The sequence below is a fragment of the Nodosilinea sp. FACHB-131 genome, assembly GCF_014695395.1.
Taxonomy (GTDB): domain Bacteria; phylum Cyanobacteriota; class Cyanobacteriia; order Phormidesmidales; family Phormidesmidaceae; genus Nodosilinea.
Genome location: NZ_JACJOF010000038.1, coordinates 228,814 through 286,124, shown reverse-complemented (window position 1 = coordinate 286,124; position 57,311 = coordinate 228,814). Strand labels below are relative to the sequence as shown.

General features: G+C 57.4%; 53 protein-coding genes (2 of these 53 only partly in view). 32 read left to right on the top strand and 21 right to left on the bottom strand.

The window, feature by feature from the left end:
- The 3 genes in view from prmA to H6F75_RS25725 are tightly spaced (at most 8 nt apart) and all read left to right on the top strand, a layout consistent with a single transcriptional unit that may run on beyond the window.
- Positions 1–772, top strand: partial view of a 50S ribosomal protein L11 methyltransferase gene (prmA, locus tag H6F75_RS25735; protein WP_190755967.1) — the 3' portion only. 125 nt of this gene lie to the left of the window's left edge; only the last 772 of its 897 coding nucleotides appear in the window; its start codon lies off the left edge, out of view; its stop codon occupies positions 770–772.
- Positions 773–776: 4 nt separating this feature from the next.
- Positions 777–983, top strand: coding sequence for a hypothetical protein (locus H6F75_RS25730; RefSeq protein WP_190755870.1), 207 nt, complete (start codon positions 777–779; stop codon positions 981–983).
- An 8-nt stretch (positions 984–991) separates the two neighbouring features.
- Positions 992–2,173, top strand: a complete 1,182-nt coding sequence (locus H6F75_RS25725) for a homocysteine biosynthesis protein (protein ID WP_190755868.1) — start codon at positions 992–994, stop codon at positions 2,171–2,173.
- Between the two features lie 6 nt (positions 2,174–2,179).
- Here the strand turns inward: H6F75_RS25725 and H6F75_RS25720 are convergent, their stop codons facing one another.
- The gene (locus H6F75_RS25720; RefSeq protein WP_190755866.1) at positions 2,180–3,181 is read right to left on the bottom strand and encodes a hypothetical protein; all 1,002 of its coding nucleotides are present in this window, start codon (positions 3,179–3,181) and stop codon (positions 2,180–2,182) included.
- A 551-nt stretch (positions 3,182–3,732) separates the two neighbouring features.
- Between H6F75_RS25720 and H6F75_RS25715 the strand changes: the two genes are divergently transcribed.
- Complete coding sequence (locus tag H6F75_RS25715; protein WP_190755864.1) at positions 3,733–4,614, top strand: tetratricopeptide repeat protein; 882 nt, start codon at positions 3,733–3,735, stop codon at positions 4,612–4,614.
- On the opposite strand, the gene H6F75_RS25710 is transcribed toward H6F75_RS25715, so the two are convergent.
- The gene (locus tag H6F75_RS25710) at positions 4,611–4,925 is read right to left on the bottom strand and encodes a hypothetical protein (RefSeq protein ID WP_190755862.1); all 315 of its coding nucleotides are present in this window, start codon (positions 4,923–4,925) and stop codon (positions 4,611–4,613) included. The two genes, H6F75_RS25715 and H6F75_RS25710, sit on opposite strands and share 4 nt — an antisense overlap.
- A 133-nt stretch (positions 4,926–5,058) precedes the next feature.
- Between H6F75_RS25710 and H6F75_RS25705 the strand changes: the two genes are divergently transcribed.
- Together H6F75_RS25705 and H6F75_RS25700 are read left to right on the top strand one after the other, a co-directional pair.
- Complete coding sequence (locus tag H6F75_RS25705) at positions 5,059–5,655, top strand: pseudouridine synthase (protein WP_190755860.1); 597 nt, start codon at positions 5,059–5,061, stop codon at positions 5,653–5,655.
- Positions 5,656–6,031: 376 nt separating this feature from the next.
- The gene (locus H6F75_RS25700; RefSeq protein ID WP_190755858.1) at positions 6,032–7,792 is read left to right on the top strand and encodes a serine/threonine phosphatase; all 1,761 of its coding nucleotides are present in this window, start codon (positions 6,032–6,034) and stop codon (positions 7,790–7,792) included.
- 26 nt (positions 7,793–7,818) lie between these two features.
- Here the strand turns inward: H6F75_RS25700 and H6F75_RS25695 are convergent, their stop codons facing one another.
- Positions 7,819–8,055 (bottom strand): DUF4327 family protein, encoded by a 237-nt coding sequence (locus H6F75_RS25695; RefSeq protein ID WP_190515173.1) that lies wholly within the window; start codon positions 8,053–8,055, stop codon positions 7,819–7,821.
- 343 nt (positions 8,056–8,398) lie between these two features.
- Here H6F75_RS25695 and thrS point away from each other — a divergent pair, with 343 nt between their 5' ends.
- Positions 8,399–10,222, top strand: a complete 1,824-nt coding sequence (gene thrS / locus H6F75_RS25690; protein WP_190755856.1) for a threonine--tRNA ligase — start codon at positions 8,399–8,401, stop codon at positions 10,220–10,222.
- Positions 10,223–10,227: 5 nt separating this feature from the next.
- Here the strand turns inward: thrS and H6F75_RS25685 are convergent, their stop codons facing one another.
- A complete protein-coding gene (locus H6F75_RS25685) occupies positions 10,228–10,665 on the bottom strand; it encodes an S-layer homology domain-containing protein (RefSeq protein ID WP_190755854.1) in 438 nt (145 codons plus the stop codon).
- 131 nt (positions 10,666–10,796) lie between these two features.
- On the opposite strand from H6F75_RS25685, the gene thrB reads away from it, so the two are divergent.
- The 4 genes from thrB to H6F75_RS25665 all read left to right on the top strand — a co-directional run bounded on the left by thrB (position 10,797) and on the right by H6F75_RS25665 (position 14,954).
- Entirely contained in the window at positions 10,797–11,720 is a 924-nt protein-coding gene (gene thrB / locus H6F75_RS25680; RefSeq protein ID WP_190755853.1) for a homoserine kinase, read from the top strand.
- Between the two features lie 575 nt (positions 11,721–12,295).
- On the top strand, positions 12,296–13,906 hold the full coding sequence (locus H6F75_RS25675) for an NAD(P)H-quinone oxidoreductase subunit 4 (protein WP_190755851.1): 1,611 nt from the start codon (positions 12,296–12,298) through the stop codon (positions 13,904–13,906).
- A 250-nt stretch (positions 13,907–14,156) separates the two neighbouring features.
- On the top strand, positions 14,157–14,309 hold the full coding sequence (locus H6F75_RS25670; protein ID WP_190755849.1) for a hypothetical protein: 153 nt from the start codon (positions 14,157–14,159) through the stop codon (positions 14,307–14,309).
- 48 nt (positions 14,310–14,357) lie between these two features.
- Entirely contained in the window at positions 14,358–14,954 is a 597-nt protein-coding gene (locus H6F75_RS25665) for a sulfite oxidase-like oxidoreductase (protein WP_190755847.1), read from the top strand.
- A 2-nt stretch (positions 14,955–14,956) separates the two neighbouring features.
- Here the strand turns inward: H6F75_RS25665 and H6F75_RS25660 are convergent, their stop codons facing one another.
- Complete coding sequence (locus H6F75_RS25660) at positions 14,957–15,259, bottom strand: GlsB/YeaQ/YmgE family stress response membrane protein (RefSeq protein WP_190755845.1); 303 nt, start codon at positions 15,257–15,259, stop codon at positions 14,957–14,959.
- Between the two features lie 104 nt (positions 15,260–15,363).
- Positions 15,364–16,812: a LuxR C-terminal-related transcriptional regulator gene (locus H6F75_RS28640; protein ID WP_347710709.1), complete on the bottom strand. Its 1,449-nt coding sequence runs from the start codon at positions 16,810–16,812 to the stop codon at positions 15,364–15,366.
- Between the two features lie 803 nt (positions 16,813–17,615).
- Between H6F75_RS28640 and H6F75_RS29075 the strand changes: the two genes are divergently transcribed.
- Positions 17,616–17,828: a PTPA-CTERM sorting domain-containing protein gene (locus H6F75_RS29075; protein WP_190755843.1), complete on the top strand. Its 213-nt coding sequence runs from the start codon at positions 17,616–17,618 to the stop codon at positions 17,826–17,828.
- Here H6F75_RS29075 and H6F75_RS25645 read toward each other — a convergent pair.
- The 4 genes from H6F75_RS25645 to purE form a co-directional block, all read right to left on the bottom strand.
- Positions 17,825–19,126 carry a GTPase gene (locus H6F75_RS25645; RefSeq protein ID WP_190755841.1) on the bottom strand — a complete coding sequence of 434 codons (1,302 nt, stop codon included), beginning with the start codon at positions 19,124–19,126 and terminating at the stop codon, positions 17,825–17,827. The genes H6F75_RS29075 and H6F75_RS25645 overlap by 4 nt on opposite strands.
- A gap of 106 nt (positions 19,127–19,232) precedes the next feature.
- Positions 19,233–21,254, bottom strand: coding sequence for a DICT sensory domain-containing protein (locus tag H6F75_RS25640; RefSeq protein WP_190755837.1), 2,022 nt, complete (start codon positions 21,252–21,254; stop codon positions 19,233–19,235).
- A 283-nt stretch (positions 21,255–21,537) separates the two neighbouring features.
- Positions 21,538–23,037, bottom strand: a complete 1,500-nt coding sequence (locus tag H6F75_RS25635) for an ammonium transporter (RefSeq protein ID WP_190755835.1) — start codon at positions 23,035–23,037, stop codon at positions 21,538–21,540.
- 436 nt (positions 23,038–23,473) lie between these two features.
- Positions 23,474–24,019, bottom strand: coding sequence for a 5-(carboxyamino)imidazole ribonucleotide mutase (gene purE / locus H6F75_RS25630; protein ID WP_190755833.1), 546 nt, complete (start codon positions 24,017–24,019; stop codon positions 23,474–23,476).
- Positions 24,020–24,182: 163 nt separating this feature from the next.
- Between purE and bchM the strand changes: the two genes are divergently transcribed.
- From bchM to H6F75_RS25615, 3 genes are all read left to right on the top strand, one after another.
- Entirely contained in the window at positions 24,183–24,872 is a 690-nt protein-coding gene (gene bchM, locus H6F75_RS25625) for a magnesium protoporphyrin IX methyltransferase (protein ID WP_190755831.1), read from the top strand.
- Positions 24,873–24,895: 23 nt separating this feature from the next.
- The gene (locus H6F75_RS25620; protein WP_190755829.1) at positions 24,896–25,288 is read left to right on the top strand and encodes a DUF423 domain-containing protein; all 393 of its coding nucleotides are present in this window, start codon (positions 24,896–24,898) and stop codon (positions 25,286–25,288) included.
- Between the two features lie 137 nt (positions 25,289–25,425).
- A complete protein-coding gene (locus tag H6F75_RS25615) occupies positions 25,426–25,653 on the top strand; it encodes a hypothetical protein (protein WP_190755827.1) in 228 nt (75 codons plus the stop codon).
- Between the two features lie 67 nt (positions 25,654–25,720).
- Here the strand turns inward: H6F75_RS25615 and H6F75_RS25610 are convergent, their stop codons facing one another.
- Positions 25,721–25,957: a ferredoxin-thioredoxin reductase variable chain gene (locus H6F75_RS25610; protein ID WP_190755825.1), complete on the bottom strand. Its 237-nt coding sequence runs from the start codon at positions 25,955–25,957 to the stop codon at positions 25,721–25,723.
- 117 nt (positions 25,958–26,074) lie between these two features.
- Positions 26,075–26,512 (bottom strand): hypothetical protein, encoded by a 438-nt coding sequence (locus H6F75_RS25605; protein ID WP_190755823.1) that lies wholly within the window; start codon positions 26,510–26,512, stop codon positions 26,075–26,077.
- A 139-nt stretch (positions 26,513–26,651) separates the two neighbouring features.
- On the opposite strand from H6F75_RS25605, the gene H6F75_RS25600 reads away from it, so the two are divergent.
- Positions 26,652–27,365, top strand: a complete 714-nt coding sequence (locus H6F75_RS25600; RefSeq protein WP_242020352.1) for a transporter substrate-binding domain-containing protein — start codon at positions 26,652–26,654, stop codon at positions 27,363–27,365.
- Here the strand turns inward: H6F75_RS25600 and H6F75_RS25595 are convergent.
- From H6F75_RS25595 to H6F75_RS25585, 3 genes are read right to left on the bottom strand one after another with little or no spacing between them, the layout of a single operon-like run.
- Positions 27,319–31,164 carry an EAL domain-containing protein gene (locus tag H6F75_RS25595; protein WP_190755819.1) on the bottom strand — a complete coding sequence of 1,282 codons (3,846 nt, stop codon included), beginning with the start codon at positions 31,162–31,164 and terminating at the stop codon, positions 27,319–27,321. The two genes, H6F75_RS25600 and H6F75_RS25595, sit on opposite strands and share 47 nt — an antisense overlap.
- A gap of 11 nt (positions 31,165–31,175) precedes the next feature.
- Complete coding sequence (locus tag H6F75_RS25590) at positions 31,176–31,451, bottom strand: hypothetical protein (protein ID WP_190755817.1); 276 nt, start codon at positions 31,449–31,451, stop codon at positions 31,176–31,178.
- Positions 31,426–31,929: a lysozyme gene (locus tag H6F75_RS25585; RefSeq protein ID WP_279308328.1), complete on the bottom strand. Its 504-nt coding sequence runs from the start codon at positions 31,927–31,929 to the stop codon at positions 31,426–31,428. Before H6F75_RS25585 ends, H6F75_RS25590 begins: the two co-directional genes overlap by 26 nt.
- A 606-nt stretch (positions 31,930–32,535) precedes the next feature.
- On the opposite strand from H6F75_RS25585, the gene H6F75_RS25580 reads away from it, so the two are divergent.
- Together H6F75_RS25580 and H6F75_RS25575 are read left to right on the top strand one after the other, a co-directional pair.
- The gene (locus tag H6F75_RS25580; RefSeq protein ID WP_190755813.1) at positions 32,536–33,855 is read left to right on the top strand and encodes a pitrilysin family protein; all 1,320 of its coding nucleotides are present in this window, start codon (positions 32,536–32,538) and stop codon (positions 33,853–33,855) included.
- Between the two features lie 11 nt (positions 33,856–33,866).
- Entirely contained in the window at positions 33,867–34,730 is an 864-nt protein-coding gene (locus H6F75_RS25575) for a fructosamine kinase family protein (RefSeq protein WP_190755811.1), read from the top strand.
- 110 nt (positions 34,731–34,840) lie between these two features.
- On the opposite strand, the gene H6F75_RS25570 is transcribed toward H6F75_RS25575, so the two are convergent.
- Positions 34,841–37,219, bottom strand: coding sequence for a heavy metal translocating P-type ATPase (locus tag H6F75_RS25570; protein WP_190755809.1), 2,379 nt, complete (start codon positions 37,217–37,219; stop codon positions 34,841–34,843).
- 460 nt (positions 37,220–37,679) lie between these two features.
- Here H6F75_RS25570 and H6F75_RS25565 point away from each other — a divergent pair, with 460 nt between their 5' ends.
- Entirely contained in the window at positions 37,680–39,353 is a 1,674-nt protein-coding gene (locus H6F75_RS25565; RefSeq protein ID WP_190755807.1) for a glycerol-3-phosphate dehydrogenase/oxidase, read from the top strand.
- Between the two features lie 114 nt (positions 39,354–39,467).
- Complete coding sequence (locus tag H6F75_RS25560) at positions 39,468–40,457, top strand: NAD(P)H-dependent glycerol-3-phosphate dehydrogenase (protein WP_190755805.1); 990 nt, start codon at positions 39,468–39,470, stop codon at positions 40,455–40,457.
- Between the two features lie 168 nt (positions 40,458–40,625).
- Here H6F75_RS25560 and H6F75_RS25555 read toward each other — a convergent pair whose 3' ends face one another.
- Positions 40,626–41,648, bottom strand: coding sequence for a hypothetical protein (locus tag H6F75_RS25555; protein WP_190755803.1), 1,023 nt, complete (start codon positions 41,646–41,648; stop codon positions 40,626–40,628).
- A gap of 960 nt (positions 41,649–42,608) precedes the next feature.
- Here H6F75_RS25555 and H6F75_RS28300 point away from each other — a divergent pair.
- The 3 genes from H6F75_RS28300 (at position 42,609) to H6F75_RS25540 (ending at position 45,611) form a co-directional block, all read left to right on the top strand.
- Positions 42,609–43,166 carry a rhodanese-like domain-containing protein gene (locus H6F75_RS28300; RefSeq protein WP_242020351.1) on the top strand — a complete coding sequence of 186 codons (558 nt, stop codon included), beginning with the start codon at positions 42,609–42,611 and terminating at the stop codon, positions 43,164–43,166.
- A 321-nt stretch (positions 43,167–43,487) separates the two neighbouring features.
- On the top strand, positions 43,488–44,138 hold the full coding sequence (locus H6F75_RS25545) for an HAD family hydrolase (RefSeq protein WP_190755801.1): 651 nt from the start codon (positions 43,488–43,490) through the stop codon (positions 44,136–44,138).
- A gap of 96 nt (positions 44,139–44,234) precedes the next feature.
- Entirely contained in the window at positions 44,235–45,611 is a 1,377-nt protein-coding gene (locus H6F75_RS25540; RefSeq protein ID WP_190755799.1) for a hypothetical protein, read from the top strand.
- Here H6F75_RS25540 and prmC read toward each other — a convergent pair.
- A complete protein-coding gene (gene prmC / locus H6F75_RS25535; RefSeq protein ID WP_190755797.1) occupies positions 45,608–46,525 on the bottom strand; it encodes a peptide chain release factor N(5)-glutamine methyltransferase in 918 nt (305 codons plus the stop codon). The two genes, H6F75_RS25540 and prmC, sit on opposite strands and share 4 nt — an antisense overlap.
- A gap of 104 nt (positions 46,526–46,629) precedes the next feature.
- A complete protein-coding gene (locus tag H6F75_RS25530; protein WP_190755796.1) occupies positions 46,630–48,291 on the bottom strand; it encodes a D-Ala-D-Ala carboxypeptidase family metallohydrolase in 1,662 nt (553 codons plus the stop codon).
- Positions 48,292–48,345: 54 nt separating this feature from the next.
- Here H6F75_RS25530 and H6F75_RS25525 point away from each other — a divergent pair, with 54 nt between their 5' ends.
- The 9 genes from H6F75_RS25525 to H6F75_RS25485 all read left to right on the top strand — a co-directional run bounded on the left by H6F75_RS25525 (position 48,346) and on the right by H6F75_RS25485 (position 56,178).
- A complete protein-coding gene (locus H6F75_RS25525) occupies positions 48,346–49,113 on the top strand; it encodes an HAD family hydrolase (protein ID WP_190755794.1) in 768 nt (255 codons plus the stop codon).
- 601 nt (positions 49,114–49,714) lie between these two features.
- Positions 49,715–51,328 (top strand): Re/Si-specific NAD(P)(+) transhydrogenase subunit alpha, encoded by a 1,614-nt coding sequence (gene pntA / locus H6F75_RS25520; RefSeq protein WP_190755792.1) that lies wholly within the window; start codon positions 49,715–49,717, stop codon positions 51,326–51,328.
- A gap of 88 nt (positions 51,329–51,416) precedes the next feature.
- The gene (locus tag H6F75_RS25515; RefSeq protein ID WP_190755790.1) at positions 51,417–52,835 is read left to right on the top strand and encodes an NAD(P)(+) transhydrogenase (Re/Si-specific) subunit beta; all 1,419 of its coding nucleotides are present in this window, start codon (positions 51,417–51,419) and stop codon (positions 52,833–52,835) included.
- Between the two features lie 89 nt (positions 52,836–52,924).
- Entirely contained in the window at positions 52,925–53,167 is a 243-nt protein-coding gene (locus H6F75_RS25510) for a hypothetical protein (protein WP_190755788.1), read from the top strand.
- A complete protein-coding gene (locus tag H6F75_RS25505) occupies positions 53,167–53,676 on the top strand; it encodes a PIN domain-containing protein (protein ID WP_190755787.1) in 510 nt (169 codons plus the stop codon). Before H6F75_RS25510 ends, H6F75_RS25505 begins: the two co-directional genes overlap by 1 nt.
- A 79-nt stretch (positions 53,677–53,755) precedes the next feature.
- The gene (locus H6F75_RS25500) at positions 53,756–54,520 is read left to right on the top strand and encodes a DUF4340 domain-containing protein (protein WP_190755784.1); all 765 of its coding nucleotides are present in this window, start codon (positions 53,756–53,758) and stop codon (positions 54,518–54,520) included.
- A gap of 193 nt (positions 54,521–54,713) precedes the next feature.
- Positions 54,714–55,568 (top strand): formyltetrahydrofolate deformylase, encoded by an 855-nt coding sequence (purU, locus tag H6F75_RS25495; protein WP_190755783.1) that lies wholly within the window; start codon positions 54,714–54,716, stop codon positions 55,566–55,568.
- 113 nt (positions 55,569–55,681) lie between these two features.
- Positions 55,682–55,918: a hypothetical protein gene (locus H6F75_RS25490; RefSeq protein WP_190755780.1), complete on the top strand. Its 237-nt coding sequence runs from the start codon at positions 55,682–55,684 to the stop codon at positions 55,916–55,918.
- Positions 55,915–56,178, top strand: coding sequence for a type II toxin-antitoxin system RelE/ParE family toxin (locus H6F75_RS25485; RefSeq protein WP_190755778.1), 264 nt, complete (start codon positions 55,915–55,917; stop codon positions 56,176–56,178). Before H6F75_RS25490 ends, H6F75_RS25485 begins: the two co-directional genes overlap by 4 nt.
- Before the next feature lie 63 nt (positions 56,179–56,241).
- On the opposite strand, the gene H6F75_RS25480 is transcribed toward H6F75_RS25485, so the two are convergent.
- Both H6F75_RS25480 and dxr read right to left on the bottom strand, forming a co-directional pair.
- A complete protein-coding gene (locus tag H6F75_RS25480) occupies positions 56,242–56,433 on the bottom strand; it encodes a hypothetical protein (RefSeq protein WP_190755777.1) in 192 nt (63 codons plus the stop codon).
- A gap of 10 nt (positions 56,434–56,443) precedes the next feature.
- On the bottom strand, positions 56,444–57,311 hold the 3' portion of the coding sequence (gene dxr / locus H6F75_RS25475) for a 1-deoxy-D-xylulose-5-phosphate reductoisomerase (RefSeq protein WP_190755775.1). Its footprint extends 326 nt past the window's final position; only the last 868 of its 1,194 coding nucleotides appear in the window; the start codon falls outside the window, past its right edge; it ends in the stop codon at positions 56,444–56,446.

The window sequence follows — 57,311 nt, the reverse complement described above, 5'->3', positions numbered from 1 at the left end:
AGTGCAGGCCTATTTCCCGCAGCATCGACTAGAGCTGCTCGACCTATCGGCCCTGGCCCTGTTGATTAAACAGGATGCGCTCTGCAACGATCTGGTGCTGCCCCGCATTAGCTGGCAGCTAATTGACGAAGAAGACTGGTCTAAGAGCTGGAAGGATCACTGGAAGCCTGAACCAATTGGCGATCGCTTCTTGATCACCCCCGCCTGGCTAGAGCCTCCGGCTGACAACCAGCGGCTGGTACTGCGCCTCGACCCCGGCGTGGCCTTTGGCACCGGCAACCACCCCACCACCCAGCTCTGCCTAGAGTCGCTCGAAATGCGGTTAACCTACGAAAAAACCGACGTTGCCATTGCTGATATTGGCTGCGGGTCTGGAATTCTCTCGATTGGGGCGCTGCTGTTAGGAGCTAGGCGGGCCTACGCCGCCGACACTGACGATTTAGCCATTCATTCGGCTGTCGGCAACCGCACTCTGAACGGGCTAACGGAGGAGCAGCTACCGCTGCTGCATGGCAGTTTGGACACCATTGCCCAAACCATTGATGCCCCCGTAGACGGTATTGTCTGCAATATTTTAGCGGAGGTGATCATGGATCTCATCCCCCAGATGCACACCATTGTTACCCCCGATGGCTGGGGTATTCTCAGCGGCATTTTGCTCGATCAGTCCAAACTAGTGGCCGACACCTTAGAGCAGCACGGCTGGGTCGTGGCTACCCTCTGGCGGCGACAGGAGTGGTGCTGTCTCAACGTGCGGCGATCGCCCGCCTGAACCCATGAATCGTTCCGATTTCAGCTTTGTGGCTAAAGTGATCGGGCTCTCGGCAGCCCTGAGCGCCCTGATTAAGTATGGATTGCCTATGACGCTAGCGGGGTCTCAGGTGGTTCAAGAGCCCACCCTAGGCCTAGTCATAGCGCTGCTATTGGCTCCCTCAGCGCTGATGGGTAGCCTTTTCTGGCTGCGGCGTAGCTCCAACTCCTAGGCTTGCCCATGCGCACCATCGACAGCATCAACGCTAAAATTCGCGCCGGGCAGGTGGTTGTGCAAACCGCTGAAGCCTTCAAGGTGCAGGCTAAGGAGCAGGGCATTGCCGCCGCTGCTAAAGCGGTGGATGTAGTGGTCGCTGGCACCTTTGAGCCGATGGAATCGTCGGGTGCCATGCTCAACCTGGGCCACACGGACCCGCCCATCAAGCTGCTGGAGTGCTACCTGGATGGGGTGCCCGCCTACGCAGGCTTTGGAGCGGTGGATGTCTGCCTGGGAGCCAGCCAGCCGGCCGTGGCCGGGCGAGGGGCGGACCTGGGCGATCCCGAAACTGTGCGGGAGCACGGCGGCGGCCATGTGATTGCCGATTTGATTGCCGGGCGCAGCGTACCGCTTCAGGCCACGGGCCACGGCACCGACTGCTACCCCCGTACCTCTCTTGAGACCACCATTACCCGCGACAGCATCAACCAGTTCTACCTGTTTAGTCCCAGAGGGCTCTACCAAAATTTTATTGTGGGGGTGAATGGAGGCGATCGCACCCTCTCTACCTACCTGGGTCCCCTTCAGCCCCGCCTCGGCAACGCGGTGTACGCCAACTCAGGGGCGCTATCGCCCCTGCTGAATGATCCCGACCTGGAGGCCATTGGCATCGGCACCCGCATCTTTTTCGGCGGCGGTATTGGCTACCTCGCCTGGGAGGGCACCCAGCACTTTCCGCTACAGCGGCGGCTGCCCAACCGCACCCCCATCGGCCCCGCCGCTACCCTAGCCCTGGTCGGTGACGCCAAACAGATGCAGCCCCACTGGGTACGAGGCTGCTACTTCAAAGGCTACGGCCCTTCGCTGATGCTCGGGGTCGGAGTACCAATCCCTATCCTCAACGAGCAGGTGGCGGCCCACTGTGCCGTTCAGGACTCCGACATTGTCGCCCCCGTGATGGACTTTTCCATTCCCCGCCGGGTGCGGCCCACCTTTGGCTTGGTGAGCTATGCCCAGCTTAAGTCGGGCAGCATTACCATCGAAGGTCAGCCGGTGCGCACAGCACCGCTAGCCAGCATTTACATGGCCCGCCAGGTGGCCAACGAGCTCAAGACCTGGATTGAAGCTGGACAGTTTGAGCTTACGTCCCCGGTCGCATCTCTGCCCCAGGACCGTGCCTTTTTGCCCCAGGATGTGAGCAGCTAACTAGATCTATTCAGCACTACTTTCAAGATTTTCGTCCCGTTTTTTGGGGCGATTCGCAGGGCGATCCGTTCCGGAATCGCTGCCCTTGACGCCGGTGGGGCGGCGGCTAGGCATGGGCGGACGGCTACCGCCGGGTCCGCTGCGACCGGCACCGGGTCTGCTTCGACGAGGCGGGCCGCCACCACTGCCCTTAGCCCGCTTCTTGGGCGGCACGATGCCCACTACTGAGGCTTCACTGAGCACCAGCACCTTGGCTTCGCGCTTGACTTTAAAGTCCCAAAAATAGCCCACCGTACGGCCTTCAATAGTGCCGTGGAGCAGCAGTTTAAACGGTTTAGACGCGCCGGGAGTGCGCTTGGCCCCCTGCAAAATCTTAACGGCAATACATTTATCTTCGGGCGTGTACTTCACTACCTCACCGCGAATCGAGAAAAAGTTGTCGTCGACCGGCGGTAGGTCAGCTAGATCGGGTTTTTCGGAGGCGGCTGAGTCGGTTTCGTCATCGTCCTCATTAGAGGGTGATTCCCCAGGAAGACCAAGGGTTTCAGGCTCCCAGACCCCAACGATTTGCAGGTGCAGATCTTGATCGTCATTGTCAAGCTCGCGCCGGGTGCGGGGATAAACCACCCACAGGTGGGACGCCGTCAAATCAATGTGCTTCTTCACCAAACTAGTGATGCGCCCGAGCAGCACCGAGTCGATGACGTGGCCATCGTCAGTGGTCAAGTTGCCCCGGTTGAGCTGGTCGGCTTCGCTCGGTTCGTAGGTGCCCCGCACTAGGCCAATGGCTCGGTACTGCATTGGTTCGCTAGGGGGAGCAATGGGCTGATAGCGATAGGCCGCAGGATCTAGCTCAGCGGCAGCGGGCTCTGGAGCCTTCTCGGCTACGGTTGCCTTGGGCATCACCACAGCATGGTCAGCCGCCTTGGCCAACGGTTTGACAGCCACAGAGGTATCTGGAGTGACGGCAGGGCGTACCGGACGCACTGGGCGCTGGGGAGGCGACATTAGCGATGGCCGATCCGCAGTGGGTGCCGTCCCCTTGTCATGACTATCTTTAGCGTTAATGTCGCTCTTATTAGAAGCGTCTTGCTCTGCAGAACCCATAACACCCACCGATCTCCCTCTCAACATAAACTAGCCACCCGGCGCAACAGCAACTCTGCGCATGACTTAGCCTGTAAGCCTAGCGTAACATTCACCCTTTAATGTGCATTGCTAGGGCAAATATTTAAGCGGTTAACGCAATTTGCACAAGGCTTTACAAACAGGTCAAAAAGCTACCTTTAAAGTGATTCTCTACCACCAAGGCAGCCTTCGCTGCCGCTGCTGTGTGCTTAACTCAGTAGCTCTCTTAAGTTTCCATCGGTAACGGTTAGCAATCCGTATTGTTTCTGAGCTTTTTGACAACTTCTTTGCTACTGTAGCCCTGTCTATGGCCTTGCCAGGCTAGGGCGCAGATTCAGCCCTGGGCTAAAACGCTAAGATCATTTACTTAAACAATTGATCGCGATCGCGCTTCGGCGGCGATCGCGCCGCTCCCTTGATGAGGTACACCCGTGACCGCAAACCGCAACCGTTGGCTCGTTGGCACTGTATTAACCCTGGCATTAGCGGCCTTTTTGTCGCTGTCGTTGCTGCCAATTTTGGGCAGCAATAGCGGCCGCAAAGCCAGCAGCACCGCCGATGCCAATCCTGCCGCTGACCCCGTAGCTATGCAGACCGAACTAGAAGCCCAGGCAAAAGGCTATGAACTGGTGCTAGAGCGCGAGCCCGACAATCAAACCGCTCTCCAGGGGCTAGTTGACGCCCGTATTCAGCTAGGCGACATCAACGGGGTGGTTGCTCCCCTCGAAAAGCTCGTCGAGCTCAACCCCAGCGTGCCCGACTACGCGGTGCTCCTGGCCCAAACTAAGCAGCAGATGGGCGATTTAGAGGGCGCAGCCCAGATTTATCGTCAAGTGCTCGACCAGCAGCCCGGCAACATGAACGCCCTGCAAGGGCTAACGGTGCTCCTCGTGCAGCAAGAGCGACCCCAGGCCGCGATCGGGCTGCTGCAAGACACGCTTAAAACCGCCGACCAGCTGCAGGCAGAGGGCGGCGCCGCCAGTTTCGACGCGACATCGGTGAAACTGCTGCTGGCCCAGGTGCACGTCGAAAACAAGAGCCCCGATCAAGCGATCGCCCTCTATGACGAGACTATTGCCGCTGCCCCCGAAGACTTTCGCCCGGTATTGGCTAAAGCTTTAGTGCTGCGCGATCAGGGCGACACTGAAACGGCCCAGGCTCTTTTTGCCCAGGCCACAACCCTTGCTCCAGCGCAGTACAAAGACCAAATTGGTCAAATGGCTACCCAGGGCCAAACAGCACCGGAGGCTAGCGGCAGCAATATTGTCGAGCCTGCTCCCGCTGAGCCTGAACCCGCCGAGTCAAAGCCCTAGCTCAGCGCCCTAGCTGGAGTGGACGAGGCAACCCCTCGATCGGGACGGCTCGAGGCAGCTGCACTGGCATCTACGGGCTCAAACTCGATGTGGTTGAGCAGCGTGGTCACAAATGCAAAGAGCAAAAACGGCAGCGACAACACCAAAATTAGCCCTACGGTAGCCAGCGCAAAAATCGGCTGACGCGCCCCCATCAACGCTAGGGAGGCCGCCAAGCTAACGAACAAAATCACCAGCCAGGCGATAACTTGCCCGTAAATATCTCCAAAGGTAAGCGTGCAAGCGAAGCGATACTTATTCCCGGTATCCATGGTGTTGTCCTGCCAGAATCAGTCCTATTAGAGTTCAGCATATCGGCCTCGTCTAGGCCGCTGTAGTTTCTCAACATTTCCACAAGAGTTGCAATGAAATGTTGCAGCCCATTACATAGATATAAGCAGCACGATGGGGTATCAGTACATTCTGTTCTACAAGCCCTATAACGTACTCAGTCAGTTCAGCCCGGGCAGCACCCTGCCCGCCTCTGACTCGGCCGGTCGCCCCACGCTCAAAGACTTCATTCCCATCGCCGATGTCTACCCTGTCGGCCGGCTCGACCGCGACAGCGAGGGGCTAATGCTGCTGACTGACCACGGTCGAGTCCAGCATCGACTCAGTGAGCCGCGCTTTGGCCACCCTCGCACCTACTGGGTCCAGGTCGAGCACGTGCCTTCTCCAGGCGCGATCGCTCAGCTCCGCCAGGGGGTAACCATCAAGGGGTACCGCACCCTGCCTTGCCAGGTCGAATTGCTGATCACCGAACCCCTCCTGCCTGAACGAAATCCGCCCATTCGCTATCGCCAGAGCATCCCCACTGCCTGGCTAGAAATGACCCTACAGGAGGGCAAAAACCGTCAGGTGCGCCGCATGACCGCCGCCGTTGGTCACCCCACCCTGAGGCTGGTGCGCCAGGCGATCGCTCACCTCCACCTGGGCGATCTACAGCCTGGCCAGTGGCGGCATGCCACCCCTGCCGAGCAGCGAAAGCTGCTGCAAATCTAGATTCTGGCGATCGCCAACCTTACGCAACTTGGCCGGGGCTAGGTCAAGAATCGATGGGTCAGACAGGTCAGGACAAAGGCGTTAAGTTACCATGGGCTTGCAATGGGGCGACCTAGGGGTGACCCGTGCGATACTTAATGTGCAACGGTGAGGCCGTTTTACTTCAAGGGTGCATTGATCGGTTGCTAAGGGTCTGCTGATTCCCCCAAGACCGCGCACAACTCAGATGCCTAGCATGGGGTACACCCTACTTGCTAGCTGGCTAGCCTAACTTTGGATCATTGCTAGGATGCTAACCTGCCCCTTTTGTGAGTTTGACAATAGCAATTCACAGCGGTCCTGCAAACGGTGTGGCCAGCCACTCCAGTGTTGGCGTGTGATTGATATCCCTCGGGCAGGGGCAGGGGCGATCGCCCCTAGTGATCTCGACCAAGAGGGTTATCTCGATAGCGATCGCCGCTACCGGCTCGTGTCTCCGTCAGACAGTCGGACATCGTTTGGCGCTACCCCTCTAGTTGTTATCGACTGCCAGCCCGAGGCCGACGCGCCCCTGCAAGCCCTCCAAGCAGACTGGCTCGAAACACCGGCTCTCAATCCCGCAGAACATCCCCTGGCTGTTACAGTTCCCCCCGAAGCCTACCCATATCTAGCCCTCCAAGCCGACTACTTCCCGGCCGTTCCCGAGTTGCACCACGCTTGGCAAACGCCTCAGCGTACCCTTTTACTGATTGAAGACCGCAGCATCTGGCTGTCACTAGCAGCGGGCTGGGCGGCCATAGACGACCCCCTTCAGCACCTCCAGTGGTTGTTCGAGACTACGCTGCTGTGGGAGGCATTGGCACCATGGCAGGGGCAGGCTACCCTCCTAACTCCCCAGCGGCTTGCCCTTAACGAAAATAATCTGCTCTGCCTAACTCAGGTCGATCAGATGCCCAACCGGCCTCTCTTGCCCCTGGAAGCGCTAGGTCAGATGTGGCAGATCATGCTTGATGGCGGTCAATGCTGCCTGCCCTCCAAGGTAAAAACTTTAATTGGCAATCTAGCTGAGGGGTTGTTAGGTGACCTCGAGCAGGTGCAAACCACCCTAGCCGAAGTCGCCCAAGCCTATTCGCCGCCGGTTCAGGTCTCCTCTACCCCCAAACCAGAGCCTGAAGAAGCGATTACCGCTTCAGACCTAGACCCAGACATTGAGCGCTCAGCTGCCGGTTGCGAACTCGATGTCGATGCGGTTTTCGACACCCAAGAACTGTCCGACGACGACGATGGTGGTGGGCCGATAGAAACGCCAACTATGGTCTTACCCATGAAGCTGGCTCACCTCGATGATGCCGGCCAGAGCCACGTCGGCCAGCAGCGCCACCACAACGAAGACTGGTTCTTTACCCAGACACAGCTACAAAAGGTCAGCGGTCCCCAGGGCACAATTCTGCGGTCTAAAGGGCTCTACATCCTCTGTGATGGCATGGGTGGGCACGCCTCAGGCGAAGTAGCGAGTCAGCTAGCCGTGCGCACACTACGCGATTACTTGACTCAGCACTGGAGTAGCGATCGCCTGCCCGACCAAAGCGCCCTGGCGCAGGCCGTGATCACAGCCAACCAAACTATCTTTGACATCAACCAAGCCAACGCCACATCTGGGGTAGGGCGCATGGGCACCACCCTCGTCATGGTGCTGCTGCACAACCTCGACATTGCCGTCGTTCACGTGGGCGACAGCCGGTTGTATAGCTACAACAAGCGCTTGGGACTGCGACAGCTCACCCTCGACCATGAGGTCGGTCAACGCGAAATTAATCGCGGTGTAGAACCAGCCATAGCCTATGCCCGCCCTGACGCCTACCAACTAACCCAGGCCCTGGGTCCTAGGGGTAAAGAAGACCTCGTCCCCGGCATTGCCTACCACGAGCTGACAGAAGACACGCTGCTGCTCCTGTGCTCCGACGGTCTCAGCGACAACGACTTGCTGGAGCGCCACGCCGATACCCATATTGCTAGTCTATTGAGCTCAAGGACTAACTTAGACAGTGGCGCTGCCCAGCTGATCGATTTAGCCAACGAAAAGAATGGCCATGACAACATCACGACCATTCTTGTGCGTATCAAGCTACAGCCCGATATGCTGTCGATGACGAGTTGATCAATTCGTCATCGACAGCTATTTCATTAATCTTCTTCCCAAGACTGCACTGACAGCAGATCCTCAATCGGATCTTGGGTAGAGAAGTCGAATTCTTCTAGTTCTTGCTTCCAGTGGGTCCAGTCATCCCCAAACAAGAAAGCAATTTTCCAAATCGGATCGCTGGGACGAACAACTTTGGACTTCTTAACTAAAGACTCAACTTGGCGCTGAAATTTCACCATGGGGTGAGCGACAACTAAGTCGGCAATTGCTTCAGTCATATTTTCGATTTAAAAAGCTCTTCAGAACGTTGAACTGGGGGGAATTCTGCACACCCTTGAAACTTGCGCAGACATTGACCCGAGATTCAGGAACACAGCATAACACAAGACTGCAAAGACGCAATTCTGTTTAAGCTTAATCTCCCTTAGGTAGTCGTTGGTTCTTGCCCATACCCCAGGGTGGTGTCCTCTCAACCCATAATAAACCCCAAGCAGATGGATTGCGGCGTCAGATAGTCTCCCGTTGGGGTGAGATAACCGTACCTCTATGACCATAGCTTTGGGTTTACCCAATAGTCGCTAAACTAGAGGCTACATTCTTTTTTGCCTTCAGCGTTGACCAATGGCTCAAACTGATCTGTCTGCACCCGAGTCTACTGTACCTATGCTTCTACCTCGCACCAGCGAGTCGGAGGCGCTTCAGCGCATTCGCCACACCTTTTCCCACGTTATGGCCATGGCGGTACAGACGTTATTTCCCAAGACGCAGGTGACCATTGGCCCCTCGATCGACTACGGCTTTTACTACGACTTTGACAGCCCTGAGCCCTTCACTGACCAAGACCTGAAGGCGATCAAGAAAGAGATGATCAAGATCATCAACAAAGGGCTGTCGGTAACTCAAGAAACCGTCACCCGCGAAGAAGCCCAGCGCCGCATCGAGGCTTTGGGCGAACCCTACAAGCTCGAGATTCTGCAAGATCTAAAAGACCCGATCACGCTTTACCATCTGGGTGACCAGTGGTGGGATCTCTGCGCAGGGCCCCACGTGGCTAGCACCACCGACCTAAACCCCAAGGCCTTTGAGTTGGAAAGTGTGGCTGGGGCCTACTGGCGCGGCGATGAAAACCGGGCCCAACTCCAGCGCATCTATGGCACTGCTTGGGAAACCCCTGAGCAGCTTCAGGAGTACAAGCGCCGCCGGGAAGAGGCGAAGCGTCGCGACCACCGCAAGCTGGGCAAAGAGCTGGGGCTGTTTATTTTTGCCGACGACGTTGGGCCAGGCCTGCCCCTGTGGACCCCCAAGGGCACAGTGCTGCGCTCTACATTGGAAACCTTCCTTAGAGAGGAGCAAACTAAGCGAGGATATCTGGGCGTAGTTACTCCCCATATTGCTCGGGTAGATCTGTTCAAGACGTCGGGGCACTGGCAGAACTACCGGGAAGACATGTTTCCGCTGATGGCGGACGACGATGCGGCCCGTCTGGCGGAGGAGGGCTTTGTGATGAAGCCCATGAACTGCCCTTTCCATATTCAGATCTATAAGAGTGAGCTCAGGTCGTACCGAGAGCTGCCCTTGCGTCTGGCGGAGTTTGGCACGGTGTATCGCTATGAGCAGTCGGGAGAACTGGGCGGGCTCACCCGCGTGCGGGGCTTTACGGTAGATGATTCTCACCTGTTTGTGCGCCCTGAGCAGCTCGATGACGAGTTTCTCAAGGTGGTAGATCTAATTCTTTCGGTGTTTCGCAGTCTGAAACTGAAGAATTTTAAGGCGCGGCTCAGCTTCCGTGACCCTGAGTCAACCAAATACATTGGTGGCGACGATGTGTGGGAAACCTCTCAAAACGCAATTCGCCGAGCCGTTCAAACGCTTGGTATGGAGTATTTTGAGGCTCCGGGAGAGGCAGCTTTCTACGGTCCTAAGCTCGACTTTATCTTTCGAGATGCGCTGGAGCGGGAGTGGCAGCTAGGCACGGTGCAAGTCGACTACAACCTGCCAGAGCGCTTTGATCTGGAGTATGTGGCCGAAGACGGCTCGCGTCAGCGCCCGGTGATGATTCACCGCGCTCCCTTTGGTTCTCTAGAACGCCTGATTGGCATTTTGATTGAGGAATATGCGGGTGATTTTCCTCTCTGGTTGGCTCCGGTGCAGATGCGCCTGCTGCCCGTCACCGAGGAACAGCTAGGTTTTGCTCAATCCGTAGCTGACCAACTCTTGGCCAAAGGGGTACGGGTAGAGGTCGACGCCAGCGGCGATCGCCTGGGCAAGATGGTGCGCAACGCCGAAAAGGCCAAGATACCAATCATGGCCGTAGTCGGCGCGAAGGAGCTGGAGGCCAACGCCCTCAATATTCGCACCCGCGCCCAGGGAGAGTTAGGCGCTCTGCCCGTGGCGGAGGTGGTCGATCGGGTGGCGGCGGCGATCGCCGCCCGCGAAGATTTCTAAGTCCTTTAGGGCTCTGCGGGTAGATCGGTCTCAATTTCGCGCAGGTCGCTGAGCGATTGCTCCATGGCATCGATCAGCGATCGCACCTCTTGGTCGCGGGTCTGCTGCTGTTGCTGCGCCAGATTGGTCAGCACGCTCAGGCAGGAGTCCATCCCGGCAGCAAATTCGTAGCGGGTGACAGTGTCTTCGCCCCGAAAGGTGCCGTCGGGATAACCGCTGACGCAGCCATAGACCCCAGCCAGATTCAGCAGCGCCTCGTAGGCCCAGTGGTCGGGCGATACGTCGGTAAAGGGTAAAACTAGCTGTTGTTCGGTACCCTGGGCAACGGGCTCAACTACTGCATCCGCAGCGGGTTCTGCCTGGATGGGGGCGATCGCCGTTAAAATCCCCATGCCAAGCCCTAAAGCCACTACGCCACTTTTAATTACTGAGTTTGCGTTCATAACAAAAACCTTCGATTTCCCATACTCGCGACCTATTCACCCCCTGGCCTTACTTTCAGTCTGACAGAGGCTTCTCAAAAAGTGATACTATCCTTGGCCTAAATGTTCCATGCCTGCCGGAGGCTTTTGTGGTGTCAACACCGATCTCTGTTACTGTGCCCGCCACCACCGCCAACATTGGCCCCGGCTTCGACTGTCTGGGGGCAGCGCTGACGCTCTACAATCGCTTTCGCTTTACGGCCCTTGATCAGGCGGCGGGAACAGTTGCGATCGCGGTGAGCGGGTCAGAGGCCGACCGAGTGGTGACGGACGGCTCTAACCTGGTCTACAAAGCCTTTGCCCACTTTTATCAGCAGCAGGGGCTGGCGGTGCCAGCAGTAGAGATTGCTATTGATCTGGCTGTTCCACTGGCGCGCGGACTGGGCAGCTCGTCTACCGCAATTGTGGGCGGGCTGCTGGGGGCCAATGCGCTATGCGAACGGCCCCTCGAGCAGTCGGCTGTAGTGGAGATGGCGATCGCCCTAGAAGGCCACCCCGACAACGTCGTGCCTGCTTTAGTTGGAGGCTGCCAGCTAGCGGTCGGCAATGCTGACAGTACCGCTACCCTATGCCCGATCCCCTGGCACTCCGATATTGTGCCGGTGGTGATTGTGCCCGACTTTGAACTCTCGACCGCCGCCGCCCGCCAGGTCTTACCCACCAGCTACAGCCGGGCCGATGCCATCTTCAATACTGCTCACCTGGGACTCCTGCTGCGAGGGCTAGAGAGCGGCCGGGGCGACTGGCTGCGGGTGGCCTTGGGCGATCGCATCCACCAGCCCTATCGACAGTCTCTAATTCCCGGCTATGAGGCTGTCTCAACCGCCGCAGTCGAGGCCGGGGCCTATGGCCTAGTCATTAGTGGTGCTGGCCCCACGCTGCTAGCCCTCACACCTGTCGACCAAAGCGCTGCAGTGGGTGACGCCATGGCCAAGGCTTGGGCCAGTGCTGGGCAGTCGGCCACGACCCACGTGCTCAGCCTAGAAACCACTGGAGCTCAGGTAAACCCGGTCTAGCCACACTGGACCACTAGCCCCTACAGATTGCAAAGTGTTGGAGCTGTGTCCCGACTGACAGCTCAGTAAATTAAGACTTCTTGAGGCCATAGGAATCCCGCCCATGAGGCTACGACGTTCCGCCTGCGGTCCAGACGAGCGCGGGCAAATGTAACGTTTTAGGTATTGACTTATCTAAATGTGAGTGTTTACTTCAATTAATTCAAGTGTGAAAAGCGCCTGAAATGCTTGTGCAGCCTTCACAGCAGCCCTTAAGACATCAATATTTTGCAATTTTGGGCAGAAATTACTTATCAAATGTTTATTAAGTTTCCTATACTGGGGACGGGCGCGAAGATAGGTATATCTCTCTATCGATCTTGCAGTCCGGTTTGTTACTTCGTCGTGCCTTTTAGGCTCCGACTCGCTCGCTGAAGTCCTCCGACCTCCTGCCTAGGGTAGGCCGCCGCGAACAGCATTTGTAGCTCGTCTTCTCTGGATGTCTACGCATGGGTGTGTGTCCGCCTCGAATCAGACACTAAAACCGGAATCTGAATGCGCTGGCTGTTTCTGTAGTACTACTCACGCGAATTGTCATGCTAACCGAGCAATTTCCGTGGCTAACGACCCTAGTTCTATTGCCTTTACTGGCGATTTTGCCGATACCGGTGCTGCCCAATCGCAACGGGCAAACTCTGCGCTGGTACGCCCTGGGCATTGGCTTCATCGAGTTTTCGCTAATTCTCTACACGTTTATTAACTTTTACAATCTCAACCAGCCCGGCCTACAGCTGGTAGAACGCTATGACTGGGTACCCCAAGTCGGCATCACTTGGTCACTCGGGGCCGATGGCCTGGCCATGCCGCTGGTGGTGCTGAGTGGTCTGGTGACAACCCTAGCTATTTTGGCGTCGTGGAATATCACCCACCGTCCTCGCCTCTACTTCAGCCTGCTGCTGGTGATGTACAGCGCCCAGGTTGGGGTCTTTTTGGCCCAGGATCTGGTGATGTTCTTTTTGATGTGGGAATTAGAGCTGGTGCCGGTTTACCTGCTGATTTCCATTTGGGGCGGCAAAAAACGCCTCTATGCTGCAACTAAATTTATTCTCTACACTGCCATTGGTTCTGTCTTCATTTTGGTGGCAGCCTTGGCCATGGCTTTCTATGGCGATACCGTTACCTTTAACCTGACGGAGCTGGCCCAAAAAGACTACAGCTTAACCTTCCAGCTCCTGGTCTACGCAGCTTTCTTAGTAGCCTTTGCGGTCAAATTGCCAATTTTTCCGCTGCACACCTGGCTACCTGATGCCCACAGCGAAGCCCCCGCTGCTGTATCAATGATCTTGGCTGGGGTACTGCTAAAGATGGCAGGCTATGGCCTGATTCGCATGAATATTGAGATGCTACCCGACGCACATCTCTACTTCGCCCCCGTGCTGGCTATCCTTGGCGTAATCAACGTAATTTATGCCTCGATGACTGCCTTCGGCCAAGATAACCTCAAACGCCGCATGGCCTACTCGTCGGTAGCCCATATGGGCTTTGTACTCATCGGTTGCTCGGCTTTCACGACCTTAGGGATGAGTGGCGCTATGCTGCAAATGATTTCCCACGGACTGATTGCAGCGGTGATGTTCTTTTTGTCTGGGGTGACCTACGAGCGCACCCACACCCTCGACATGGATGAGATGGGTGGTATAGCCCGCAAGATGCCCACCAGCTTTGCGTTCTTTACCGCTGCTTCGATGGCGTCTCTGGCCCTGCCCGGCATGAGCGGGTTTGTCAGCGAGATCGCGGTGTTCCTCGGTATGGCTACCAGCGATGTCTACAGCACGACCTTTAAGACCGTAGTTATTGTTGGTGCTGCTGTCGGCGTGGTGCTGTCGCCCATTTACCTGCTCTCTATGCTGCGCCGCATTTTCTACGGTGACGCGGGCAAGGTGGTGGCCAAGGTGCCCAATATCATCGATATTCGCCCCCGTGAAGCTTTCGTAGCGGCCTGTCTGCTGGTACCAATCATTGGGATTGGTCTCTATCCCAAGCTGGCCACTCAGGTTTACGATGCCAAGACTGTTGAAGTGGCTAGCCGTGTGCAACATACCCTGTTAGCATCGGCCCCAACCTCGTCGCTTTACGCCCATGTGTTAGTGGCTCCTCAGGTGACAGTGGCTGAACTGCCCACTGTTCTGGCCGCTCAAATCGACTAGACCCAGACGGGTTAGTCAGTTAATTGACGCTGCACTCTGGCCTCAGGGCTAGGGTGCAGCGTTTTTTTGGGGCAATGCCATTGCGAAGGTAAGCCCATAGACAATTTAGGCTCTGTCTCTGGGCACTCTAACAGGCAAGGGCAAACCGTCACAATGATGATAGAGCGATGGTGCTCTAGATCGGTCTATGACGGGCGCACCTCCCCTACGCGACCAATTTTGTTAGGTGCAGTTCTTCTCCAGATAAGTTATGGCTCAGCAACGCCCCTGTCCTCACTGCAACAATCGCCAACTACTGCGCATTGGGGTGCGCGGTATCCGCCGGTGCTCTAGCTGTAAAGCCTACGTAGACGTGCGATCGCGCCACTGGTTGAAGCGCCTAATTCGCGATCGCGCTGCCTAGGAACTCAGATCTGGGTAACAATAGAGGTGCCCTAATTTGCGAGGCACCATGGCCGGCAAGTTTTTCCACAAACCAGGCGCGGAGCTAGCCGATCGCGTTCCCCCCGGTCAGCATTTGGCTAAGGGTTTTCCGGTGCTCACCTACGGCGAGACGCCCCACGTTGCTCAGGCCGACTGGACCTTAAGCATCACAGGCCTAGCCCAGGCTAAAACCTTTACCTGGGACGAAATGATGGCACTGCCCCAGGCGGAGTTCACCGCTGACTTTCACTGCGTGACGACCTGGTCAAAGCTGGATGTAACCTGGCGCGGCGTGCACGTCACTGACGTAATGGAGCAGTTGGCGATCGAGCCCGAGGCAACCCACGTCATGCTGCACTGCTACGGTGGCTATACCACCAACCTAACCCTGGCCGACTTTGTTCTACCCAAAAACTTTTTTGCCCACACTCTAGAAGGTGAGCCTTTGCCTGCCGAGCATGGTGGTCCTATGCGTCTAGTGGTGCCCCACCTTTACGCCTGGAAGAGCGCCAAATGGATCAGCGGCGTGGAGTTTCTTGCGGCCCCGGCCCTGGGTTTTTGGGAGCGCAACGGCTATCACGAGCGGGGCGAACCGTGGGCGGAAGAGCGCTACAGCGATCGCTAGCCCTACCGATTGCCATAGCGGCCCCAACTTAAAAACGCTGTGACTATATAGAGCACAATGGTCGAACCGATGATCGATGGCACCAGCGGTACGCCCTGGAAGCTCCAGGTCAGCCAGGGCAGGCTAAAGCTGTATTGCTGAAGCAGATAGTCGGCGACCCACTGCCCGACAAATACGCCGATCAGGCCAATCAGCACGAGGCCAAATAGCTTGCCGGGCACTTGTCTAGGTACCAAGATATTGGCGGCGCACGCGCAGGCCATGGCAATGAGAATTTGAACGAGAAGGCTAATCAGATCATCCATTGGTCGCGCTCCTGAAGCTAGGTGTCTGGCTCACGTGTAGAGTTACTGTACCCATTTCGCATCTGCCGAAATCCTTGGGGCTCGGGCCTTGGAGCTATTTGTGGTTAGATCCACCCTTGGATGGCGGCTTGGTAGACGGCCTGGTAGCGGTTCTTCGCCTGTAGCTTGGTGAGGCTATTGTTGATGTGGAACTTTACCGTACTCTCGCTGATGTAGAGGCGGGCGGCAATGTCTCGATCGCGCAGCCCCTGTGCCAGCAGCGCCATAATCTCTCGCTCTCGCTCAGACGGACGCGGGTAGCTAGGGTCGCTGGAGGTTGCTTCCACCGGTTGCCCCTGGCTAACCCGCTGGACAACCTGTCGCAGTTGCTCAACATCTATCGTCCAATCGATCACCGCCTGAGCCGACGGTGGTGGCAACGCCTTAACTCGCACCCAGATAGTGCAGGTCGCCCCCTGAGCAGTAGGTTCGCTGTCGGTAATCACGACGGCCTCCGGATCAAAGGGGTCGCACACCGTCAGCCGAGCCTTGTAGGCCATGCAGGTAAGGGCTACCTGCACCAGGGCTGTGGAGCACTGAATACTGACCTTCGCCCCTAGCCGCCCGCTGGTGTAGGGAGTTTGCAGAGTAATTTGCACCATCTGCTGCTGGGGGCCAGGCTGGGTTTGTAGGCTGCCCCCCAGGCAGGTAGCCATAAACCGCAGTTGGTGACAGCGCGATCGCCACTGAGCCACCGCATCGGCAGCAGCTTGGGCTCCATCGGCAGTCGGTATCGCTACGATCGCTTCCAACACGACGTCGGTCGCACCGTAGACCAGCCGAGCATAGTCACAGTTAAACTCGTCCAGTAGCTCAGCTAACTGCACAAAGACGTGGCTCATAGAAGCTGGCAGCGCCATTTCGGTACCCACCAACGCCATCGTGGTAGTCTTCAAAATTGTTGCCAGTTGGTCAGATAGGGTGGAGCGCTGGGCCAAGACGGCCGCTGAGCCCATGGATTTGGTTTCAACGCTCAGCGCCGCGTCGAGGGCAATGGTGGCAGTCATGCAGAGCACCTGCAATACCTCTAAAAACTCGGCTGCCATGGGGCTGCGACTAAAGGTTGCCAGCACGCCAATGACGCGATCGCCGGTCATCAGCGGATAGCCCGCAAACCCCTGGATATTGTTGGCGATCGCCCAGTCTCGATCCTTAACCCAGGCTTCTTCGGCTAGGCGATTGCTGAGAAAGGGAACTCGGTTTTGGGCAATCTTACCAACCTTATAGGCCCCCATAGGCACTCGCGCAAAGAAGCCGTTGGTGTGGGTGTATAACCCCGAAGAGGCCACCAGTCGGAGAGCAGTTTGCTCCGGTTCTACAACCCAGATCCGAGCAAATGCGCAGCCAAACTGGTCGACCAACCCATTGGTTATGCACCGGGCAATGGTCTCTACATCGAGGCATCCCGACAGCCGTTGGGCAATTCTATTAACCCGCTGCAAATCGAGCAGCAGCCGAGTTTGGTTAGGCAAATCAACGCTGGGGCTTTCCACACCTGCGGGAGCAGCAGTCACGGGCCTTCCTGAGATTTTCTGTCTATAGGTTGAATTGAACTCGGTTGATACACTGTATCGGTTGACACGCCTGAGAGCTTTTGTGTCAAATTGCCCAGCCAAATTTCTGAAAAGTTTGGTTTACCGCCATGGTTTCACCGCGGGGGCGATCGCCTGCAAATACTGATAGGTCTGTCAAGAAACGGTAAACTTTCTGACCTGGTCTAAGTCCTATCTCCGTGTTTTTTGCTAGAACGTGAGCGGAGTATGAACCGCGCTAAAGCCGCAAGTTTGCCCGCGAGTCACCCGGATTGTGCATCTGCCTCTCGTAGTTGTTTAAAGCCCCCGTTCTGGAGAAGCAGATGAAGGAGAGACTCATAGGCGTCGGCCTTGGGGTCGGTGTCGCTCTGACTCTAGGTATCTCGTGGACAAACTCTGCTCAAGCGTTCTCACTGAATAGCCAAGTTACTGCCGAGAACTTTCTCGTATTCCCTGGGACATCAACAAAGATTCCCTACGGAGGAAGTGTGCCTATTGAGCAGGGACCCATCGATGTTGTGGTTAGCTCAGATACCACCGACCCTGAATTAAGCCGATTTGGTGGCATTTGGGATATTAATCTCGGTAACAACTCGATCTCGTTTACCCTAAATTCTCTATTTGGCAATGTCACTTCTGGGGATGACATCTATAGATTTAAGGCACCCAGCTTTGGTTTGCCAGGCCAGAACAGAGTGACTGGCTTTACGGTTACACCTCTCGCAAGCAGCTTGGCTTTTAGTAACAACCCGGTGATTACACGGGTGGCAGACAATTGGATTGATGTGGTTTTTCCACTAGGCTTTGCCCCAGTGGATCAGCCCAACCTCACCCTAATTCCTGGGCAGCTGGGTTTCAAAATTGATCTGGAGGTGGAACCAACCCCTGGGCCCACCCCTGTACCGACCCCGGCGCTGCTGCCTGGACTAGTGGGCATGGGTTTGGCAGCTCTGCGCCAGCGCCGTGAGGACGGTCGAGCAGATAAAACACGGCGCTAGGCGTTGGGATCAGATAGGCTAGTTTCTGAAGCGCTGCCTTTGAAGCGATCTTTAGCCGCAGTGAAAGCTTCTTGCATAGCAGTCTGAATCTTTTTAGGGTCAGGCTTTTTGCCTCCCATCAGGTCGCCGAAGTAAACGCAGGCTCCTTCTCCTAGCGCCCAGGTATAGGCGAAGGCCCAGGAGGCCGCAATCACGCTGCCAAAGCCGGGGACAAATTTGATCAGCTCTCGCCCGACGGCTTGGGCAAAAAAGCCACCTGCGATCGCGCTAATCAGGCCGCCAGCTTGGGAAGGGCTCAGGGTTTGGCCGTAGAGCTTGCCCAACAGCACCACCATGGAAACCTGAAGCGCTGTCAGCACCGGCATAGTGGCAAAGGGTAGGGGCACCGCCGCTAGGGTAGCGGCCATGATGGCAAAGGCTGACATATAGTGTCGCCCCACGTCACGGTAGAGGTTACCTAACTGATTGGTGGCCTCGGCCTGCTCGTCCAGCAGTTGGTAAAGCGCCTGGGCCTCGGCCTCGGGCAGCAGGTCGGCTAGGGCGTCGCGCATCGCGTCGAGGCCGTAGAACACAGGGTCAAAGCCGTCTTCGTCCAGGGTGAAGTCGATCAGCACAGTGCGATCGACCAATCCCTCAAAGTTGGCCTGCACCGCTTGAAAAGGACGATGCACGGCCTCAAGCTCGGGCGGGTAGGGCGGGTGATTGTCCAGTGCTGGCGGATAAACCTCATGGCTGGAGGTGACCACCAGCAGGCAGGGCACGGTAGGAAACTGCTGACGCAGACGAGCAGCGATTTGGCGCAGAGTGTCGGTGGCAAAATCGTTGATTTTGACCGTCAACACCAAAATGCGGGCCGTACGGGTCTCACTGTTGAGATTGTTGACTAGCTCGGCAATGATGGCCTCGGTGGCCTGGGTCACATCCCCTAGCCCTACGGTATCGGTAAAGATCAGCAGGGGCAGATCTTCGGAGGGGTAGGCGTAGCGCTGGGTGTTCTGGGTGTGGGGCTTGAAACCCTGCCCGATAATATCGGCTGAAACCCCGGTCAACCCCCGCACAATGGAGCTTTTGCCGGCCTGGGGTTTGCCAATCAGCAGGGCTTCAGTGGTGGGCAACTGCTCGCGCACCGCCGCCAGGATTTCGACCACTTTGTCGTCATCGATGTTAAACCAGCGGCTGAGCTGCTGGTCAGGTCGGAGCTGACCGATGCGATCGCGCAGCAGCTGCCAGGCTTCCAGCACTGGAGAAGCCCACGACGAGCTGTCGTTGGAGGGATTAGGTTGTGGAGAGTCGCCCATACCCAGACTCGAATTTCGCGGATCAGATACGGCCATCATGCCATGCCCTTGCCCCCGTCAGCAGCCTTAGTAGCCCAACAGCAGGGCACTGAGACATCGCTGAGCCCTAATCATCGAGCAGCACAGAGGGATTGCCGGGCAGGGTAGCGGGCTGTTTTTTGGCCCCGGTAGAGCGATTGCTGCGGCTGTCGAGCTTACCTTGGGCAATGGGGACGGTGAAGTGAAACTGACTACCCTTGTTTTTACCCTCAGATTCGGCCCAGATCGTGCCCCCCAGCCCCTCGACAATTTGACGGCACATGGCCAGCCCCAGCCCCGTACCGCCGGTGGTTCGCCGCAGCGCCCCTTCTTCTTGATAAAAGCGATCGAACACCACATGCAGGCGGCTAGGCTCAATGCCACGCCCGGTGTCGGCTACGGTAACTTGCAGGTGGGTAGGGCTAGAGCGAGTCACCTGAATGGTGATTTTGCCGGTGGTAGGAGTGAATTTTTGGGCGTTGTCGAGTAGTTTAGCCAGCACCTCGACTAGCCACTCGCCGTCGGCGCGCACCAGCGGCACCTGTTTAGGAATCTTGACTTTAATCGCAGGCGTGGCAGCACTGTCCTGGCTGCTGTGGATGCTGCTGAGGGCCAAATCGACGCACTCTTGAATAGAGAGCGACTCCAGGTTCCACTCGACGCGACCGCTTTCCAGCCGCGATAGGGTGAGAAAATCTTGCACCAGCTTGCGCATGCGCTCGGCATCTTCGAGGGCCGACTGCAGCATAATCTGGCGCAGCTCGTTGGGCATGTCGGGCTCGGTGGCCAGGCTTTCGAGACAGACCTGAATAGTCGAGAGGGGAGTGCGGAGCTCGTGACCGGTAATGGCGATCAGGTTGGCCCGGGTGCGATCGAGGGCTTCGAGCTGCTGGTTGAGATCCTGCAGGTTAGCGTAAGCCTCAGCCTGAATGATGGCTACGCTGAGCTGGGTGGCGATCGCATCCACCAGGGCCGTATCGTCTTCGCTCCATTCGTAGGGCTGGGGTAGGCAGTGGTGCAGCTCAATCATGCCCACCAGGCGGCCCTGATAGGTGAGGGGCACAATTAGCCACGACTGAATCTGCCACCGCTCAAGCAGGGGCCGAATAGCCTCTAGCTCATAGTGAAAGGGCGACTCACGGTCTTGGGTGTCGGCGATGGCGACAATTTCTTTGGTGTCTTGGATGTAGTCAAACAGGGGATTGGTGGCCAGGGGCCAGGTCTCCCCCAGCAGCGACTCGACTTTGCTGTTGAGGTGCTGGTGGGCAATCACCACCGTGGCATCGGTAGCGCTACAGGGATAAATCAGGCAGCGGCATACGTGCAGTGCCTGCCCCAGTTCCTGGGCCGCTTTAGCAAAAATTTCGTCGGCGTTGAGCGACTGCCGCACCACAGAGGTAATGGAATTCACCAAGCGCTCGCGTCGCTCTTGGGCGGTGATGGCTTTGTAGGCTTTAAGCAGCTTGTACTGCCCGGCCTGCAGGTAAGTAACCAGACGTTGAGTAAAGGGATCAGGCCCGCCGCTGCCGTCAAGGCGTTCGGTGGGCATTAGGGATGGGTCGATGTAGCGCTGGCGGGCGATCGCAATTTTGTCGGCCAGGTCAGGGCGGTACCCGGTAATGCGATCGAGCAGCATATCCGCCGCCCGCTGGCTGACGTAGCGATCCTGGGTCCACACGCCCTCAAACCGGCGGGTTTGGTCGAGGTGGGGGCCGTCAATGGCCGGTACGGGCGATCGCTCTCGACAGATCAAGCAGGCGCTGTAGTCAGCCCCCACCACTACTAGATGCCACTCCTGGGTAAGGGCATCGTCGGGTTCAAAGGCGATCGTTTCGTAGTTCTCAGAGCGGCTAGCAAAACTGGTACCCAGGGCTGACAACACATAGACCTGATCGGTCAACTCAGCAATGCGCAGATAGCGGTTAGCCTCCTGCAAATAAAACCGCTCCTGCTGAAAGCTAGCAATCACTAAAAACTTCGCCGTCCCCGCCAGCACGTGATCTTCCATCGCGTGGGACAACGCGGTTAGAGAAGTTTTGAAGTAGAGGCTAGGTCTCAGCTGGGGAATTGCGGTCAGCAATTCTTCCACTACAGAGGTGGAATGGCTCATGGTTCAGTTCAGGGAACCGTCGATTCAAAGGTTCTGCCCTGGCGCTCTCTAGAGAACCCCCAGGAGACCCGGTCGCATCGGCAGCAGTTACTCTCACCTAGCCTACCAGCTACCCCCTTTCCCAATAGATATATTGTAACCATTTGCCAAAAACAGCCCTTGTCAGGGCAGAATACCTGTTCTATGCAGCGGATCAGCAATAAAAAAACACCTGCGCAAGCTGCACAGGTGCCCTAAATACTGTGGTTCTAACCCACGGCAAGAACTAACACTTTGGAGAAAGCTACATCACACCAGTCATATCGCTGGTGTCTTTGAGAAAGCCACTGTAGGCCTCCATGCCGTGCTCGCCAATGTCCAGCCCTTTCATCTCTTCTTCGGCGCTAACCCGCAGGCCCAGAACAGACTTAACCACCAGCCAGAATATGGTGGACAGCACTACTGTAAACAACCCAACGGTCAAAATGCCTAGGATTTGAATCCCCAGCTGACCTAGGCCGCCACCGTAGAACAGACCAGCAATGCCTTCGCCACCCTGGGTGAAGTTGTTAGGATTGGCAAACAAACCTACAGCTAGGGTGCCCCAGACGCCGCAGACCAGGTGCACAGAGGTTGCACCCACAGGGTCGTCAATCTTGATGCTATCGAAGAAGCCGACTGCAAACACCACCAGGATGCCGCCAATCAAACCGGCGAAGAAAGCTCCCGCATAGCCGAAGACAAAGCAGCCAGCCGTAACCGATACCAGACCGGCCAGAATACCGTTGATGGTCATAGACAGGTCAGGCTTGCCGCTCATTGCCCAAGAGACAGCGGTAGCGGCTACGCCACCGGCAGCAGCACCCAGGTTAGTCGTAACGGCAATATAGGCTACAGCTGAATCGGCTGCCAACTGAGAACCGGGGTTAAACCCAAACCAGCCTAGCCAAAGAATTAGGCAACCCAGAGTTGCAATGCTCAGGTTGTGACCCGGCAGAGCATTTACTCGGCCATCGGCGTTGTACTTACCCATGCGGGGGCCAAGAAAAGCCGCCCCCATAAGAGCTGCCCAGCCGCCCACGGAGTGAACAATGGTAGACCCAGCAAAGTCATGGAAGCCAAGCTCAGCGAGCCAGCCACCACCCCAGAGCCAGTGGCCTGTGATGGGGTAGGCAATAGCGGTTAGCAAAACGCTGAAGATGAGAAAATCGACAAACTTGATGCGCTCGGCCACAGCCCCCGACACGATGGTGGCAGCAGTACCGGCAAAGGCAACCTGAAACAAGAAGAATGTATCCTTGGTGAGGTTGATGCCATCGGGCCCTAAACCGTATAGCTCAGGGGCACCGCCGAGGAAGAAGCTCCCCCAGCCTACCCAGCCATTGCCATTGGCACCAAACATCAGCGAAAAGCCGATGAACCAAAAGGCTAGGGTTGCTAGAGCAAACACAATCAGGTTTTTGGTCAACACGTTGACGGCATTCTTTTGCCGACAAAAGCCAGTCTCCACCATAGCGAAGCCAGCGTTCATGAAAATGACCAAGAAGGCACAGACCAGCACCCAAATGTTGTTGAGGGTGACTTGCACATCGGCAGCAGTTAGCTCCTCTTGAGCGTGAGCTGCGACTCCCCAGGTGGCCAGAATGATCAACGCTAACGGGATACAGGCTACCCAAGCCCAACCGCCAACTCGGGCGAACAGACGCTTAAACACCTGGTCAAAGGGCGGCACATTGGCGTTCCAAAAGCTGGGTTTAGACCGCCTCCGGAACTTAGAACGATTACGCAACACTAAATTAGACATCTCAACAGACGTTCCTTCAACACAATCAGACAGTGAACACGGCCTACCGCTTTTCGGATCTGTGCTCTCAGCCGCATAGCGGTGAGACAAATCCGCATGGGAGCTAAGGCCCACAGAACAGATGCATTCTGCGAACCATATGCAAAAGTCGCAAGTTTCTAATGGCAGCTACGTCAACCGAAAAACACCTTTAGAAACCCACACCGATCTGCCTAAACATTTTCGACATTATTGGCAGAGGAATTTGCGTGTAAATAGAACAAGTTGATTCCATCAATTCTGCGGCAAGCAATCTGTATCAAGCGATACACAACACCCCACAAGGCTGCTACATTCCTCATGTAGTCCTGAAAACATAGGGTTAATTAACTACAAATTAATTGCTTGTCAAAGATGCTTTAAGGAACATTGCCGTCAAAAAAGGGGCTGACATCTTCTAAACTTGATTCGCTAAGTAGCCTTGGGGTCCAAGCTGGTCGAGTTTTTGCTGTTTAGCCAGTACCGAAGCTTCAAGAGCGCGGCGATATTGGGCAACCTGATCGAGTAGGGCAGGGCGATCGGTGGCCAAAATCTGCACCGCCAGCAGCCCAGCATTTGTAGCATTGCCAATGGCGACTGTGGCCACTGGAATGCCCGCTGGCATTTGCACAATGGAATAGAGCGAATCGAGCCCTTGCATAGTGCGGCTGACTACGGGGACACCGATGACCGGTAGTGGGGTGAGGGCGGCAACCATACCGGGTAGGTGAGCGGCCCCTCCGGCCCCAGCGATGATCACCTTGAGGCCGCGATCGCGCGCACTCTGGGCATAGGCAACCATGCGCTCAGGGGTGCGGTGGGCCGACACAATAGCTACCTCGTGGGCGACCCCAAACTCAGTACAAATCTCAATGGCAGCAGCCATGGTGGGCAAGTCTGAGTCGCTGCCCATAATGATGCCAATTTCAGGGCTGTTGTCAGGGCTAATTTCAGGGATAGTCATCGCCTTCGCTGCTGTCGAAAAGTGCTTACCCATCATGCCACTGGCGGGTTTTAGACGATGACCCCAGCGACACAGGGGAAGGTTGAGTTTCGTTGCGGACCGTTTTGGCGCAGCAAAACATCATAGAATTTTACAGAAATTAGCAAACTCCGAAGCCTTCCCCATGACTGCCACTGACGATAAAACCGTAGTCCGCGAATACTTCAATGCCACCGGCTTTGACCGCTGGCAGCGCATCTACGGCGATGGCGAAGTCAATAAGGTCCAGCTCGACATTCGTAAAGGCCACCAGCGCACAGTAGACACGCTGATGGGTTGGCTAGAAGCCGATGGCAACTTGGCTGGGCTCACCTGTTGCGATGCGGGCTGCGGCGTAGGCAGCCTGACGATTCCCCTAGCTCAGGCAGGCGCTCAGGTTTATGCCAGCGACATCTCCGCCAAAATGGTTGAGGAGGCCCGCCAGCGGGCTAAGGTCGCCCTGGAGGGTAAAAACTTGCCTACCTTTGAGGTCAAAGACCTGGAGGAATTGGCCGGTCGCTATCACACAGTAATTTGCTTAGATGTCTTAATTCACTATCCCCAGGACAAAGTGCAGGGCATGATTAGCCATCTCGGCTCTCTAGCCGAGTCGCGGCTGATTATGAGTTTTGCGCCCAAGACGCTGTTCTATAGCGCGCTGAAGAAGGTGGGTGAATTTTTCCCAGGGCCGAGCAAAACCACCCGCGCCTACCTGCACCGGGAGACCGACATTGTGAAGGCGCTGGAGGCCGACGGTTGGCGCATTGAGCGCCGCACGTTGACTAAGACCCAGTTTTACTTTTCGCGCATGCTAGAAGCTGTCAAAGACCAGTAGACCGTGGATGCAGGAGCGAGACCATGACTGTAGAGCGGCTGTGGATTGCGATCGCAGCGGTGCTGGGCGGCACCGCCGTAGCGGCTGGGGCCTTTGCCACCCACGCCCTTAAACCTCAGCTCAGCGATCGACTGCTGACGGTGTTTGAAACCGCCGCTCGCTACCAGATGTACCACGCCCTGGCCCTGCTGCTGGTAGCCCTAATCCGGTACCAAGGATTAGGTGCTCCAGGATGGCTTGCCGCCTCGGGATGGGCTTTGATTGCCGGTACAGTCGTGTTTTCGGGCAGCCTCTATGCCCTGGCACTGACGGGTCAAAGCATGCTGGGGGCCGTGGCCCCGATCGGCGGTGCGGCTTTAATGGTGGGCTGGGCCTGCCTGGCCATAGCTGGGCTACGGGGGGCTGGAGAGGGTTAAGAGGGCAGAGGGTGTAGGGGTGGATGACTCGCTGCGCTGACCATACATTTTCGGCTGGAGCAATTATCTCTATCCAGAGTCCACCCACTCACCCCAGGCGGGCAGGCTATGATAACCCTGTGTCACGCCGGGCCGCTATGTTTGAATACCTATCGCCGCGATCGCTGGCTACGCCCCAGGAGGTTATCGAGTACCTGGAACTCCAGCAGGCCGCCCAAGATTTTCGCCTAGAGGTCGAGCACCGGGCCAACCTGGAAGCCTACTACCAGTGGTACGACCAGATCGCCGCCGAAAACCGGCGTGATCTGGAGCAGATGCGGACGGAGGCAAACCTCCTGACCTGGTTTAGCCGCCGCTCCGTTTAGGAGAACGACAGGCTAGGAGAGCAACAGAGGCTATACCGAATATTTTTTGAGTGACTTGCGCCCAAGCCTAGAGCATTTCTAGCTCATCTTGCTTGAGGTGGGCGCGCATGGGCCGCTTAGCCCCCTCGACCTCAAACTCTACCTGAACCGGAAAGTTGGGGCTGATGGGGCGGCCCTTGTAGTCGGTGAGAATAGACACAACGACTCCCTCTAGGCCTTTGGCATCAAAGGCTTCGTTGCGGTGCAGCGGGTGGTGATAAAAAATAACCGACTCTTTGATTCGGACGCGCTCGCCAACATTCATAGCACACACTCGCTCTTACTCAATCCTCCCTAGCGCCTGGTGACCAGGTGGGAACTTGCTTTTTTGTAGCCCTATTATCTTTGCACAGGATGGGCGCTTGCACGTGGCGGCTGCCAATTAGGTCGAGCTATTCCCTGACTGAGAGCCGTAGGGCTGCATGATCTCATCTAGGCGCTGGGCCATGGCAGCCATTTCGGGGTCGCGGCGGGCGACCGATTGGGTGCGGTCCTGAAATGCTTGGCCAATTTCGGTGTCATAGAGCAGGTGGCGGGCCTGGTTGAGCAGCTCGGGGGCGCGCTCTAAGGGCTGGGGCTGTTTTGACATCAGCACCTCGTCGATCTGCACAATCAGTTGGGAGATGGGCCGCAGCCAGCTAAATTGCTCATGGTTGAGCACCAGACGCAGGTAGTCGCCCTTGTTGGCGATCGCACCGTGGTTGGCCTCGTAGCGGTCTTTCTCAGCATCCATCAAAATTTTGTGGGCCTTCAGCAGCAGCGGTCGAAACTGGCGCAGGGGCTCAAAGGCCGGATCAGAAGCAGGATTACCAACAGTCATGTAACTCTCGCGCAGACGTGCAGTACTCCCTTCACCATTCCACGAATAGAGAGCGATTTCAAGCCGCACGACGCTGAGGGGAGATAGCCCCCATGGGGTGACTGGGTTTGGTGTCACAATAGCCCTACGTTCCTTTTACATGGTCATGGACTTTACCACCGTTCGCCCTGGGCAGCTTTCCATTATTGCTAACGATTTTGATGCCCGGCCGATGAGCTTTGTGCAAGATGGCGATCGCCGGGGCTACGAGCCGGCTGTAGCTCGGGCAGTGGGCGAGGTGCTAGGGCTGGTGCCGGTGTGGTTTCACTGCCCACCCGAAGAGTTTTACCCTACCCTCAGCACTGGCGATTACGACGTAGTGTGGTTTAGCCAGGCCATTACCCAAGATCGCCGCGCCTGGGCTGACTTTACCCGGCCCTACGGCCGCTTCGACGAGGCCGTGCTAGTGCGCGAAGATAGCCCCATCTGTACACTGGAAGACCTGGCGGGCAAGCGGCTCGGCTTCTTGGCGGGCAGTAGTCTCCTGACTCTCACCGAGGCCTTACCCGATCTGGAGTGGGTACCCTTTGAAGGAGCCGACCAGAGCCGACCAGCTCTGCTGCAAGCCCTAGCCCGCGCCGAGCTCGACGCCTTGGTGGGTGATGCCCTGCTGCTGCTCACTGCCGAGGCCGATACCACTAACCTGCGAGTGGCTTTTCAAATTCCCACCCAGCACCCCTTTGGCATTGGGGTGTTGCCGGGCAACCGGGAACTGCTGGAGGCCCTCAACCAAGCCATCAATCAGCTGATTATGAACGGCACTCTGGCTAAGCTGTGGGCCCAGTGGATTCCCTACAAACCGTTTCCGTTTTAGCGGAGCCAGGGCTGGAATCAGGCAGTTGGGCAATAAACGCCGTTGCATCCGCTACCGAGAGAGGCGAAGAGAAGTAATAGCCCTGCCCCCCCTGACACTGGTGGGTCTGAAGGTAAACCGCCTGCTCGGCGGTCTCAATGCCCTCGGCCACTACCGTTAAATTGAGATTGGTAGCAAGGCTGATGATGGCTTTGACAATTTCGTAGTCGCCCGTGCTGGGGCCAGAGCGATGCAGGTTGGTAATAAATGACTTGTCAATTTTGAGCACGTCGATGGGAAATCGATGCAGGTAGCTGAGCGATGAGTAGCCGGTACCAAAATCATCCATACAGATCTGGATGCGGCGCTGGCGCAGCTGTTTGAGCAGATCAATGGCCATCTGAGCATTTTGAATCAGCACGCTTTCGGTAATTTCGACCCTTAGGTGCTGCCCCTGTAGGTGATTGTGGCTCAGAGCAGCGTCTATTTGCTGAATCAGATCAGGGCGCACAAATTGCTTACCAGAAAGATTGACGCTGACGGTGAGGGGGTGACTGTGGGGAAGCGCTTGATGCCAGTAGCTCAGCTGACGGCAGGCCTCGTTGAGGGTCCACAGGTCGAGGGCAGTAATCAATCCAGTATTTTCGGCAATGGGGATGAAGTCGAGGGGCGGCACCAGCCCACGGTGGGGATGCTGCCACCGCACCAAAGCCTCAAATCCTTGCGCCGTGCCGGTAGCTAAATTGATGATGGGCTGATAGTAAAGCCGCAGTTCACACCGCTCTAGGGCTCGGCGCAGGTCGTTTTCAAGCTCCATCTGCTGCACCACCAGGGTGTGCATGGGAGCGTCAAAAATGGCGTACTCGCGGTTGCCGCCCTTGGCCTTGTACATGGCGATATCGGCATCGCGCAGCATTTGGTTGGGGTCGGTGTAGGTAGTGGCGCTTAGGGCGATGCCAATGCTGGCGTGGATGAAGACCTCGTGCCCCTGGAGCAGCACCGGGCTTTCGAGAATGGCGTGAATGCGCTGAGCCATGCTGACAGCAACAGCGGCATCACTGAGGTTGGACAACAGCACTACAAATTCGTCGCCCCCCAAACGAGCGGCCACATCTGCCGGACGCAGGCAGGTTTGCAGTCGCTGGGCCACCACCTGAAGCAGCTGATCGCCCATGGCGTGACCCAGGCTGTCGTTGATCACTTTGAAGCGGTCTAGGTCGAGAAACAGCAGGGCGAACTGACGATTCGCGCAGCGCAAAGCCTGCGGCATCTCAGAAACGGGAACCGACTCGAAACCAGTATCCGTCTCGGAATCGCAGCAGGGGCCGGACGCATCGTCAGACGCGTCATCAAAGGTAGCGCCCACTAGAGGACGGTGGCTGGTGCAGTGGTAGTGCAGTTGATCGAGCGCCTGGGCCAGCCGTTCTAAGAACAGCGTTCGGTTGGGCAGCCCGGTGAGGCGATCGTGGGAGGCATCGTAGCGCAGCTGGGCCTCTAGGCGTTTGCGCTCGGCTAGCTCGACCTGGGCCTGGGCATAGAGCTCGGCCTGGTGAATGGCGATCGCCAAGTGGTCGGCCAACCGCTTAATGAGCTTGATTTCGGCCTCGCTCCAGCAACGGGGGCCAGGGCCTTGATGGACGCTCAAGATGCCCTTGACCACGCCCCGATAGCGAATGGAAACGGCTAAAATAGCCCCGATATTTAGCTTTTGAGCCAGGGCCAGGTTGGGCAGCAGCGTCGGTTCCGCCCTGACATCATCGACTACTACCGGCAGCTCCTCAGCCAGCACCCGCTGGGCGTGGGGATTGCCCTCAATAGGAATGACTTGCCCCCGCAAACTATCAAAACCCGGCGTGCTGGCCGTGTTGGTGTGCACCAACACCTGGTCAGTCGCTTGACAGAGAATCACCAAGCCGCGATTGGCCTCAAAGGTGTGCAACATTTCAGTCGCCGCCCGCTGAAGCAGCGTCTCCAGATCCAGACTGTCGCTAATGGCGCTGATGATGTTGTTGAGCAACTTTTCCTGCTGGGCCAGGGTGCTGGTCTGAGCCAGTAGCTGACTCTGCTGGAGGGCGATCGCCACTTGGTCAGCCAGCTGAGCCAGTAGAGCACGCTCTTTAGGCTGCCACTGGCGCGGTCCTCGGCAGTGATGGACGCACAGCAGCCCCCACAGGTTGCCGCCACAGTTGATGGGCACAGTTAGATTGGCCTGCACCTGAAAGCGTGTCAGTAGCGCGCGGTAGCAGGGGTCAATATTGGCCTCAGCCACATTGTCGATGTGGTGGGTGCGGCCTCGGCGGTAGCGGTGGGCCAAGCCTGGCTTAGTCAGAAAGCAAGTGTCTCCGACGGTGAGCCCTAGCGTTGCATTCCAAGGGGGAAGCACGGCTTCGACCGTCATAGTGCCGCTGAGGTCGGAATTGAAGCGGTAGATGAGCACGCGGTCGGTCTGCAAAAACTGTCGCACCTCGGTGACAGTGGTCTGCAAGATCTGCTCGACCTCCAAGGACTGGTGAATGTGTTGGGTGATTGTGCGAATCAGATGCTCTTCTTCGGCCTGGCGGCGCAGAGCCTCTTGGGCCTGGGCGAGAGGAGTAATGTCGGTGGCCATGGCCCCAAGAATGGGCGTGCCATCAGCCTCCACACCCACGGGGAATAGTACCGAGCTAAACACCTGCTGCTCTTCCCCAAGGTGTAGTTTATCTTCTACGGTTAGGGGGGTTTGGGTGGCGACGAGGTGCTGCACCCGCTCCATAAAAACGCTAACCATCGAGGGCGGCAGCAGATCGGCAAAGGAACGCCCCACCATATCCTCGGGCTGCAGGCCAAATTGGGCAGCGGTAGCCTGATTGACCCGCCGATAGTGCCCAGTGGCATCAAAGATGCTGACTAGGGCCGGAGAATTGTCGATAAACGCCTGCATCTGCTGGTTAGCGCTGACGAGCGCCTGCTCAGTTTGCTTGCGTTCGGCGTCAAGCCGCGCCTTTTCGCTGATATTGAGCACGACAATATCCCAAGCAATGTCGCCGTTGGCCAAACATTCTGGCCAACCCATGCCCTGGAGCCAGGTCTGTCGTCCCGAGGAAGTGAGCGGACGCCACTCGCAAAACCAGGGGGTGAGGGTAGCGCCAGAATGCTGGAGCAGCCCCCGCACGGTGCTGCGATCGTCAGGGTGAATGGTTAGCCACAGCCGCTGGGGTTGACCAAGCAGCTGCTCGGGCTCTAGCTCCCACATCTCCATACAGCCGGGGCTGACGTAGGTGATATCGTCGGGTCCAGAGGGGTGCTGCACGTAGCGCAACACAACCCCCGGCAGGTTAGCCAACACCGGCTGTAGGCGACTTTTGCTGTCTTGCAGACGCGGGTCAGCCTGGCGCTGATCGGTAATATCTTGACCAATGCAGGTGAGCTGCTGCACCAAGCCATCGGCGCTGGTCAAAACGGTGGTGTTCCAGGCGATCAGGCGGCGATCGCCGCTGCGGGTGAGAATTTCAGTCTCATGACAAACCGAACCTTGGGCCACGGCGGCTCGAAACAGCTCACGCAGGGCTTGGCGATCGCCAGCGGGGATAAAAAGCTCAAGCCAGCTGCCGCCCACAACCTCGTGGCGTTGCCAGCCGGTGAGGTTGAGCAGGTAATCATTGCAGAGCAAAATATGGCCGTTGGCATCGACCACCAACCCCGCCAAGGCCATAGTTTCGATCACCGCCCCAAAATGCTGCTCCGATGCCTGTAAATCGCCGATTTGGCCATGGCCTGACCGGGCATCGGGGGCACCCACTACAGGAGCGGGATCAGGCGAAGCAGTCCAATCATCGGTCATACAAGACGTTTCTAGGGGCGAAGCAGCCTGTGGGGGCTACGCAAACCAAAGGCATTCCCATGCTCATTCTTCCCACCCTGCAACCGTTTACAGGGTGACCGTTCATAGGTCTTAATGGTTCTAGGGTAGCTAACCACAGGTGGCTCTGGTGGCACCAGGGCTGGGCCACCGCCAGCATAGAGAAGCCTCGGGGCGATCGCACCGAAGGCCACAATTTCGTCGTCCTTACCCGTAAGCTGGGGCAGACCGCTCAGCAATAGGCTAGAGAAACTGCTGCCAGTTTTCACTGCGAAACAGGGCTCGCTCAGCCTTGCGGCGGCGCTCCAGGCCGGGCATGATGTTGCCCCCAGCGTAGATCCACTTGGCAAACTCCTCCGACGCCCCGGCCATGTCTCCGGCGTTGATTTTCTTCAACAGAGTAGACGACTGCAAATTGCCGGGACCGACGTTGAAGGTAAACGACACCAGCGCCGAAAATTGGTCGCTGGTCAGCGTGCGAGTCACGGCGTCGGAGACGGCCTTCTCATACTTTTTGAGGTCGCGCTTGAGAATCTCTTCGGCCTCGGCTCGGGTAATGGTGAGCCCGCGGGCAACCTGCGGTGCCCCCGCAGAAGAGGTGTGGCCATAGCCAATGGTCCAGGGCTCACCGCCGGTGCCGGGGTCGGGGTAGGCGCTGAGGCTCAGGCCCTCAAATCCCTTGACGATCGCTAGCCCTGCGGCGTTGATGGTGTTGCCTGGGGGCGGTGGAGGTGGCGCGGGCGGCATGGGCTGCGGCTCAGGCCCTCCGGTACCGATAGACACCGTCATGGCGCGGGGGTAGTCATCCCGCTGAAACCATGACTTGACGCTGCCAATGTTGACTACCTGCTCCTTAGGGTTTTTACTCGACGGATATTTGGTGATGCGAGAGATCCAGTAGCCCCCTTGCATCAGGTAAATTGCAATGTCTGTTTCTTTAATCCAGGTTCCCATGTGACCTCCCCGGAGCAGTCCGCATACCAGGAATTTACAATACTTTCGGAATAATGGGCCATTGAGTTTTGCCCAAGTTCTACCATTTTGCCCGCCGGAGGGTAGGATTTAACTCCTTTAGCCTGGTAATTGCCCCGGCCAGGCGGCGCGATCGGCGAGAGCTAGGCCCTAGGGGTTTGATTTAGCCCATCTAAAGTTTTTTTCTAGTAACGTTTCAACCGCTAACCTCGCGGACTAATCAGCGATTTTTTACCTACCCTAAGCTGAGGTTGCGATTTGCCATTGTCAGGGCTGAGCCAACGCCCCCTGACAAACCCGGCGGAAGGTTTTTTCCAGGCAGACGATTGAGTCGTTAAGATATTCAAAGCTTAGTGTCTTTTCTGGTGGCTTGTAATCTCCATGGCTTTGCTCTCAGCAACCGCAGATTTGCCCTCGCGCCTAGTCTCGCCCACCATTCGTCGCCTACCCAACGGCCTCACGGTCATTGCTGAGCAAATGCCCCTGGAGGTTGTCAACCTCAGCTTGTGGCTGCGGGTAGGCTCAGCGGTAGAAAGCGACGCCATCAACGGCATGGCCCACTTTTTAGAGCACATGATTTTTAAGGGCACTCAACAGCTGCAATGCGGTGAGTTTGAGCGCCAGGTGGAAGAGCGCGGGGCGTTGACCAATGCCGCCACCAGCCAAGACTACACCAAGTACTACATCACCACAGCGCCCCAAGACTTCGCCGCCCTGGCCCCGCTGCAGATTCAGATGGTGATGGCCCCACGTCTCAGCGACCATGACTTTGAGCGCGAGCGTCCGGTGATTTTGGAAGAAATTCGCCGTGCCGACGATAACCCCCGCCGCCGCACCTATTCCCGTACTATGGAGCTGGTGTTTGACCGGCTGCCCTACCGTCGCCCAGTGTTGGGGCCAACTGCCGTGGTCGAGGGGCTCACCCCAGCCCAAATGCGCGAGTTTCACAGCACCTGGTATCAGCCCCAGAGCATGACGGCGGTGGCGGTGGGCAACCTGCCGGTAGAAACCCTGATTGCTACGGTGGCCGAGGGCTTTGAGCAAGCCATGGCCCAGCGCCATACACCGCTAGATACCACCAACTCCATTGAACGGTTCAAGCCGCTGCTGCCCGACGACCTGGAGCCTCCCTTTACGGACGTACGGCGGGCGACCCATGCTGATCCGGCTATGACCCAGGCACGCTTGGTCATGGCCTGGCGGGTACCGGGGGTGACTCACTTAGAGGACACCTACGGCCTCGATATCTTGGCCTCGATTTTGGGGCAGGGGCTCACCTCGCGCCTGGTGCGCGACCTGCGGGAAGAGCGCAAGCTGGTGACCAGCGTTAGCTGTAGCAACATGACCTTGGCCCACCAGGGGGCGTTTATGGTGTTGGCCCAGTTGCCCGCCGAAAATCTAGACCAGGTGGAGGGGGCGATCGCCCAACACATCGCCACCGTGATGGAGGAGCCTGTGAGTTCCGCAGAACTGAGCCGCGTGCAAACTCAGGTGGCTAACCGGTTTATCTTTGCCAACGAAACGCCGAGCGATCGCGCCGGGCTTTACGGCTACTACCAGACCTTGACGGGTGATATCACTGAAGGGCTCAACTACCCCGCCTACATTCAAAAGTTAGGTATCAAGGATGTGTTGCAGTCGGCTCAGCAGCATCTCTCGAACGAGGCCTACGGGGTGGTTGCCCTACAGCCAGCGGTTTAGGACGGGCGGCTATGTGGATTGCGATCGCCCAGCACATTGGCGCTAAAACCGGCACTGCCTTTACCATTGCCGACCGGCGATCGGTGGGGGGTGGCTGTATCAACCAGGCCTATCAGGTGAGTGACAGCAGCCAGTCGTATTTTCTCAAGCTCAACCAGGCATCGCAGGTAGCGATGTTTGAGGCCGAGGCCCTGGGCCTAAAGGATATGTACGACAGTCAGACCATTCGCGTGCCCAAGCCAATCTGTTGGGGCACGGTGGATGGGTCAGCCTACATTGCCATGGAGTGGTTAGAGTTGGGCAATGGCGGTGGCGGGGCCTGGAGCCGCATGGGCGAGGCGCTGGCAGCGATGCACCGAGTCACCAGCAAGAAAGGTTTTGGCTGGCACCAGAGCAACACCATTGGGGCCACCCCCCAGCCCAACCCCTGGGCGCCTACCTGGCTAGAGTTTTACCGCGAGCACCGGCTGCGCCACCAGTTTCGTCTAGCGGGCCGCAGGGGCGGACGGTTTCCGCGTCAGCATGAGTTGCTGATGGCGCTGCCGGATTTGCTGGCGGGCCACGACCCGGCCCCAAGCCTAGTACACGGCGATCTGTGGTCGGGCAATGCGGCGGTGACGAAAAACGGTGAGCCAGTGATTTTGGATCCGGCGACTTATTATGGCGATCGCGAGGTAGACATCGCTATGACCGAACTGTTTGGCCGATTTCCCAACGGGTTCTATGACGCCTATAACGCTGCCTACCCGCTCGATGCAGGCTACAAGACCCGCAAAACGCTCTACAACCTGTACCACATCCTCAACCACTTCACCCTGTTTGGCGGCAGCTACGAGTCGCAGGCCAACCGCATGATCGATCAGCTATTGCGGTGAAAGGCAACCGCTAGGCCATGGCCTCAATGCCAAGAGTGCTGTTAATTCAGGTCGCGATCGCAGGCGATAGCTGGGCATCTACCCAGATAGTCGGCTGTTAGCACATTCGGCTATTTTCGACGTAGCAGTAATGAGTTAACTACCACCGCTACGGAGCTAAAGGCCATCATGCCACCTGCTGCGGCGGGGCTGAGGCTGACCCCGACGGTGGGCAGCAGCACCCCAGCAGCGAGGGGAATCACCACGAGGTTGTAGGCAAAAGCCCAGGCCAAGTTTTGGCGAATTTTGTTAAAAGTGGCGCGGCTGAGGGTGAGGGTTTCGAGCACCCCGGAGAGGTGGTCGCCCATGAGAATTACATCGGCGGTTTCCATGGCGATGTCGGTACCGGAGTGGAGACTAATGCCGACATCAGCCTGGGCGATCGCAGGCGCATCATTAATCCCGTCGCCCATCAGCGCTACGGTGTGGCCCTCGTCCTGAAGCTGGCGAATCGCGTCAACTTTGCCCTGGGGGGAAACTTCAGCGGTGACCTGGTTGGGTTTGAGGTTGAGCTGAGCGGCGATCGCCCTCGCTACCTCCTTTCTATCACCCGTCAGCACTCGCACCTGGAGCCCCTGTTTCTGCAGAGTTTCAACCACGGCGGCAGCATCGGGGCGCAGATGGTCTGCGATCGCTACCAGCCCCACTACAGAATTTCCCAGCGCCACGTAAACCACTGTCTGTCCCGCTTCCGCCAGCGCCTTAGCTCGATCTTGCACTGCGGCATCGAGCACCATCTCTCGCTGGGTCATCCACTGCTGGTTGCCTAGGGCGCAGGGTTGCACGGTGTCTTGCCAGGTGACTTGAGCGGCTACGCCGAGGCCGGGTTGGGTGTCAAACTCATCGGCGGTTAGCAGGTCTAGTTCTCGCGCTGTCGCCGCTTGGTGTATGGCCTTGGCTAGGGGGTGGCGGGTGCCGCTTTCGACCGTGGCGGCGAGCTGCATAACGTCGGCTTCGCTTAGGTCTTCTGCAACAACGTGAACGGCTGTCACCTGGGGCTGGCCCACGGTGAGGGTGCCGGTTTTGTCGAACACGACCGTGTCGAGGTGATGAATGGTTTCGAGACTGTCGCCGCCACGAATCAGCAGGCCGCGCTCGGCCCCCAACCCAGAGCCGACCAGAATGGCGGTGGGGGTGGCCAGGCCCAAGGCACAGGGGCAGGCAACGACCATGACCGCGATCGCCAGCTTCAAGCTCACCAGCAGGGTCGAGGAGGTGTAGGTCATGGTATGGCCCATGTGAGCCATGCCCAGGGCCGAGTGCATCACCTGGGGCCAGTGGTGCAGTCCAATGAAGTACCAGAAGAGGAACGTAAGCGTGGCCAGAGACATCACCCCGTAGGTGAAGTAGCCCGAGATCAGGTCGGCCAGCCGCTGGATCGGGGCCTTGCGGCTCTGGGCCGTTTCCACCAAGCGAATCATTTGGGCCAGCACGGTGTCTTGGCCGGTGCCGGTCACTTGCAGAGCGATCGCGCCGCTCTGGTTCACCGTGCCCGCCGTCACCCCATCACCGGGCTGCTTCAGCACCGGCATTGACTCACCGGTTAGCATCGACTCATCCACAGTGGTTTGGCCCGAGACCACCGTGCCGTCGGCGGAGATCTTTTCGCCGGGCAGCACCTGCACCCACTCGCCCACCTGCACACAGCGGGCGGGCACCTCAACGCCTGTTTGGGCAGCCCCAGCGGTGGCGGGGTTAGAGATCAGCCGGGCCACGGCGGGCTGGAGTTCAACCAGCGATCGCAGCGCATCCGCCGCCCGATATCTAGCTCGCTGCTCCAAGGTGCGGCCCAGCAAAATAAACGCCAGCAGCATCACTGGCTCTTCAAAAAAGCACTCCCAACCCAAGCCGGGGAAAATCAGCGCCACCACGCTAGCCAGGTAGGCGCTGCCGCTGCCCAGGGCCACTAGAGTATTCATATTGGGAGCCAGCCGCCGCATACCGGCCCAACCATCTACCAGAATTTCTCGCGCCGGAAACGCCAGCGTCACCGTCGCCAAAATGGCGTGAAACCACAGATCGCTAAGAATGGGAATCGTCAGCCAGCCGAAGTGATTGAGGTGGCCAATGGTGGAAAGGATGAGCAGGGCGATCGCCACCCCCAACCGCTGCCCCTGCTGCTGCTGCTCGGCTCGCTTGGCGTCTACCCAGGCCGTCAGGTCGTCGCCGTCGCCATCGGTGGCTCTGGGCGTTGCCACAAAGCCCGCCTGAGTCACTTGGTCTGCCAGCTGATCGGCGCTCACCACGCCAGCCTCGGTTTCGACTACCGCCACCTCGGTCACCAGGTTCACCGTGGCCGATCGCACCCCATCCAACTGGGCAAGACGATTTTCTACGGCGCGCACACACCCAGCGCACTTCATGCCGCTGACGTTGAGCACCACAGTCTGACGGCTAGATGGCTCTAAACTCGTTTCTGAAGCAGCGGTTTGGGGAGAAAGAACTTGCATGGGTGAAACGCTAGGGGCAATAGATCTAGCCTACCAAGCCCCTTCTCTCCTGCGTATCTTCCCGCTTGACGAAAAATCGAACCTTCGCTCTCCATCTGCCTAAATTGTGGCCAGGCTAGAGTCCCGCAAGTTCCTTGCCATCAAGGGTTTGAAGAAATCAATTGACCGATCGCTTTGACTCGCAATCTGCTGCTGCTTTATTAACTACCGCCTTCAGGTACCCGGCAATACTCATAAAGATAATAGGATCTCACCCTGCACCTTTCCTTAGGCGTAGGCTTATGCCCCTGGGCAGTTGCTGGCGGATTAGCTAGATACTTAGACTGGCCACATATGTAGACAGCCAGCTTGAGTAGCCGTTTAGCCTACACAGCAATCTTTTCTCCACCACTTCACCGCCAAAAGTTCAAGCTAGAAGAACATTACATACGCGATCGCAAACCCCGACGCCTCAGAATTCATGCGCGACCTGCAAACCCTTACCGGCCAACCCTTCGACTTGATCATGATTGGCGGTGGCATCAACGGTGCCGCCACGACGCGAGATGCTGCCCTGCGCGGCTTACGTACCATCCTGCTTGAGAAAGGCGACTTTGGTGGCGGCACCACTAGCTGGTCGAGCCGCCTTATTCACGGCGGGCTGCGATATTTAGAATACTTTGAGTTCAACCTGGTGCGCGAGTCGCTCCACGAGCGCGAGGTGCTGCTGCGCAATGCCCCTCACCTGGTCAAACCGTTGTCGCTGACGATTCCTATTTATCGCAGCGGCTCGCGCAGCTACCGCATAGTTCAGGCAGGCATGGTGCTCTACGACCTGCTCAGCTACGACAAGTCGCTACCCAACCACCGCATGCTGTCGCGTAGCAGCACCCAACAGCTATTTCGCGCCATTGACGCCGATGGGCTAGCGGGGGCGGCTCAGTATTACGACAGCCAGGCCGAACATGCCGAGCGCCTGTGTTTAGAAAATATTCTCGATGCTGAGCAGGCCGGAGCCGCAGTGCTCAACTATGCCCAGGTCGAAGATATTCAGCTCAGCGAGCAGCGGATCGTTGGGTTGACCTGCCGCGATCTGCTCAGCGACAACACCTTTGAGGTGACGACCCACGATCGCACGGTGATAGTCAATACCTCTGGCCCCTGGGTTGACGAGGTCTGTGGGCTCAGCCAGTCGCCAGTCAGCCAAAATCGTAAGATCGGCGGCACCAAGGGCAGCCACATAATTGTCGATGCCTTCCCCGGCGCGCCCGACTCAGCCCTGTATGTAGAGGCCAAGTCTGACGGGCGGCCCTTTTTCATTTTGCCCTGGCTGGGCCAGTACCTGATTGGCACCACCGACGAACACTACGCAGGCTCCCTCGAAACGGTCAAGGCCGACGATGCCGAAATCGACTACCTGCTGAAGGAAACTAACGCCGTGCTGCCCGCCGCCCATCTAACTCGGGAAGATGTGCGCTTCACCTACGCCGGGGTGCGGCCCTTGCCCTATGCCGAGGGCAAAAAGACCGGCAGCATTACCCGCGCCCACATTCTGCACGACCACAGTCGAGAGGGGGCCAAGAACCTGATTTCGCTGATTGGTGGCAAGCTCACCACCCACCGCCAAGTGGGCGAAGAGTTGGTAAGTGCCGTCTTTCGCCAGCGAGGCGAGGTGGTGCCCGCCTGCCCAACCCACGATCGCCCCCTACCCGGAGCCATGCTGCTCGATGACCCCAGGGTGGGCGAGTGGCGCGATCGCTACCACCACCGCATCGGCCCCACCAGCTTCGATCACCTCCTCGGCATCTATGGCGCTCGCTTGGGCGACCTGCTAGCTCTAGTCGATCGCCACCCGGCCCTGGCCCAGCCCATTGTCGACTACGCCCCAGACATTCAGGCCCAGATTGTGTTTGCGGTGCAGGCCGAGATGGCTCACACCTTCATGGATATTCTGCGCCGCCGCACCACCGTGGCCATACACCACAACTATGGATTCGAGGCTCTACCCGTGGTAGCCCAGGTGCTACAGGAGTATTGTGGATGGAGTGAGGACATGTGCGATCGCAACATCCGCACCTACCACCAGTTCATGGCCGCCAACTGCATCCCCGACTATGCGCTGGGTGAGAAAAGGGCATCGTTGCAGACCGCGTAATCAAAAAAGTTTTGAGTTGTGAATTTTAAGTTTTGAATTAATGTCGTAGGACAAAAACTCAAAACTAAACACTCAAAATTCAAAACTTCCTTTCCCCTCCAGTCGCCACTCCCCATGCTCGTCGCCCCAACCTCCCAACAAATCATCTCGACCTACAAAAACCGCCCGGTTACCCTCGCCATTCTCGGATCTGGAGCCTGGGGCAATGCTCTGGCCCACATTGCTGCCGCCAACCACCACGCCGTGCGCCTGTGGTCGCGATCGGGCAGCGTGTCTCTGCAGAATGCCGTCGCTGGGGCGGAGGTGATTTTGTCGGCTATCTCTATGAAAGGAGTGCTAGACCTGGCCACTCAGCTCAAAGCATTGGAGATTCCTGAAACCACGGTGCTGATGACGGCTACCAAAGGCTTTGACCCAGAAACAACCCTGACGCCATCGGTGATTTTTCAGCAGGCCTTTCCCAACCATGCTGTAGCCGTGCTCTCTGGCCCCAATCTCTCTAAGGAAATTGAAGCCGGGCTACCCGCTGCCACGGTAATTGCCTGCGCCAACGAAACCGCCGCCGAGGCCGTGCAGCACGTATTTGCCTCCGACCACTTTCGCACCTACACCAGCACCGATCCCCTCGGGGCCGAGCTGGGCGGCACGCTCAAGAATGTAATTGCGATCGCCGTCGGTGTCTGCGAAGGGCTCAACCTGGGCTCTAACGCGCGATCGGCTCTGATCACCCGCGCTCTGCCGGAAGTCATGCGCATTGGCACCCACCTGGGCGGGCAGCCCGAAACCTTTTTGGGTCTCTCCGGCTTGGGAGACATGCTGGCCACCTGCACCAGCGCCCTCAGCCGCAATTACCGGGTAGGCTACGGCCTTGCCCAGGGAAAATCTTTAGAGCAAATTTTAGAGGAATTGGGCAGCACCGCCGAGGGCGTCAACACCGCCTATGTGCTCCACGATATTGCCCAGCGGGAGCAGCTTTCAGCACCAATTTCTCAGCAGGTGTATTTGCTGCTCAAGGGCGACATCTCAGCCGCAGAAGCCGTCGCCGCCCTAATGGAGCGCAAGCTCAAAGCCGAGGATTACCAAGAGGTCTTGCAGTGCGAGTGATCTGTGGGCATTGCTGAAGGCTGAGATAAACCCTGTACGAGCGGATAGGTATCTGCTCCTACAGAGTTATCGCCATAGCAGGTGAAATCTAGATCAGAACAGTTCAAAGTGCCGGGGTTAGAGCCCAGTGAGCACTTCTTCACTCTTCATTTTTCTGTCTTCGTTCTTTTAGATAGGCTCCGGGAAAGTTGAGGGCGAAAACATCTTGAGCATGGCGGTGTAGTGGGGTTCGTAGTACTTGACATTGATCGACCCCACGCAGGCCGAAAGCTCTTGGTCGAGCAGGTTGATCATCAGCCGCACCAAGCCCCAGTTCACCTTTAGCCTGGGGTACAGCATGACGCAGAGCGGGAACAACTCTTGGGCAATCGCCGAGATGTTGTTCTCTAGCATGCAGGTCCAGAGATAAATTTGAAACATCTCCACATCGCGAATGCTGGAGGTGCGTACTGCGTCCGCACTGAGAGGCCCGGTATAGCTCGCATAGTCAGGGCACAGCGCAATCACTTGATTCACAACGCTCTTAGCGATGCGGCTGGTGGCCGGCAGTGCTAGCCGCACCGTCTCTAGACGCGGGTGGTGGTAGTCATAGTTGGCCGCAGCAGCGTAGGCCCGGTGCAGCGGCATATACAACAGATCGTCAACCACTTTAAAGTAGTCTTGCAGGGCCGCTTGCTCTGCCTTGGGGGCTTCTGCCGAAAGCATCTGACCGCAGTAGTGAAACTGCATGCTGACAAACCCAATTACCCTTGGGTCGATCGCCGTATGGGCTTGGCGAATAGTGCCCAACCGCTTTGAGGCCACAACCGAAAACCGCTGGGGTGTCACCCCCTTGGCGTAGGCCGCCAGAGCTTCTTCATAGACCTGATGTACGTCCTTAGAAACGGTCCAGGGGTCAATCAGGCTAGGGCTGATTTGGTGCCGACGGACTTCGCGCGATAGCAGTGTTTCCGTTTTGTTCCAGGCCCGGGCGCTAACAGAGCGCAGAATATCGACGAGTTTTGCAGCGACATCTAGTCTAGATTGCGACTCATCTAAGCTCAGTAGCACCTGATCCTGACGATGCAGGTCTTTAACGTACTTCTTTGCCCAAACCTCCGACAGTGAAAGCACTTCGGCCTTGTTTGGAGCACCAACTTTTTCTAGCCGGCCAACTTTCAGGCTGGTCGATACCGAGAAGTCTGTCACCATAGGAGCACAACCACGATACGTAGGGAACTGGAACGACGGAAATTGTGATTTAAAAGCCATATTAAGCCCAGGCCGGTCAGCAAACTTGATGAACGCCCGGAAAAGGGTGCGCTGAATTCACCAAAGTTTATTCTTCGCAATGGTTCGCAAAGATAAGCAAGCTTTCGATGTCATTGATGAGCGATGCTGTCGTTTGCAGACCTTAGCTCAGCTATGACTAGCACTACTGAAAACTCTGGCGGCGTGTGAGACGTCTCAAAGAGGACGGCTTCGGTTTCCATTTGGCGGTTGGCGCACCAAGCACACCTACCTCGATAACCGTCGAGGGCAGTACCTGTAAGTCATAAAGCAGCAAGTTCCAGTCGCATACTCAGTGCCGGAAGACGGAGCCTTAAAAAGGGGGGCATGCCAGCCATACAGGTGGACACATGGCGTTTAGGGAGGTGAATAGCCTCTTAGATACCTACCTTGAGCGAGGGCGATCGCACTAACGCGTCACTAAAACAATGACATAGTCAGTAACGGACACAGGACTGGTAAGGGCTAGCTGCTAATTCATAGATGGGCAGTGGACTACCAAGTACTATCTGTTGTTCTTAGAAATGCAGCCTCTTCGTATCTAAAAAACTATTACCCTTTGGCTTCTTAAATCTCTCTCCTAGGTGAGATATCGCAACAACTCTTCTACTCCGATAGTCTTAAAAATTCTGTAAACGTCATAAAGCTGCTTCACAAGAATTTCTGAATTTACCATGTAGCCAGAATGTAGATAACGGCTAGCCTAACAACGAATGAGAGCAAAAAATTTCAACCGTAATTTAGCCTCGAATTAATTTTTCCTTAGGAAAGAATATATTCCTGCTGACAGTTAGCGCCATTTTCTGGATTATGTCCGGTGATGGATGAGATTGTGATGCCTAGCTAGTAAGTTGAAGCCATTGATGCTGATAGAGGTAATCTATGACTAATTTTTCTGAGCAAGTCGATAACGCTGTTAACCAAACTGCTGACCAGACTCAAAATTTGACTGGGCAAGCAGGAAACGCTGTCGACCAAATTCCTGAGCGGACTGAAGAATTGGCTCAAAAAGCCGATGACGCATCTCACCAGGTTCCTGACCAGGTTCAAGCGGCCAAAGACGTAGTGACTAAGCCTTTGCCCAAGCCTCCCGCCATGTCGGTGAACCAGGCATCTGCCGAAGAACTACTCAAGCGCCTGCAATGGGGCGAACCGGCGCTAACGATCATTGACGTGCGCAGCCGAGAAGAATTCAACAATGAGCGGATTACTGGCGCTGTGCCCATGCCCATCGACCACGTTCTAGATAATGCTGAGAATGCCCTAGAGCATAAGCGCGATATTTACGTCTACGGCGACAGTGCTGACGATGCTGCTGGCCAACTCCGTCAGGCAGGCTATGCCAAGGTGGCCGTGGTACAGGGCGGGCTGGAATCATGGAAAGCCGTTGGTGGCCCTACCGAAGGCGTTTACGCTTTTTCATCGCCGCTTAAGGATTAGACGCTTTTAGCAACCCATTGAACAGTAAAAACCTGACTCAAGAAGCTAAAAAGGTGCTCTGGATTGAGGCTGCGGCGATCGCCCTCACAGCCCAAGATCACAGTTCAGGAATGTTCAAATCGGATCTAGTTTAGAACAAGGCTTGATCAGCCAATAGCCATGGTTAATTGATTCCCCTCGTACTCTTCTTCATTGAAGAAAGTGCGGGGGGAATTGATGTTTGTTGTCGCAGTTTGGCTTATGCCAAGACGCATTCACCCAACGACCCAGGGCTTAACCTGGGGAACCTACAATGGCTTGTAGCGTTTATGCACCCGCACTATGGACTTTCTCTGCCAAGCGATCATCTTTGATGTCGACGGGGTGCTAATCGACTCAGACCCGGTAGCAGAGCGCCACTGGCGGGCCTGGGCCGATCGCCACGGGGTTGACTACGATGCGATCGCCCGCATTCACCACGGTCGCCCCACGGCAGAAACCATTCGCCAGGTTGCGCCTCACGTGGATGTTGCCCAGGAGGCTCACCTCAAAGAAACCGCCGAGGCTGACGACACCGAGGGATTGATCCTCTACGCCGGAGTGAAGGAGCTGCTGGCTCAGCTGCCGCGCGATCGCTGGGGAGTGGCCACTAGCGGCACCCGTCGCACGGTCTCCCTGCGCTTCCCGTACTTAAGACTGCCAGACCCCTCGGTGATGGTGACCGCCGACGATGTGCAGCGCGGCAAGCCAGCACCCGACCCCTATCTGCTGGCGGCTGAGCGCCTGGGCGTTGCTCCGGCCGACTGCCTGGTGATTGAAGACGCTCCCGCTGGGGTTGAGGCGGCCAAAGCTGCCGGAGCAACGGTAATCGCGGTGACAACAACCAATCGAGCCGAGGATTTGGGGTTGGCCGATGCGATCGCCCCTGCCCTAGCCGCCCTTCAAATCAGCGTTGGCCCCAATGGGCTGCTGGTTCAGGTAGATGCAGTATAAAACTTGACCGCAGATGCAGTTTCAGTTTTTGTAACCATCCTGAGCTGGTCAACCCCATCGCGTAGGTTAGGGGCATAGCTTTGCGAGGGCCTGAGGATGGAACACCACTGGAATGTTTGGTTACTGGGCGCAATTGCGGCAGGAACCCTGCCCCTAGCCCTCGCGGCCCCAATCCAGGCTTGGGACCCGATTGCGCCCAACCCCAACGCTAATGCCAACGCCAACCCGACAGAAAGCTCTCCTATGCCACCAATCGTGCAGCGCCAGGCCTTTGACCGCTACCGGCAGGTGATCGAGCGCACCCAGGCCATGGTGCACGACCCCATCGCCCGCCAGCTGGCAGAATCGCTCAACCTCAACGTGCTCAACGTCACCTGGGAGGACACGGGGCGCTTCTACGGCTCCTCCGTTGGCCCCAACATCAGCGATATGACCATTCAGGTGCAGCAGCAGGATCCAGTGAGTCGGCAGCACCAGCTGCACCTGATGCCGGTGATTCGCCATCCCAACTTTGAAGACATCAGCGCCGACATTCCCCTAGAGAGCTTTTTTCTCCAGGTGGGCAACGAGAAAGGTGAAGACCTGCGCCGGGTGGCTTTAAGCGAGGTGCTGGGCGATCTGCGTAGCTACCTCAGCACCCCAGATTCTTGGAGCGGGCGCGGGCGATCGCTCCTGGCCCCCCGGCGCGATAGCCATGTGCTGGTCAGCGCCCAGGCCTGCTTTTTGCCAATTCCCCAGGAGGGTTCGGCCACGTTTAACCCGGTGCTGTTTAACTATCAGTCTCGCCCCGGCGACCCGGCGGTGCTGACCATTCTCGCTACCCGCGAAGGCACCAGCGTCACCGTGATCGACAACCAGCGCGACGGTTTTGAGGCTGGGCAAACCTGGGGCCAGCGCCTCTTCTTCAACAAAAATGGCGAACGGGCCAGCTTTACCGGCCAGCGTCTCAGCGATTTTCAGGCGGTGGAGAATCCTGGGCGACCTGGAGAAGTTGCTGAGGACGACACCGAGGGGCTGAATATGGTTTTGCTGATTCAGGTGCCCCTCAAACAGCGGGCGCCCATGCGGCAGCAGTCATCGTTTGACACCATGGCTCCGGCAGCCCCCATGGCCGCCGCTCCCTTGATGGAATCCCGTGGCCCTAGCGATGTGGAGGCCGCCGTTATCGGCCACGGTGCGGTGGAAGGGCCATTCACTGAAATTGACAACCTGGCTATTGAGCGCGACCCCGACTACCCAATTCGGGTCACGGTGCAGTTTTACAAAGCCACCAGCAACGGCGTAGTGTCGGAAGCCGACATGGCGGAAATTCGCGAGCAGATCGATCGCGTCTACGCCGAGGCCGACTACGTGGGCAGCCTGGTGGTAGATGGCCCCAGCGATCGCCCCACCGAGCACGACGGCCCCAAGGATGAGCCTGCTGATTGGTGGCAGCGGTTCTGGGAGTTCCAGCGCAACCTGCGCGATCGCTAGAGTTCGGGAGCGTAGATCGCCTGCACAAAGCGATCGCGCCCCGCCAAATCTAAACAAGTTTGAATATCGCAATAGCATCCCTGCGCTTCCAGCAGTTCTCGGACTGCATCTCCCTGGCCCGCCATCATTTCCACTAGCCAGAGCCCGCCCGGCACGAGGAATTTAGAAGCCTGGGCAGCGAGCAGGCGGAGATCGTCCAGACCATCGTCGCCGCCATCCAAGGCACTAGCGGGTTCGTGGTTGATCACCTCGGGTTGCAGCGTCGGCAGCAGTGCCGAGGGAATGTAGGGCGGGTTCGACACCACAGCGCTGAGCTGCTCACGGTAGGTATCCAGCGGTTCAAACCAGGAGCCTTGGTAGAAGGTGATGCGGTGGCTCAACCCCGCCCTAGCCGCATTCTCCTGAGCGATCGCCAGCGCTTCACCGCTAAAATCCACCGCCAAAATCTGAGCCGACGGAAAGGCTTGGGCAAGACCCAGGGCGATCGCGCCACTGCCGGTGCCCATATCGACCCAAATGCCCTGAGACAGCTGATCTCCGATCGGGCTGCGGGCGATCGCCGCCTCAGCCAGATCGATAATCAGCTCGGTCTCAGGACGGGGAATCAGCACCGCCGGAGACACGGTCAGCATCAGATCGCGCCAGGGAGTTTCGCCCACCAGGTATTGCACAGGAGTGCGATCGGTGAGCCGCTGCTGCCAGCGACACTCCAACTCGGCCAGAGAACAGCAAAGGGGAATTGTCCCTCGCTGCTGCACCGTACCCAGCCTTAGCGACAGCCGATCTACCTCCGCCACCGCCATCAGCAACCAATCGACTTCGTCGGCGTCAACTCCCGCTGCCTGAACATCTGCTAACGCCTTTTCGCGCCAAGCCCACAGCTCCGCCCCTGAAATAGAATCACTTTCTGCCATTGACTTGGTGGATCTCAAATAATGTGTCAAAGGCAGCGACAGACTGCTGGCCCTCACTCACTCTCCTACTCGCCCACCCCCTCACCCATCACTCCCCCACTCCCCTAACGCGTCCACCGCGCCTTAGACCCGCGCGCATCTAAATGCACCAGCGCCGGGAACCGACTGTAGCGGCCCAGTCCACCCGGCCACCAGGGATCCAGCGCCCAGTAAACCTGATTGCCCGTGAGCCCCATGCAGTAAAAGTCGATAGCATCGCCCACCACGTGGCGACTCTCAGAGGCCCCGCCTAGCCGACTGTCGAGCTCAGGGGGGCGGTACCAGCTAGTAATTAGGAAGGGCCGACCGACGCGATCGCGGGCATGCTGGGCCAAGGCGGCAATGCGCACAATGGCATCCACCGTGGCCTGATTAGGAGGCATGCGGGCACCGCCACGGGTAGCTTCTGCCCAGGTAAAGTTGCCGTTGGGCACAATGCTAGCGTCCAGCTGAATATTGTTGGGGGTCCACTGAGCGGGGCGCGGCGGCAGGGGTGCAGGCACCGGCGCGGGCATGGCCTCGGGTGACGAAGGGGCCGCGCGCTCCAATCGACGCAGATCTTCAAATAGCGACTGAATTGCGGGGATGCGCCCCTCCAGCCGCCGCCACAGCTGCACCAGGCGAATCAACGCCTCCCGCTGGTCTTCGGTGGGGGTATAGGTAGTGGGAATATTGGCTGCAAAGTCGAGCAGGGCGCGATCGAGGGTGCGGGCGGTTATGACTAGGGCCGCTGGGTTGTCGGTGTTTTGCGCCAGGTCGTCGGGGTTGACCCCCAGATGCTGAATGGCGGTGGTGCGCGAGTCGAGGCCAAACCAGCGGCGGTAGCCCTCGGTTAGCGCAAAGCGCAGGTCGCCCTGACCGTGGTAGAGATTGGGTATTTTTTGCACAAAGGCGAGCAGCGCCGAGTCAAGGGTTTCCAGGTTTGTTTCATGGGCAAAGGGGTCGTTGGTGAGCAGCCAGGCGATCGCCTCTTCCCGCCCATCCATCGCCCGCCACAGCTGCACCAGGCGAATCAGCGCCTCACGCTGGTTGGGGTAGCCCGCGTAGTAGCGAGCCACCGACTGCATAAAGGCCACCAGCGCATTGTCCAAAGCCGCTTCGTCAGGCACCTGGTCAACCACTGGGACGCTCAAAACCTCATACACCGCTGCCGCCGTGTTGAGCTGTCGCCACAGCCGCACCGCCTCGACCATGGCCTGACGCTGAAAGTCGAGCCGGCCATAGTTGGGCGGCACCCGCTCGGCAAAGGCCAGCAGGGCCGGGTCGAGCTGGCTCACATTCTGGGGCAGCTGCGCCCCGCTGTAGTCGGTGCCAATGTCGTCGAGGTAAGCCTGAAGCAGGGCGGCGGCATCACTGGGTTCGAGCTGGGCGGCATCGCGATCGCCCTCCGTCGGTGTAAAGCCATTGGCTACCGCCTGCAGAAAGCGATCGCTGTAGCGCCCCACGCTGGCATCCCAAATGTCGGCCCCGCTCCAGCCCTGCTCAACAAGACCATTGGTGAGGCTGCGCAGGGTGTTAGCCGCATACTGCACCTGGGCCGCAAAGGTGTCGACCTCGCCCATATCCACCTGGTTTACCGGGGCAATGCCCAGGCCCGTTTCGCCGTCGGTGAGCTGGGGCTGATTATGCACGGCATAGAGGGCCGCCAAAATAGGCTTGTGCACCCCCGCGCGCCCCCCTTCCAGTAGATAGTAATAGTTGCGTTGATCGGGTGCTAACGTGCTCATAGCGTGCATTAAGCCACAATGACCTATTCACAGTAACCACAAAGTGTAAACTCGATGGGCGAAGTTCAACCATTACCCAGCCACGGGTTTTCACCCCGGCCCCAGCTCCTAGCCACCGACATGGATGGCACCCTCACCCGCCAGGGCAAATTTACCCCTGCCCTGCTGCAAGGGCTGGAGCAGCTCCAGGGGTTGGGCCTGCCGGTGATGATTGTCACCGGGCGATCGGCGGGATGGGTGAATGGCCTAGCCCACTATCTGCCCGTAGTGGGGGCCATGGCCGAAAACGGTGGCATCTACTTTCCCCAAAACGGTCCGCCAGAGCCACTGGTTGACATTCCCAACCTGGTCGCCCACCGCCAGCTGCTGCAACAGGCCTTTGCCCAACTGCAATGGCGGTGGCCCAAGCTGCGCGAGTCAGACGACAATCGCTTTCGCCTCACCGACTGGACGTTTGACATTGAGGGCCTGACCCAGGCCGATCTAGATGAGATGGCGCAACTGTGCCAATCGCTGGCCTGGGGGTTTACCTACAGCACCGTGCAGTGCCACCTATTTACGCTGGGCCAGTCTAAGGCGGCGGGCTTGCAGCGGGTGCTTGAGCGCTACTTTGCACCGATCGCCGCCGCTGAGGTCTTGACCGTGGGCGACAGTCCCAACGACGAGAGCATGTTTAACCCAGCCCTGTTTCCCCAGTCGGTGGGGGTGGCCAATGTGGTCGACTACTGGCCTCGGCTTACTTATCACCCCACCTACGTCACCCAAGCCACCGAAGTGGCCGGGTTTTTAGAACTCGTAGAAGCCTTAGTGCAGAATTTTTAGAATTGGCTTGGAACGACCAGTTTTGTAACAAAAAAAGACGTTGTTTTCTATTGCTGACAACCAGCTCCCATAACATTGTCAGACATAAAATATTTTTGAAGTTTTAACCCTAAGGGCGGGCGGTACTTTTACCATGCCAGACAATGGGCCAGAGTGTTCTGCCAGCTACTCTGCTCTAATTAGTTCAGATGCCCTGCCCTAAAGTGTTTCATTTTGTTGAAATCAAAAAACAATCTGAATATCTAGACCATCCAGGTCAGTAGGGGAGATTGTAGTAGTCGGCAGGATGGGGCAATTTTGTAGAAAATATAGGTAAAACCAGGCCATTTAGACTAATTGACGCTCCTTGTAATTCCTTTGAAGCCGGGGGTTATGTCACGGAACCGCCCCTTTGCTACTACCTAGAGCCTGTTTGCATCGACTGTGCGATCGCCCCTCCGAGGAACAACTTCATCGCCTCGCGCTCTCTGAGCCTGACGCAAAATTTGACTGCCTCTGATCCCGTTTCACTAGCGCTAGGGTTGGGATCTTTTTTTATCGTCATTCTCTCGTTTACTGCCTGCGTTTTTGTTGTTTAAGGCCATTCCCCTCGTAACTCCCTATGACCATTGCAGCACCCAAAGACAATTCTGTAGCCGCTCCCCTAGATGCCGCCCCTCTAGGGCTTAAGGTAGGCATTCCGAAGGAGGTGTTTGCGGGCGAACAGCGGGTCGCCGCTACCCCCGACACCGCCAAAAAACTGCAAAAGCTAGGCTTTGAGGTCTTGGTTGAAACCCAGGCCGGAGCCGGGGCCAGCTTTACTGACAGTGCCTACGAAGCCGCTGGCTGCACGGTGGTGGCCGATGCCATCAGCCTGTGGGAAGCCGCCGATGTCGTGCTGAAGGTGCGATCGCCCCAGCACCATCCCACGCTCGATCGCCACGAGGCCACCCTGCTCAAGCCTGAGCAAACCCTGGTCAGCTTTATCTGGCCTGCCCAGAACCCCGAGCTGCTAGAGCAGCTGGCCCACCAGGGCGGCACTGTCCTAGCGATGGATTCTGTCCCCCGCATTTCCCGCGCCCAAAAGCTAGATGCCCTGAGCTCGATGGCCAACATCGGCGGCTATCGAGCGGTGATCGAGGCCGCCAGCCACTTTGGTCGCTGCTTCACCGGCCAGATTACCGCCGCTGGCAAAATGCCCCCCGCTAAGGTGATGGTGATTGGGGTTGGCGTGGCCGGGCTGGCGGCGATCGGGGCGGCCAAGAGTTTGGGGGCGATCGTCAAAGCCTTTGACACCCGCCTGGTGGTCAAAGAGCAGGTACAGAGCCTGGGCGCAGAATTTCTAGAGCTGCACTTTGAAGAAGACGGCAGCGGCGAAGGCGGCTACGCCAAGGTGATGAGTCCGGCCTTTATCGCCGCTGAAATGGCTCTCTTTGCTCAGCAGGCCAAGGATGTTGACATCATCATCACCACGGCACTGATCCCCGGTAAACCAGCGCCGCTGCTGATTACCCAAGAGATGGTCGAGAGCATGAAGCCCGGCTCGGTAGTAGTCGATCTGGCCGCTGAACAGGGGGGCAACTGCGAAGTCACCGAGCCCGGCCAGGTGATTTCGCACAACGGCGTCACCATCATCGGCCTGACCGATCTACCCAGCCGCATGGCCTCCCAGGCCAGCCAGCTCTACGGCAACAACCTGGTGCACCTGCTCAGCGACCTGGGCGGAGCCGAAAATTTCACCGTCAACATGGAAGACCAGGTGATTCGCGCCACTACCGTGATTCACAACGGCCAAGTGACCTGGCCCCCTCCCAAGGTAGAAGCTCCCGCTCCCAGCGTCTCCCCCACCTCCCCTACCTCCCCCACCGCTGAGGAAATTCCCGCTGCTAAGCCCTGGTTTAGTCAGTTGCTCTGGCCCGTGCTAATTGGCCTGGCCTGTGTGGCTATCGGCCTCTGGGCTCCCGCCTCATTTATGACCCACCTGACGGTCTTTGTCCTCGCCAGCTTCCTCGGTTGGAAGGTGATTTGGGACGTGTCGCCCAGCCTACACACTCCCCTAATGAGCGTCACCAACGCCATCAGCGGCATCATCATCATCGGCGGCATGCTGCAAATTTCTAATAACATCGCCTCACCAATGACGATATTGGGAGCGATCGCCCTCTTCCTTGGCACCGTCAACATCGCCGGGGGCTTTATGGTGTCGCAGCGCATGCTGAACATGTTTCATAAGTAATTCTTTTTGAATTTTGCATTTTGAACTTTGAATTCAAAATGCAAAATTCAAAGTTCAAAATTTGCCCTCCTCCCCATTCCCCTACCCTATGGAAAACAACCTCGTAACCACCGCTTACATCGTCGCCAGCGCCCTCTTCATCCTCAGTCTGGCGGGGCTGTCGCAGCCAGAAACCGCTAAGCGGGGCAACCTGCTGGGCATTCTCGGCATGGCGATCGCCTTTGGGGCCACGGCGCTGATCTGCCAGGGCTACCCCGTCCAGATTGGCTCCATCGGCCTCGGTGTGCTGGTGGGTGTGCTGGCCGCTGCCCGCGTGGCAATGACCGATATGCCCGAAATGGTGGCGCTGCTCAACAGCTTTGTGGGCTTGGCCGCTGTTCTAGTCGGCTTTGCCGAATACCTCCAGCCTAGTGCAGCGCTCACGGGCACGGATATCACTGTTCACCGGGTGGAAATCTATATTGGCGTGTTCATTGGCATCGTCACCTTTACTGGGTCAATGATTGCGGTGGCCAAGCTGCGGGGCTGGGTGCCCAGCCGGGCGGTGCTGCTGCCCGCGCGCCACGTATTCACGCTGGGAATGCTGGGGGCGATCGCAGTCCTCGTCGCACCCTTTCTCACCGCTACCGGCAGCCCAGGAATGTGGATTTTAGCGGCGATGACGGCGATCGCAGGCATCTTTGGCATCGTGATTGTGATGGCGATCGGCGGAGCCGACATGGCGGTGGTGATTTCGCTGCTCAACAGCTACTCGGGGCTGGCTTCGGCAGCAGCGGGTTTTATGCTCAACAACGACCTGCTGATTATTACCGGGGCACTGGTGGGCAGCAGTGGAGCCATTCTCAGCTACATCATGTGCAAAGGCATGAACCGCTCCTTCGTCAACGTGCTGCTGGGGGGCTTTGGAGAAACCGCTAGCTCCGGCAAGGCGGCTGCCCTGGAGGGCAGTGCCACTAGCACCACCACCGGCGAAGTCGTCGAACTGCTGGCTAATGCCCAGAGCGTGGTCATCGTCCCCGGCTACGGCATGGCCGTGGCCCAAGCCCAGCACCCCGTAGCGGAGATCACCCGCCTGCTCCGCGCTCAGGGCAAACAGGTGCGGTTCGGTATCCACCCCGTGGCGGGCCGCATGCCTGGCCACATGAACGTGCTGCTGGCCGAGGCCAACGTGCCCTACGACATCGTGCTGGAGATGGACGAAATCAACGACGACCTGTCCCACACTGATGTGGTGCTGGTGGTTGGTGCCAACGACACCGTCAACCCCAGCGCCAAAAATGACCCCACCAGCCCGATCGCCGGCATGCCCGTGATGGAAGTCTGGGAAGCCGATACCGTAGTAGTGCTCAAGCGCGGCATGTCGTCGGGTTACGCCGGAGTCGAGAATCCGCTCTTCTTCAACGACAACACGCTGATGCTGTTTGGCGACGCCAAAACCAACGTCAACGGCATCCTCGCCCAGCTCTCTGCCTCAACAGCTCCCACCCCCGCTCTCGCCGCAGCCTAGCTCGTATCGGATGTGCTTAGCTTGTTGTAGGGCATCCGATACGAGCAACATAGTAGGTAGATAGATGGTCTTGGTTAGGGACAAAAGCCATGCTGCGTGAAACTCTCAAACAAGAGATTGATAAACTCAGCGAAAGTCAACTGAAGAAAATTGCTGAGCTTGTCAACTCGTTCAAGTCTCAAACTGAACCGCCATCTCAGGACAATCTGTTCTGGCAGCATGCGACTGCTTTGGAGCGTGCTCAGAACTTTCGTACCTGGGTCTCGCAGCTACCTCAAACAGGCCCGAGTCTTTCAGATGAAGCGTTTGACCGCAGCACCATTTACGACTGATGGTCAAATATCTGCTAGACACCAACATTGTTCTACGGTTCAGAAACCCGTCTGACGAACAACATGGGCTAGTGACAGAGGCCGTCGCCACCTTGCTTATGCAGGGGTATGAGTGTTGTTTAACGGCACAAGTTCTGATTGAGCTTTGGGTTGTTGCCACTCGTCCTACTGAGGTAAATGGCTTGGGTTGGTCAATCGAGCAAACGCGCCAAGTGATTGATCAACTGACTGTTCGATTTCCCCTGGTAGAAGAAGGGCCGCAAATTCTATGGACTTGGCTTACTCTTGTAACCGAGAATGAAATTAAGGGTAAACGAACTCACGATGCTCGCCTTGCAGCTGTGATGGCAGTTGCGGATATTAGCCAGATCTTGACGCTAAATCCAAGTGATTTTGCGGGTATTCTGGGAATCCCCACTGTGCGTCCTCAGGATATTGATGGGAAGGTTCCTGAGACTCAAGTTTTAAGGGATTGGCTACTCACTGAATTTGAATTAGTTAAACCCTAATACAATCAGCACCCCAGGTCGTAGGATGGATCAGCACAGCAGGATCTATCCTACGACTTGGGAGTTTTGGTAAGCGGGTATGAAGCTTAAGCGCAGTACGGTAATGCTGGTAGGGGTGGCCTTTTTGCTGGGGGCCGGGGTGCTGATTGCTGAGTCGCAGCGATCGCAGTCTCCCGAATCAGCCACCGAAACCGAACCGACAGCGCCCATCTTCACCTTTGAAGAAACCGACGTTGCCACCCTCACCGTCGATCGCGGCAATGAAACCCTGGTCTTTACGCAGGGCGACGGTGAAACCTGGCAAATGACCAAACCTCAAACTGCCCCGGCTGAACCAGGGGCGATCGCCTTCCTTCTCAGCCGTCTCAATACCGACTCGCCCCTACAAACCGTCACCATGCGAGCCGACCAGGCTACCGACTTTGGATTCAACGCCCCCCTAGGCATCGTCACCGTTACCCTCAAAGACGGCACCGAGCACGAGCTAATTTTGGGTGGCCCTGACTTCAGCGGCAGCGCCAACTATGCTGTAGTGGATCCCGAGCCCTGGCCCCCAGCTGGGGAGTCAGAATACTCAGTCTTCGTCGTCACCCGCGACGTGGCCAACGGCATCAATCGCCCCCTAGCGGAGTGGAAGATGCCGGTAGAAACCCCAGCCTCAGCAAATCCGGGGGCCAATTCAACCCCAGAGAGCAGCACACCAGCGGCAGCCCCTCCAGCCCCGGCACCAACTCCGGCGCCTACCCCAACACCTAATCCGACACCCACTGTAGAGCCTTCGGCAAACGAGGCTCAGCCTGCACCTGCGCCAACTGGCAGCCCTGCTCCTGGGGCTACCAATTGAGTGCCGTTGCGGGTGCTAGGCTAAGCCCACCGTTGCTTTCGCGCGGTCGATGAGCGCTGAATCGCATTGATTTAAGGTTGGTGGGCAGTGCCCACCTACGCCTGCCCCACAAACTCTCCAAAGCGAGACCACCAACTGACCTTGGGCTTCTATAACCCAACTACCATCCACCCGCCCACTCATCCACTCCTCAATGGCTTCTCCCACCGCTATTTTGCTGTTCTCTTGCCCAGACCAAAAGGGTTTGGTGGCCAAGATTGCCAACTTTATCTACGCCAACGGCGGCAACATTCTCCATGCCGACCAGCACCGCGATCCAGAGGCTGGGCTTTTTTTGTCGCGCCTAGAGTGGGAGCTAGAGGGGTTCAACCTGCCCAGAGAAATTATTGGGCCGGCCTTTGCGGCGATCGCCCACCCCCTCGGGGCCACCTGGCAGCTCCACTTTTCTGACGCCGTGCCTCGCCTGTCGATCTGGGTCAGCCATCAAGACCACTGCCTGCTCGACCTGCTTTGGCGGCACAAAGCAGGCGAGTTCAAGGCCGAAATTCCGCTGATCATCAGCAATCACCCCCACCTTAAACCCATCGCTGACCAGTTTGGTATCGCCTTCGAGCACCTGCCGATGACCAAAGACACCAAGGCTGAGCAAGAACAGCGGCAGCTAGAACTCCTCAAGGCATACAACATTGATCTGGTGGTGCTAGCCAAATATATGCAGGTGCTCAGCTCAGATTTCCTGGTCCAGTACGATCGCGTTATCAACATTCACCACTCGTTTTTGCCCGCCTTTATGGGAGCAAACCCCTACCAGCGCGCCTTTCAGCGGGGGGTGAAGATCATTGGGGCCACCGCTCACTACGTCACCTCCGACCTCGATGAAGGCCCGATTATTGAGCAAGATGTAGTGCGCATCAGCCACCGCGACGACGTGAAGGAGCTAATTCGCAAAGGCAAAGATGTGGAGCGCATTGTGCTCGCCCGCGCCGTGCGGCTGCACCTGCAAAACCGCACCCTTGTCTACGGCAACCGCACCGTAGTGTTTGCTTAATCGCCCATATTCAAGGGTCCTAAGCAAGAGATGGCTTGATCGTCCCGTGATCGCTACCTAGGGGCAATCGCTAGGATAGGACAAGATTCACTCACTCTTCCTTTGGGCCAGCTATGACTACCTTGCCGCTCACTGAAATTGTCAATTTAGAGATCTCGCCCCTGCCAAGAACCGCCCTAGACGAGCTCTACCATTTCTTGCAGTATTTGCAATTTAAGTACAGTGCTGACCTAGCGCAAGCGCTAGAAACCATTGAAGATGAAATTGATGGTTTTGACGCAGACATGGCGCTGCAAGAGCCGGGAAGCGTTTCGCTGGAGAGCTTTAAACAAGAGCTTGGTCTTGGATGAGCTACGAGATTCTGATCCAGCCCGCTGCCCAGCGACAGCTAAAAAAGCTTCCCTTGGCCGTTCAAAAAGACTTAGTTGTGCTGCTCGAGCGGCTAGCTCAAGAGCCTAGACCGCTGGGCTGCAAGAAGCTCAAGGGACGGCAAAATCAGTATCGCGTAAGGTTAGGTGATTATCGGATTATCTACAGCATTGAGGAGATGGCCCTCGTTATCCGAGTAATTAAAGTGGGTCATCGACGCGATATTTACGAGGAGCCGTAACCGGGCAAATAACTATAGCTGTTACTTGGTAAGCATCCCAGCGGTGACACGGCCTCTCAAACCCTACGTGCCCTCTAGCCAGGTTTGAATCTGATCCCAAACGGCATCGGGGCCGATGCCAAAGATGAAGTAGAGCGCCAGCAGCAAAAAGGTCACCAACAGCACCGTTTGAATGGTGTTTTTGATCAGCTTAAACACCCAGCCAAACACCACGATCGCAATCACGATCGCCCCCAGCACAATCAGCAGCTCCACGGGTACCCTCCTATCCCATTGAAACGACAGTGGCTGAGGTCAACGACTCGCTAACGCTGGTAGCCTCGGCTCTAGCCCACTGGTCGGCAGCGAGAATATCGGCCAGCACCGGCTGAGTAACGTTGTGGGAGCGGTGGCGATCGCACACCCCTTCAATCACTTTGGGAATCTCTAAGAAATGAATCTTTTCGTCTAAGAATAGTGCCACCGCCTGCTCGTTGGCGGCGTTGAGCACAGCGGTCATCGTCCCGCCTGCCCGCCCAGCGGCGTAGGCCAGATCCATGCAGGGATATTTGGCGTGGTCGGGCTCGCGGAAGGTGAGGTCGCCCGCTTTGACCAAGTCAAGCGGTTCCCAGTCGGTGTAGATGCGATCGGGCCAGGAGAGGGCATAGAGCAGCGGCAAACGCATATCGGGCCAGCCCAGCTGAGCCAGCACCGACGTATCTTGCAACTCAATTAGCGAGTGAATAATGCTTTGGGGATGGATGACGATGTCGATGCGATCGTAGTCCAGACCAAATAGATAGTGGGCCTCGATCACCTCTAGCCCCTTGTTCATCAGAGTGGCAGAATCCACGGTAATCTTGCGACCCATCGACCAGTTGGGGTGCTTGAGGGCATCGGCCACCGTTACCTGGGCCAGCTTCTCCACCGGCCAGTCGCGGAAGGCACCGCCAGAAGCCGTAAGTAAAATCCGCCGCAGCCCGTCTTTGGGTACCCCTTGAAGGCACTGGAAAATGGCAGAGTGCTCGGAGTCGGCGGGCAGCAGCTTGACGCCGTGCTTTTCGACCAGGGGCAGCACGGCGGGGCCACCGGCAATCAGGGTCTCTTTGTTGGCTAAGGCAATGTCTTTACCCGCCTCGATCGCCGCCAGGGTC

Coding starts and splice junctions, on each gene's coding strand:
- H6F75_RS25730 (WP_190755870.1), top strand. CDS start 777: ATGAATCGTTCCGATTTCAGCTTTGTGGCTAAAGTGATCGGGCTCTCG.
- H6F75_RS25725 (WP_190755868.1), top strand. CDS start 992: ATGCGCACCATCGACAGCATCAACGCTAAAATTCGCGCCGGGCAGGTG.
- H6F75_RS25720 (WP_190755866.1), bottom strand. CDS start 3,181: ATGTCGCCTCCCCAGCGCCCAGTGCGTCCGGTACGCCCTGCCGTCACT.
- H6F75_RS25710 (WP_190755862.1), bottom strand. CDS start 4,925: ATGGATACCGGGAATAAGTATCGCTTCGCTTGCACGCTTACCTTTGGA.
- H6F75_RS25705 (WP_190755860.1), top strand. CDS start 5,059: ATGGGGTATCAGTACATTCTGTTCTACAAGCCCTATAACGTACTCAGT.
- H6F75_RS25695 (WP_190515173.1), bottom strand. CDS start 8,055: ATGACTGAAGCAATTGCCGACTTAGTTGTCGCTCACCCCATGGTGAAA.
- thrS (WP_190755856.1), top strand. CDS start 8,399: ATGGCTCAAACTGATCTGTCTGCACCCGAGTCTACTGTACCTATGCTT.
- H6F75_RS25685 (WP_190755854.1), bottom strand. CDS start 10,665: ATGAACGCAAACTCAGTAATTAAAAGTGGCGTAGTGGCTTTAGGGCTT.
- H6F75_RS25675 (WP_190755851.1), top strand. CDS start 12,296: ATGCTAACCGAGCAATTTCCGTGGCTAACGACCCTAGTTCTATTGCCT.
- H6F75_RS25670 (WP_190755849.1), top strand. CDS start 14,157: ATGGCTCAGCAACGCCCCTGTCCTCACTGCAACAATCGCCAACTACTG.
- H6F75_RS25665 (WP_190755847.1), top strand. CDS start 14,358: ATGGCCGGCAAGTTTTTCCACAAACCAGGCGCGGAGCTAGCCGATCGC.
- H6F75_RS25660 (WP_190755845.1), bottom strand. CDS start 15,259: ATGGATGATCTGATTAGCCTTCTCGTTCAAATTCTCATTGCCATGGCC.
- H6F75_RS25645 (WP_190755841.1), bottom strand. CDS start 19,126: ATGGGCGACTCTCCACAACCTAATCCCTCCAACGACAGCTCGTCGTGG.
- H6F75_RS25640 (WP_190755837.1), bottom strand. CDS start 21,254: ATGAGCCATTCCACCTCTGTAGTGGAAGAATTGCTGACCGCAATTCCC.
- H6F75_RS25635 (WP_190755835.1), bottom strand. CDS start 23,037: ATGTCTAATTTAGTGTTGCGTAATCGTTCTAAGTTCCGGAGGCGGTCT.
- purE (WP_190755833.1), bottom strand. CDS start 24,019: ATGACTATCCCTGAAATTAGCCCTGACAACAGCCCTGAAATTGGCATC.
- bchM (WP_190755831.1), top strand. CDS start 24,183: ATGACTGCCACTGACGATAAAACCGTAGTCCGCGAATACTTCAATGCC.
- H6F75_RS25620 (WP_190755829.1), top strand. CDS start 24,896: ATGACTGTAGAGCGGCTGTGGATTGCGATCGCAGCGGTGCTGGGCGGC.
- H6F75_RS25615 (WP_190755827.1), top strand. CDS start 25,426: ATGTTTGAATACCTATCGCCGCGATCGCTGGCTACGCCCCAGGAGGTT.
- H6F75_RS25610 (WP_190755825.1), bottom strand. CDS start 25,957: ATGAATGTTGGCGAGCGCGTCCGAATCAAAGAGTCGGTTATTTTTTAT.
- H6F75_RS25605 (WP_190755823.1), bottom strand. CDS start 26,512: ATGACTGTTGGTAATCCTGCTTCTGATCCGGCCTTTGAGCCCCTGCGC.
- H6F75_RS25600 (WP_242020352.1), top strand. CDS start 26,652: ATGGTCATGGACTTTACCACCGTTCGCCCTGGGCAGCTTTCCATTATT.
- H6F75_RS25595 (WP_190755819.1), bottom strand. CDS start 31,164: ATGACCGATGATTGGACTGCTTCGCCTGATCCCGCTCCTGTAGTGGGT.
- H6F75_RS25585 (WP_279308328.1), bottom strand. CDS start 31,929: ATGCCGCCCGCGCCACCTCCACCGCCCCCAGGCAACACCATCAACGCC.
- H6F75_RS25580 (WP_190755813.1), top strand. CDS start 32,536: ATGGCTTTGCTCTCAGCAACCGCAGATTTGCCCTCGCGCCTAGTCTCG.
- H6F75_RS25575 (WP_190755811.1), top strand. CDS start 33,867: ATGTGGATTGCGATCGCCCAGCACATTGGCGCTAAAACCGGCACTGCC.
- H6F75_RS25570 (WP_190755809.1), bottom strand. CDS start 37,219: ATGCAAGTTCTTTCTCCCCAAACCGCTGCTTCAGAAACGAGTTTAGAG.
- H6F75_RS25565 (WP_190755807.1), top strand. CDS start 37,680: ATGCGCGACCTGCAAACCCTTACCGGCCAACCCTTCGACTTGATCATG.
- H6F75_RS25560 (WP_190755805.1), top strand. CDS start 39,468: ATGCTCGTCGCCCCAACCTCCCAACAAATCATCTCGACCTACAAAAAC.
- H6F75_RS25555 (WP_190755803.1), bottom strand. CDS start 41,648: ATGGTGACAGACTTCTCGGTATCGACCAGCCTGAAAGTTGGCCGGCTA.
- H6F75_RS28300 (WP_242020351.1), top strand. CDS start 42,609: ATGACTAATTTTTCTGAGCAAGTCGATAACGCTGTTAACCAAACTGCT.
- H6F75_RS25545 (WP_190755801.1), top strand. CDS start 43,488: ATGGACTTTCTCTGCCAAGCGATCATCTTTGATGTCGACGGGGTGCTA.
- H6F75_RS25540 (WP_190755799.1), top strand. CDS start 44,235: ATGGAACACCACTGGAATGTTTGGTTACTGGGCGCAATTGCGGCAGGA.
- prmC (WP_190755797.1), bottom strand. CDS start 46,525: ATGGCAGAAAGTGATTCTATTTCAGGGGCGGAGCTGTGGGCTTGGCGC.
- H6F75_RS25530 (WP_190755796.1), bottom strand. CDS start 48,291: ATGAGCACGTTAGCACCCGATCAACGCAACTATTACTATCTACTGGAA.
- H6F75_RS25525 (WP_190755794.1), top strand. CDS start 48,346: ATGGGCGAAGTTCAACCATTACCCAGCCACGGGTTTTCACCCCGGCCC.
- pntA (WP_190755792.1), top strand. CDS start 49,715: ATGACCATTGCAGCACCCAAAGACAATTCTGTAGCCGCTCCCCTAGAT.
- H6F75_RS25515 (WP_190755790.1), top strand. CDS start 51,417: ATGGAAAACAACCTCGTAACCACCGCTTACATCGTCGCCAGCGCCCTC.
- H6F75_RS25510 (WP_190755788.1), top strand. CDS start 52,925: ATGCTGCGTGAAACTCTCAAACAAGAGATTGATAAACTCAGCGAAAGT.
- H6F75_RS25505 (WP_190755787.1), top strand. CDS start 53,167: ATGGTCAAATATCTGCTAGACACCAACATTGTTCTACGGTTCAGAAAC.
- H6F75_RS25500 (WP_190755784.1), top strand. CDS start 53,756: ATGAAGCTTAAGCGCAGTACGGTAATGCTGGTAGGGGTGGCCTTTTTG.
- purU (WP_190755783.1), top strand. CDS start 54,714: ATGGCTTCTCCCACCGCTATTTTGCTGTTCTCTTGCCCAGACCAAAAG.
- H6F75_RS25490 (WP_190755780.1), top strand. CDS start 55,682: ATGACTACCTTGCCGCTCACTGAAATTGTCAATTTAGAGATCTCGCCC.
- H6F75_RS25485 (WP_190755778.1), top strand. CDS start 55,915: ATGAGCTACGAGATTCTGATCCAGCCCGCTGCCCAGCGACAGCTAAAA.